Below are 57671 nucleotides of genomic sequence, written 5' to 3' on the forward strand. Positions count from 1 at the left end.
GTCACCGATTCGCCTTTGTAAAATACATCACGAGTCGCTTTGTCTATTGTTAATTCTGGCAACACAACTTTAGTGTCGTCTTGACCATCTGATTCCGGAGAACGTAACTGAGCGCGAACGCGTGCGAACAATTCTGCTTCAGCAAAAGGTTTTGTCAGATAATCGTTAGCGCCTGCATCTAGGCCTGCTACTTTATCTTTTACTGTTACTAACGCGGTTAATAAGATGACTGGTACATCTTTTAACTTTTTCCAATCCGGTAAATGTTGAACAGAATCACCATCTGGAAGCTGGCGATCTAGAATCACTAAATCAGCCTTTTCCCAATGCTGCTTAACATCTGCGATTGTTTCTGCATGTAAACAGTCATATCCTGCTTGCTCTAAGCTTACTAAAAGACCATCAGCTAGGTTTTTGTCATCTTCAACAAGAAGCAACGTCTGTTTCACAGGGTATCTCCAATATAAAAGTAGTTGGTGGGCCAATTAGGGTCATTCTACCGCCCATTCTATCGACCATCGATTCTACTATAGTTAAGCCAAGTCCTAAGCCACTCTTACTTACAAATGGCTTACGTAGGTGACGCCAATCCTTGTTTGTTAGTGTCCCTTGATCAGTAACTTTAATCGTCACTGAATCAGATTTTGTGATTACTTCTAACGTCACTGGTGCAACACCGTACTTCACGGCATTACGTATTAAATTGTCTATGCATGTGCCTAGCCAATATACATTTAATTTCGCAGCAATATCATCATTAATGACGAGTTCAATATCATTATTAAACTCTTCTTCCACTTTATACTGCAGCCATTCTTGCACAGATGGAACCCAATCAGTTGCAAGTGGTTTATTGTCTGATTGCAAATAGTCTTTGCTTGCTTCAGCCAACTGTCTTAAACGTCTAGAGTCTTCGCACAACCGGCGAAACTCATCGTATAAGGAATCTGGTAAGCGTTCAAACTCTCGCCTAAAGCCTTCAACAGTAAGAGATAGACTCGCGATGGGTGTTCTTAGTTCATGTGTCAGTATTTGCAGTACCAGCATGCGACTTTTCATCTCTTGTCGCTTACTGTTCCAACGATAAATAGACCAGCCGATCACCAACAAAATGTTGGCGATAACAAGTCCGATCATACTTATACGCAAAAGATCGGAATGATCTTCAACATTCCAGCAAATATTTCCTCGTTGAACAAAACAAGTATTGTCTATTGAAGCAATACTGTATGTTAATCCCGCCTGAGTTGAGTTCGCATCCCACGTATCTTTATCGAAAATGTAATACTCGTCTCCTTTTCTAAGCCAAAGCTCCTCTCCTTCTGCGAACATCATCGCTCCAGAGATCAATGCTGTTATAGACTCTTCATCCATCGCTTGTAAGCGCCCTAATAAAGTATTAGGTTCCGCTTTTGCGCGTTCCTGAATATGCATATATTGCTCTAGCTCATTAAGCTTTTCAGGATACTTTTTTACATAACGTTCAGCATATGTGCCTCCACCTGGGTGAATCAGGCCACTTCGAGCAAACCAACGTGAAGACAACTGGGTGCCTTTACATGTTGCTCTGGTAAAAACGAGTGGCTCTGTTACCAACGGATTTAGCGGAAGGTTTCCAGCACAATTCAATGCAAGCTTGTACAACATTTGAATATCTTTTATTGGATATTGAGCTGTTTGCGGGAGCATGCTTTCAGGGGTAAGTAAACGAGTTGGGTAGTCGGTTTGTATTCCTCTGATATCATAAAAGTCGACGGCGGAATCATAATCAAATAGCGACACGAACAGATCAATACGCTCTGGGAGCGAATCTGCAAATGTAGTAGCCGAAAAAGTCGTCACAATTAGGGCAAATGTTAATTTAATCGCTTTTATCAATTTGATTGTTCGTTAAATCATAAGTTTAAAAAACTATAACGTATTATGCTCAAAATGAACATCTAGCATGTTATATCGATGTCAATAATACTTATTTACGGTTTTATTGATTGCAATGTGTGAATTGTCGGATTTTGCTGAACCTGTACGTTTGTACCAATTTTGTTTGAGAATACGGCCTACTCCAAGCAAAAAAAAGAGCAACATAAGTTGCTCTTTGTCGTTTCAATAAAGGTCAGCCCATTAGATGTGGCTCAAAATATCATTACAGCTCTGTTTAGCATCGCCGAATAACATTTGCGTATTCTCTTTAAAGAACAATGGGTTCTGAACACCTGCATAGCCCGTATTCATAGAACGTTTAAACACGATAACGTTTTGCGCATTCCAAACCTCAAGTACAGGCATACCTGCAATTGGGCTGTTCGGATCTTCAAGAGCGGCTGGGTTAACAGTATCGTTTGCACCGATAACTAACACAGTATCTGTGTCTGAGAAGTCATCATTGATCTCATCCATTTCAAGCACAATATCGTACGGTACTTTAGCTTCGGCCAATAGCACGTTCATGTGACCCGGAAGACGACCTGCGACAGGGTGAATACCAAAACGTACAGTTACACCTAATGCTCTTAGTTTCTCAGTAATCTCATAAACAGGGTATTGAGCTTGCGCTACCGCCATACCGTATCCAGGAGTGATGATGACAGACTTAGAGTTTTTAAGCATATCTGCTACATCTTCCGCATTTGTTTCGCGGTACTCTCCCTGCTCTTCATCTTCGCTGATTACTACTTCTTGACCAAAGCCACCGGCAATAACACTGATGAAAGAGCGGTTCATCGCTTTACACATAATGTATGAAAGGATTGCACCCGAAGAACCTACTAATGCGCCTGTAACAATCAATAGATCGTTTGCTAACATGAAACCAGCCGCTGCTGCTGCCCAGCCAGAATAAGAGTTCAGCATTGAAACGACTACTGGCATATCGGCACCACCGATAGATGCAACTAAGTGATAACCAAAAGCGAAAGCGATCAGTGTCATCACGATCATTGCAAACATGCTGCCGTCAACATTAATGAAATGAATCATTAGCAGTGTTGAGATAACAATTGCCGCTAAGTTTAGCTTGTGTTTGTGTGGCAAGTTTAATGGAGAAGATTTAATGATCCCACGAAGCTTACCAAACGCGACGATAGAACCCGTAAATGTTACCGCACCGATGAACACACCGATGAACACTTCAACCATATGGATAACGTGTTCAGCATGAGTCGCAACTTCTGGAGCATCTAAAAAGCTGTTGTAGCCAACCAACACGGCCGCCATACCTACGAAGCTATGAAGAATTGCCACTAGCTCTGGCATTTCTGTCATTTCAACTTTCTTAGCGAAATGGATACCAATACCGCCACCAATCACCATTGCGATGATGACCCAAGTAAATCCTTCAGCATTAGGGCTAAAAATAGTCGCAATCAGTGCGATTGCCATGCCCGTAATGCCGTAGTAATTACCTGCTCTAGCGGATTGTTGTTTCGACAATCCGGCCAAACTCATAATAAAGAATAAAGCAGCAACAATATAAGCTGCTTGTACCAATCCTGCAGACATTGCTTACTCCTTTAGTCTTTACGGAACATTTCAAGCATACGTTTGGTAACGGTAAAGCCACCAAAAATGTTAATGCTTGCGATAAGAACGGCGATAAATGCCAAGAAGCTTACAAAGCCATTACCTTGCCCGATTTGTAGCAATGCGCCCACAACGATAATGCCTGAAATTGCGTTGGTTACTGACATTAGGGGAGTATGCAGAGAGTGAGTCACGTTCCATACAACGTAGTAACCCACCACACATGCAAGTACAAACACAGTGAAGTGACCTAAGAATGCAGCAGGTGCAACACTTGCAACCCATGCGAACGCACCGACACCAACAGCCAAGCCAATAATTTTCTTAGCTGGAGAGGTAGGTTCTTCTACTTTCGCTGCTTTAGGATCAACTTTCTGTGGTTTAGCTTGTGGCTGTGCTGAAACCTGAATTGGTGGAGCTGGCCAAGTAATTTCACCTTCTTTAACCACCGTAACGCCACGCAGTACCACATCTTCGAAATCGATGTTGATATTGCCGTCTTTCTCTTTACATAGCAGTTTTAGTAGATTCACTAGGTTGGTTGCGTAAAGTTGCGAAGACTGAGTTGGTAATCTGCCTACCATATCGGTATAACCGATAATTTTTACGCCGTTCGGAGTGGTAATCACTTGGTCTTTCACTGTGTACTCACAGTTACCGCCATTCGCTGCTGCTAAATCGACAATAACGCTACCCGCTTTCATTGAGTCAACCATCTCTTTGGTGACTAATTTTGGTGCAGGACGTCCTGGAATAAGAGCAGTTGTGATAATGATATCTACATCTTTAGCTTGCTCTGCATAAAGTTCTGCTGCTTTTTTATTAAACTCGTCAGACATTTCTTTAGCATAGCCGTCACCTGAGCCCGAGTTTTCTTGGTAATCAACTTCCAAGAATTCTGCACCCATTGACTGAACTTGCTCTTTTACTTCAGGGCGTACGTCAAATGCTCGAACAATTGCACCTAGGCTACCAGCGGCACCGATAGCAGCTAAGCCTGCAACACCTGCACCAGCAACAAATACTTTAGCTGGTGGTACTTTACCTGCAGCTGTAATTTGCCCAGTGAAGAAGCGACCAAACTCATGCGCCGCTTCAACGACAGCGCGATAACCCGCGATGTTAGCCATTGAAGACAATGCATCTAAAGACTGAGCACGAGAGATACGAGGTACAGAGTCCATAGCCAGCACGTTAATGCTTTTTGTGGATAGTTTTTCCATTAACTCTGGATTCTGTGCTGGCCAGATAAAGCTAACTAATGTTGCGCCTTCTTTAATAAGAGCAATTTCATCCGATTCATCATTAGATAGCGGAGCATTAACTTTCAGAATTAATTCCGACTTCCACACTTCATCCTTTGAAACGATTTTGGCTCCAGCCTGTTCGTAAGATGCGTTATCGAAACTGGCTAAATCACCGGCATGAGATTCGATTGAAACCTCAAATCCCAGTTTAACAAGCTGCTGAACCGATGAAGGAGTAGCAGCGACCCGCGTTTCGCCCGCGAGTATTTCTTTTGGTACACCAATCTGCATAGCGATTCCTTGACTATTGGCACTGTGAATAATCTTTTTTATCTAACGCCTAATTCAAACTCAAGATATTTATAACAATATTTTAGTTTTGTTGGTTATAACGTTAAGTTGCGACTGTTTATCAATTTTGCTGAAATTACAAAGCGTTTATTTGAAGTAATCGCTCAAACCAGTATAGGCAAGTATTGAAATTTCGTAGTGCCAAAATAAATAAAGAGCTACAAGACTATACACTTGTAGCTCTTAAATTTATGATTTCTGTCAACGACTTGATGGGTAACTAAAAGATCCGACCAGACATTTGATCTATGAACATCTGCGCTTTCTTTAACATGAGTTCTTCTGCGTCAGCTTTGTTCGACAGTACATCGGATCGAATGAAACGGTGAGTTTTAAGTTCGCCGTCTTCTTCTTTAGTTATTCTGCCTGCAATTCTATACTGGCCACCTTCAGGAATGACCTCTTGGTAAATCAAAAACTCTTTGTACTCTACGGGTTCAACCGACGCTTCTTTTACTTCTGATTTACTACCGAAAAAACGAGAAAAAAATCCCACGATAACTCCTTAAGGTAAGTTGTGCTGCTTATGGCCCAGAATTGGTTTTTCATACCATTCTAACTCGGCATCTTCATCAAATTGCGTTTGAGACATAACAATAGGTATATCAGTATCACGATCCTTACGTCTGTCATCAATGATCATACTTTCCGCTGCTTCAACCGCTGTCTGTGCGTGCTCTTTTAAAATAACGAGGCGCTCTTCGGGTAAGGCAGAGAGAAAATCAATATCAAATCGAATATAGATTGGACGAAGTTGGCTAAGAGCCAAGCACGCGAGATCTGCTAATTGGTCGTGATTATATGTCGTAGCATACTTGTCTTGTGCTATCACTTGTCCAACGAGTGTTTCCATATAATTGTGCACTTCAACATTCAGTTGCATACGAGTTCTCCTATACCGATGTGTCGATGTGATACGTTCAAACAAAGTTATTGCATCAATGATCTTTAATCAAACGAAGATAGAGCCTACTTGAACAATCTTTGCTCAAGCGCGCGCTTTTATAACTAAAGTTTAGCAAAAAGCTTGGAAATTCATTAAATAAAGTTATTCTTAGTTTATTAATCATAAACACAATTAGTAGTTATTCTGTTGGCTAGTTTATAAGCATGTCGTCGAGTTTAGTTACGTCGCCTTGGTTTCGTTTTACATTCCCGTTGATGCTCTTGGCAGCTATTTGGTATGGAATGAACAACGTTATTGTTCTTACCCGCGCCAATAGTGGTTTAGCGGGTGGCTTGCCTTACGCTTTATTTCTCAGTTCTATTGCCATTGCATTTATTTTCAAACAAAGCCGAATGGCAATGGTTGCTTGTACCATGCTGATTAGCTATTGGGTAATTCAGTACCGATTGCAGTCACCGCTCTATACAGGCTCTACCCTGCTTGAACTCTCAATACTCAGTTTTGTATTACCTGTCGCCTGTTTATTGAGTTATGCATTTAAGAATGGCGATTTGCTTAGCCGCGCATTTTTTGTCTACTTAATACTATTGGCATGCTTCGGGCTTTGGGCGTATGTAACAGTTGATTACTATGTCTCTGGTGGGTACGGCAGCCTCAAAGATACCTTCTTGTTTTCTGTTCCTGAGATATCAAAGCTTCCATTTATACTGGTACTCTACTTGCTCGCAATGGTTGGTATCACCGGTATCTTTGTTTTGACTAAGAACCGAATTATGGATGTATTCATCTATACCGCCATTTTGATGTCTTCGACCACCTTTATATTTTTTCAACTTCAGTTTGTTTCCAGCACAATGTTTTCGTTGTCTGGTGCGCTGATGATGCTCTATTTAATTTCAGCCAGCCACGAGATGGCCTTTAACGATCAATTGACGCAGCTACCCGGACGACACGCACTCGAAATCGACTTAAGAAGCCCGGGACGCAAGTTCGCCATCGCTATGGTTGATATCGATCATTTCAAGTCATTCAATGATTCCTATGGGCATGATACAGGTGATGATGTATTGAAACTTGTGGCTAGCCGCATTCGCCTAGTTAAAGGAAAAGCAAAGATTTATCGCTACGGTGGCGAGGAGTTTACGATTCTGTTCAAAGGGAAAACAGCCGAACAAGCGAAAGTGTATTTGGAGCATATTCGCCAAGACATAGAACAATATGACCTAGTGATTCGAGATTCAGACAGTCGTCCTAAAGATGATAAATATGGTGCAACGAAACGTTCAGATAATCGTAGCCAATCCGTAAACATTACAATAAGTGTTGGTGTGTGTGACAGTTCTTTGGAAAGAAGAGCAAAAGAAGCCATTAAACGAGCAGACGAAGCACTCTATCAAGCAAAAAAAGCTGGTAGAAACAGAATCAAAATTGCGTCTTAATCTTGATTAAAGAACAATACCAAGCTTCCTCCTTTAAAAGCACTTCCGTAGTTAAACGTTAATCCTAAACCTATATTGTCAACAAAGCTGATCTCAAATGGTGGCGTCATCAACCACCCGACCGTTGCTTCATAATAGAAAGTAGTACCAAGAGGTTGTGACACATCACTGCCTACATCGACCCTTCGGATTGTGCTATAGACCGATTGAATTGAGCGGCCTATTTGCTCTATGTCGTATACGAGCGTAGCGCTGTTAACGATATACCATCCTTCACTATTGCCGATTTCGCCTTGGTTTGCTTCACCCCATCCGTAGCCATAGAAATAGTGTCCAGCAGAGGAGACTTGCCATTTGCCCCAATCTTCAATTTTCTTATAGCTGAGCTTTAAATGGGGTTCGTAGATGTTGGCCCAAGCTGTGGTGTTAAACAACAACCCATCCAAAATGGGAGCGTATGATTTACCTGTGGCGCTGTTGTAGTCCATGGTATTTTCATAACGCATTAAATGCGTACCTATCCCTGGGGTTATTGTCCAGTGTTCGTCGAACTTGTACTCATATCGATAAGCGGTATACACATCTAAGATAACTTGCCGGAAATCGTCAAAGACGGTTTCGTTGCCCCATCTAACATTTTCATCAGTTGCTAGACCTGACATACGGAAAAAGAGTTCATGTTTGTTTTGCTCTTCTTCGTCATTGAGGCGAAAAGACATTGGTAGCGTCGATATTCCATACTTCTTTCGATTGGCAACCGAGTCTTCAGTTCCCAACTCTGGATTGTCGGTATTGAAAAGCTCGTTTGGATTGAAATCCTTAATCCCAACGGTGAACACATCACTATCACTAAGTACCACTGTATAGGCAAAACTCTGCTCTAAAAAATTTTCAATGACATCAAACCCTTTTGCAGGAACATTACAGGCAAAAGCAAGAGAACAAAGTGCAAACAGTGTGGTTCTTTTAACAAACACTTATTACCGATCCTTTGTGATTGGAAATCAAACTAAACTTTAATGGAAGTATGCATCTATAGTAATAATTTAGCAGTATAAATCTCATTTACTGCCTTAAGTATCAGTAAAAGTGGCGATATTTGAAACCTAAAGCTAATCTTGGAATGGTACAACTAAATAAATAATAAATTCGTTAAATTTTAGAACAATAGAGTGCTTTCCCCAAAAAAACTAAAAGCAAATATAAAGGACGTATAGGGATGGAAGGATCTTGCCCAGAAAGACATTCGAGGTTTGGAAACAAGTGGTTTAGTACGTTATCTAAACCAGTATTAATTACAGTAGCCTGGATATTACTGTGGCGAGCGGCGGCACTTATGGAATATGCACCGCACGCGAGTATATGGTTTCCACCTTCAGGAGTCACTTACGCTGTATTTCTTATTTTCGGCTGGCGAGCAATTCCAATCGTTCTATTTGCCTCGATAACAACCACCTTTTGGGAAGATAGCATCTATGAAGCTCATCAGAGTAGTTCCACTCTATTATTAACCGGACTGCTCTTTGCAACTGCACACTGTTTTTCCTATTGGCTAGGTGCAACGATATTAAGAAAGCTCAGCCAAACTGGAAAACAATTCCGTATACCCTATTTGATCTTGATGTTTCTCACCATCGCAGCGACCTCATCGCTAATAGCGGCTATTGGCGGTTCCAACGTTCTAGCAATTACTGGAATCATTTTACCAAGTGAAATCATGTCACTTTGGGGCCCTTGGTGGGTAGGCGATTTAGTTGGGGTCGTCGTTATAGCTCCCATAACGGTTGCGATATTGTCAAAATACTACCCCAAAGAAAGCCATTGGCTGGTTGAAAATTTTAAGTCTGTTTATGAGCAATCATCATTATTGAACTATCTGTATAAACAAACTATCGCTATTGTTGTACTGGCTCTTATCAGTGTTTTAGTGTCTATATATCCAGCATCCAGCGTGGTGTTTTGTGTCTTCTTTTTAGGCATAGTTCAGATGTGGATTGTATTTACCGAGAGTGCTGGACGAGCATTTCTAAGTTTGGGAATACTCAGCACAACGACCGCCATCTTAGTCTCATGGTTGCAGTTGGGAAATCACGCGATGGTTTATCAATTTACGATATCTCTGCTTGCTGCAAACACCTATTTTGGCTTATGGGTACCTCATATACTACTTGATAACCGAAATCTTCGAATTCTTGCAGAAAGAGATGTACTTACTGGCGCTCAGACAAGGCAGTATTTTATTAAAAATGTGAAGAATGAAATTAGTCGCTGTCGTCGCATTAACCAACCGTTATCTTTGGCGTTATTTGATATAGATGGTTTCAAACAAATCAACGATACCTTTGGTCACACAGTTGGAGATAAAGTGCTAACAACGGTTTCACAGCATGTAAGTAAGGAGATACGACCTGCAGACCTTATTGGGCGTTTTGGTGGTGATGAGTTCATGCTGTTATTGCCAAGTGACGATTTGCAGCATGCGATTCAAGCCGCGGAACGTATCCGAGATAGTATTGAATGTTTGAGTATCCCATCTTTAGAAAGAAACATCACATGCAGCTTCGGAGTCGTGGAAATTACCTCAGACGATACTTTTGTTTCAGCTTTTGAGCGCGCCGACAACTTCCTGTTGGATGCAAAGAAATGCGGAAAAAATCAAGTAAAGCCTATTTTACAATAAGTTATGTTTCAAAAAATGGTGCAAATTATTTTGTGACACTGTAGCAAAATAAGTTACACCATTACTCACATTTTTAAATCCAAGACTTAACTTTCTCTTCAGAGGGAACCCCTCCTGCGTGAATGACTTGCTCATTCAAGACAACTGCCGGCGTTGACATAACACCATAGTTCATAATGGCTTCCATATCCGTGATTTTTTCTACCTTCACATCAACCCCTGCCGCTTCCGCCACGCTCTCAATCAGTTTTGCTGTGTTGATACAATTTGCACAACCAGAACCAAGCACTTTGAACACTTTCATATATAACCTCTTCAAATTTCCCAAGTAATTAAATTGAACATCCAGCCGATAATCGTGAATGCACTAAGTAATAAAGCAAAAAGTATCCCTAGCAAACGCCACTGCATAACCTGTTTCAACATCACAAACTCAGGAATACTTGCAGCGACCGTACTCATACAAAACGCTAGCGTTGTGCCTACGGGCAACCCGTTCCGTAGCAGGCTTTCCATAATTGGAATAACACCCGTCGCATTTGAGTACAGAGGTATACCAATGAGTACTGATGCAGGTACAGACCACCACTGCCTGCTCCCTAAGTGGCTTTCAATCCAACCGTCTGGTACGTAACCATGTAACGCAGCACCAACACCAACACCTATCAAAACCCACTTCCACACTCGACTGAAAATTTCGTGTGTTTCGTTTTTCGCAAATTCATTACGCTGTTTGAATGTCATCGGGCTGGTTTCGCATTGATTAACGACTCCAGAAGCAATATTAGGTGCATTCTTCATCGCTTTAGCTGCAAAAGGTTGAAGCCAACGTTCAGCACCTAGCAAATCAAGTAACCAACCACTGAACATGCCAATAATCATACCGGCTAATACATACAGAAGAGTAAACTTCCACCCTAAGAGACTGATGAGAAGTAATACTGCGATTTCGTTCACCAAGGGAGAAGTAATAAGAAAAGCCATGGTGATACCTAGTGGTATGCCCGCTGTCGTAAAACCAAGAAATACCGGAATACTTGAACATGAACAAAATGGAGTAACAGCGCCAAAAACACTCCCCATAAAATAGCCAACAACGCGTTTTTTACCAGAGAGATAGTCTCTCACTTTCTCCACATTGAGAGAGGCGCGTAAAAGAGCTATCAAATAAATCATTACTGCCAATAAAACGAGGATCTTACTGGTGTCTTCAACAAAAAAATGGACCGCTTGGCCTAACCGAGTCTCGGCATCTAATCCCAGTAGTCGATACGTAAACCAATCAGCTAATGATGTAAAAACCCAGAACATCTTTCACTCTCCCTACATCGAACATTAAAGGGCAACCCGCTCGTTGCTTATTAATGAAGACGCGATAAGCGCTAAAAAGACGCAATAAATTTTCATGAAGAAATGAAAAAGATCGAGATTCAACGTTTGTTAGGAAAAACTATGAACGTTTAGGTGTGAAACAGCAGACTTTATGCTGTTCATCGAAGGTAATGTGGCAGTTCACTTTAAGCTGTGCTCGAAGCTTCGGCCGTGCTCTTTGAATACGTGACTTTACTGCCGTTACCGTTAAATGATGGAGTTTCGCAAATTCTTGCTGACTGTGTCCTTGTAAATCACAAAACTCGATAACAGAACGGTCATCCTCACTCAAATATGCCAGAGCTTTAGGAAGACATTGAGCAAGACTGTCAATTGGCTCCCGCTCTGCTCTATAGTCCAACGTGTATAGATCATTATTCTCTGGAATAGGTTCTAGCCGCCCCGATTTTCGCCATTCATCAATAAGTAAGTTTTTCGCAACCGTGAACAACCAAGCTTTTTGATTTTCAATATCACAAAATGCTCGCTCTCTTTGTAATGCTCGAAGAAAGGTTTCCTGCAACAGGTCATACGCCAAGTCCTGACAGGAACAATGCTGAGTTAACCATCGATACAGAGCAGCTTCAGTTGTCGCCCAAGTATCTAATAGACAAGGAACTGGCGAATGTTGAGTTGAGGTCATAGTTCAAACGTGCTCCAAAGCTTTCTGCGACGGCCTGAGTTGCGCATTCAGTATCTAAATCATAGAACCTATTTCAGCCCTTTTTTGGGATCTGGCGCATTCTCTGGTAATAAGCTTGTGGTGTATAAGTTGAACACTCCTGTTGCGTGGTTTGAGGATGTGAGATGTTCGCTTAACCATTTAGAAGTTAGCATACCAAGATTAAGTTATAGTGCATTATAAGTGTTAAAAATAACCGGATGCTAACTTGCATCCGGCTTAGTTCTTATGTGTTATGCGTCAGGTCTTAAAGCGTACTTACCTGAACCCAAGAATAAGGTAGCAATAGCGGCAAACAGATAGACAGCTATCCCTTCAACAGCCCAAGCTCCGTATTTGTTTAACGAAAAGAAGTCGCCCATATGTAATAGATAAATGACAACTACACAGGTACCAATAACGACGATTGATGACAAACGAGTAAATACGCCAGCAATAATCAGAATTGGAGCAACCACCTCTCCTAAGTAAACACCATAGGCAATAAATGCGGGTAAACCGTTCTGTACCAGTAATCCTTGAATGAAGTCCGTACCGCCATAGATTTTGTGTATACCGTGTAATAAAAACATAAATGCGAAACTGACACGTAATACCAATTTGCCTATATCCGGTTTTGCTAACTGCTTATCTAATTGATTTAAGATTTCGATCATGACAACCATCCTTTTAGGTCTAATAATCTCTACTATAGAAGCCTATAGCGCACAGTATCACCTAAAAGTATTAATCATCTTCATCAATTTTTCTGAATAAATACATTGACCTAAATCAAGCACGTATTTTCACGCGTACTGTATGAGTAAACCGTCACATATCACATATATTGATTAATTGAATATCAACTTAAGCTCATCAAATAACCATTTGAATACAGGGCCTTTCTCTGTCCCCTTACTGAAAACTAAATCTACTGGCACATTCCAGGCTTTGTGGTCAAAAGCGATGCTCACTTTACGAAGTTCCCCTGATACCAGTAACTCTTCAACCAAAAAGAGGGTAAGTAAGCCCAACCGACTTGTTGTTTCACCAATTCTAATACATTGTAGTGGCTTGAACTCCACCAAACTTTAGGACTTATACTGGTTAAATTGTGAGACTCTTGTTTCAGCTTTCCTCGCACAGCTATCTGCCGATATGAAGACAAATCAGATGGAAGCTTCACTTCTAATTTTGAAAGAGGATAAAGAGGATGACAAACCGCAATATAATCCACGCTGCCGACATAACAGAAGTCCACTTCTTTTGTCATATCTAACTCCGTAAACATCACACCTAGATCGACATTGTTAGACGCAATTTCCTGACAAATATCTGTAGAGGCAATTGTTAGTACATCAATTTGAGTTGAAGGAAACGTATCATCTAAGCGTTTAAACAACTTAGCCAGTTTTTTATTCATTACCCCATCATCAATAGCTATGGTTAATGCACCTTCTTCTTTTCGCTCTATCGATTGAGCGATTTTCTCAAACTCATTCGCTTGCGCGAGCAAGTTTCTTGCGCTTCGAATCAACCGTTCACCGGCAACGGTTAATTTGGGATTGCGAGAAGAGCGATCAAAAAGCTCAACTCCTAAATCTATTTCCAAAGTACTAATGCCGTGACTTACCGCTGACTGCACTTTCCCCATTTTGCGCGCACAGGCAGAAAACGAACCAAGTTCCGCTGCTAGTACCATCATTTTAATTTGTTCAAGACTCAACATATGAATTTATTCGATAGGTATTAACTTTTATCCATCATAGATACAGATACCATTAGCCGCAAATCATGTTTGTTAAATTGAAGGTGTATTGTTTATGAGTTGGTTGTATTTGGTTTTGGCTGGAGTGACGGAAATTGGTTGGCCCGTAGGCCTGAAACTTGCGCAAAGCGGACAATACAAGTGGCTGGGGATTCTAATGGCCATCAGCTTTATGGCAATCAGTGGAACACTGTTATTTATGGCGCAAAAGGTCATACCTATGGGCACTGCCTACGCGGTTTGGACAGGTATAGGTGCAGCAGGAACTTTCCTCGTTGGTGTATTTGTCTATGGGGATGCTTCTTCACTGGTTCGTTATCTTGGTGTGTTCTTGATTTTATCAGGTGTTGTTTTGCTTAAAGTTGGCCATTAATTGAAATAAAGATCCTTAAGGATGAGGATTCAAAAACTGAATATTTATTCACAACCAATCATTATCTTTTCGATAAAAAATTTTTAGTTTTATTGGGATATTTTTTATTGCGTGAGAAAAAGTATGACCTTATTATCGCCCTGCTTCTTGATGATAGCCAATCCGAGTACATCACAGCAGTTTTGTGGCAAGGCGATAGAGCAACTATCCAAGAGTGACTTTGACGGCGCAAATGCGCTTTTATTGACGCTCCACTTTTCATCATCCAAGACCATGAAAAGTGCCTTGTTATTTTGGAGAATTGCTATGGCTAATTCAGCTTCTGTATTGGATTTTCAATCTTTTTCTTCTCAAGCTTTGTCTGCAGAATCTATCGACCTAATCGAAACCTCTGTAGAGAAGTTTGGTGCTCCTTTACTGATTCTTGATTGCGATATTATTCGCTCTCAATATCGTGCGCTAAGCAATGCATTACCAAATGTCGCACTGCACTTTGCTCTTAAGCCACTCCCTCATCCAAATGTTGTTAAAACACTTTTGGAGGAAGGTGCATGCTTCGATTTAGCAACCACAGGTGAAGTTGAACTTGTTCAGCAACAAGGTGTACCCGCTGAGCGTACAATCCACACACACCCAATCAAGCGTGACCGCGACATTCGCGATGCACTAGCCTACGGATGCAATGTGTTTGTGGTTGATAACCTCAATGAATTAGAAAAATTCAAACCGTACAAAGATCAAGTTGAACTGCTTGTTCGCCTGAGCTTCCGCAACACTGAAGCTTTCGCTGATTTATCTAAAAAGTTTGGTTGTTCTGCTGAGCAGGCGTTAGTGATCATTGAAACCGCAAAAGAGTGGAACATTCACATCAAAGGTTTGTCATTCCATGTGGGTTCTCAAACGGTTAATCCACAAAAATATGTAGATGCAATTCGCAGCTGTAAACAAGTAATGGACCAAGTGTTTGAACGTGGACTGCCAGCGCTAAGTACGCTAGATATCGGCGGTGGGTTCCCAGTGACTTACACTCAACAGGTGATGCCTATTGACCAATTCTGCATGCCGATTAACGAAGCGTTAAACGAGTTGCCAGAAACAGTACAGGTAATTGCGGAACCTGGTCGTTTCATTGTCGCACCTGCAGTAACCAGCGTTGCGTCAGTAATGGGACAAGCAGAACGTGAAGGCCAGATTTGGTACTACCTAGATGACGGCATTTACGGATCATTCAGTGGCTTGATGTTTGACCATACTGAATATCCGCTAGTGACATTAAAGCAAGATGGCGAATTAGTACCTAGCGTTTTATCAGGCCCAACCTGTGACAGTATCGATGTGATTGCAGAGAACATCATGCTACCAAAATTGGAAAATGGCGATTTGGTTATCGGCCGTATGATGGGCGCATACACAAGCGCAACAGCAACAGATTTCAACTTTTTCAAACGCGCTCAAACTATTGTGATTAATGAGTGTGAAGAAAGCAGCCAACGCATGATTGGCTAACATAAAATGAATTCAGAAAGCTCCCTTAAAGGGAGCTTTTTCATTTTAGCTTTGTTTAAGCATTGTGCCAACGATGTCCGTAAGCGGCGCTGTAATCAGGTGTTTCTACAACATCACTTAACTCATCAACCGCTTTTAGTGGCCCAACAACGGTTCGATAAGGCATATAACCAGCCCATACAGGCAGCTCCAAATCCTCTTTATCGTCATTTACCAGCCCTTTGCTGACTTTAACCGATGCTTCGGTTAGCGGAATGCGGAGTAACATGGTGGCACTAAGTTCTTTCTCGTTGCTCAAACGCACTTCTTGCGTACGCCCAGGTGCAATGTGTTCTACAAAATGATTCAGCAAACGATCTTTTTCTCTATTGTCATCTACGACTGTAAAGTGACCAAAGACAACAGCAGAGCGATAATGAGCGCTGTGATGAAAAGCAGACCTAGCCAGTATCCATCCGTCAAATAAAGTAAAAGTTAAACAGGTTTGCACCCCGTTTTTCAGTGAACGTAGCAAGCGGCTGTTATTGGCACCATGGATGTAGACATGATCGTCCACTCGCCAAGCTAACATCGGAATGACCACCGATCCCTGTTCATTATTAATCGCAATATGTGCGATTAGGCTTTCATCAATAATTTGGTGAAGACTCTCCAAATCAAACTGAGCTTTGTGTACTGCTTTTTTAATCTGCGTTCTCGGTGTATTTGAAAGCATCGTCTATCCCTATCTAAATCTGTTTTCATGGTTGCAATGTAGCAACACACTGGTACCTTAATAAGAACCAGTTTTGGATTAAGGACAGATCCACTTTGCAACCCATCGACTCCGGTGATTTAGTACTTCAAAACGACAAATCATCGAAACAGGAAAGCCTGTTCCACGCTATTCGCGAAAAAATAGTAAAGCAGCTTTGGCATAAAGGAGGAAGGCTTCCTTCAACACGTAAGCTTGCCGAAGAACTTCAACTCAGCAGAAATACTGTTATTGCGGCCTATGAACAGCTCGCAGCAGAAGGATACATTGAAGCACGCTCCGGTTCTGGCTTCTACGTTACGGTTGAACTGCCTGATCACTACTTGCCATGTGCAGACATCGTCAAATCAACCGAGACCAACAAAAGCATACCTTCTATTAACAGCGCTTTTGCTCCGGGTGTTCCCGATCTGCATCAGTTCCCTATTGCCAAGTGGCACAAGTATGTTCAGCTACACTCCACCCGCCAAAACTTACTTGGCAATAATGGTATCCAAGGCGATAGTGCTCTTAGAATGGCCTTAAGAGATTACCTTGCTACCAGCCGCTCTGTACATTGCGATGCAAGCCAAATCATTATTACGTCGGGCGCACAACAAGCGTTAATGATAGCGCTGATGGCAGTAATGAAGAGCCATGATTCAGTATTGATGGAACAACCGGGCTATTCCAAAATGCGTAAAATCATTCAGCTTTTAAACTACCGGTTTGAGCCTGTTCATGTTGAAGAGTATATAGGTTTTGACTTGGAGAGCATCCTCAACAGTAAAGCCCGCGCTTTATATATTACGCCAAGTAACCAATACCCGATGGGCACAACGTTAAATACGGAGCAACGTTTAAAGCTGATTGAATGGGCAACTCATGGTAATCACTGGATTATTGAAGACGACTATGACAGTGAGTTTCAGTTTGCACATCGTCCTTATACCAGTCTGCAAGGTCTATCGTCTGAAATCGGCCACGATTCGCGAGTTATCTATATCGGTTCGATGAGCAAAACTATGTTCAACAGTTTGAGAATGGGCTATCTCATCGTTCCTCCTGCTTTGGTTGAGAAATGCTTAGAAATAAAAGATGCATTGACCGGAGACTCCCCGGCACACATCCAAGCTGCCCTTGCTGATTTCATAAGTTCAGGCGATTTCCTGCGCCATATCAGAAAGATGCGTAGACTTTATAAAGAAAAATATCATCAGATGATTCTCTCCATAAACCAGCATTTTGGTGATGATGCTGAGGTTATCAGCCAAGCTGCGGGCCTTCACGTTACGCTTAAGTGGCTAAAAGATATTAACGAGGTGACATTGTCACAAAAGACGTTCGAAAAAGGAATTATCATAAGGCCATTAAGTTACTACGAGCATCCTGATTTCAAGCTGCGCAACTGGCAAGGTGCAGTACTCGGGTTTGGTAATATTTCAGCAGACGATATCGACGACAAAATCAAACAGATTGCCGATCTGTTTTATAACTTAGATAGCCAACTGTGACCCATAAGAACCTTTTTGTTACACTCCGTTCAACCACATGGATTTGGACCTTTTATGTCGCAAAGCAATAAAAAGATAACCATTACAGACGTTGCTCAACACGCCAATGTTTCGGTTACCACTGTATCACTTGTACTGAGTCAAAAAGGTCGAATTTCCGCCCAGACAATCGCTCGTGTTCAAAAGGCCATTGATGAGTTGGGGTTTGTTCGAAATCAGACTGCAGCAAACTTACGTACTCAATCGACCAAAACGATCGGTTTGATGGTCAACAACAAAAATGACTTTTCGACTTATCGTATGGTGGCGGGAATTAGCGACGTTCTCGAGCAAAATGGCTACATGCTCTATCTGACACATTGCGGCCAAAACGCTGAGGTCTACGATCAAAAGCTTCTCACCCTATATCAGCAAGGGGTCGAAGGGATCATCATGTCTCCTATCGATGATCAGCATCTGCTATCACTTCGAAAACCAGAAAGCTTTCAAATCCCGTTAGTTTGTCTATCTTCAGCAAAACTCGATAGCGATATTGATTACATCACTCCAGACAATACACACAGCGCAAAATTGGCGACAGAGCACCTGATTCGTCAGGGCCATAGACGTATCGCTTATGTTGGCGGAACAACTGGCTCTCCATGCAGAGATGAACGCATCGCTAGCTACCGTTACACGCTAAGCCAATATGGATTACCTTCAAAACAGGAATGGATTTTAGACGGAGATTTCATCTCCGAAGATTTGGTTCAAGCTGTGAATATGCTACTTACAGAGCAAACTCAAATTACAGCAATACTCTGTCACGATGCTTCCAGCGCTCTAAGCTGTGTTAACGGTGTTCGAAAAAGTGGTCGAGAGATAGGCAAAGAACTGTTTATTGATGAGCGTGTAGCCTTAATCAGCTTTGATGATTCTGAACAGCTTATGCTCAATCACCCCTCTTTGACTTGTGTCTACACAGATCCTTATTCGGTTGGGGAATCTGCGGCACTGCGTTTGCTAGACAGTATTCGTAACCCTTCCGATTCCGATCATAAAAGCATGCTACTGCCAGCTAAGTTCATTCATCGGAACTCCGCATAGAAAAAGCGATGGGATAACCCATCGCTTTGCTTTATGTTACCGTGTCACTATGCCATTTGCTGTTGCAGTGACTCTATTTGGTCAGAAAGGAACTGAGCTCGTGCACCAAATATGATTTGAATACCAGTATCACCAACATAAACCACGCCTTTCGCACCCAAGTCGCTCAACGCATCGCGATTCACTTTATCCTTATCTTTCACTTGCAAACGTAGGCGCGTAATACACGCGGTTGAGCTCGCAATATTGTCCATTCCGCCAATGGCTAACAAAATTTGTGTCGTGAGTTCTTCATCGGTAATTTCATCCAGATTGTTAGAAACATCCGTTCTACCCGGCGTTTTTACATCCAGCTTGCGGATCACAACTCTGAATACTCCGTAATAGATCATCGCCATAGGGATACCAATGAAGATCACTTTGACCCAATTCGTTTCAAAGCCATTTAGTGAAGGCATGATGCCAAAAGAAATATAGTCTATCAGCCCTGCCGAGAATGACTTCGCGATATGTGCATCGAGCACATACATCATCATGTATGACAGCCCCGCCATTACAGCATTAAACACATACAAAATTGGCGCAACGAATATAAAGGTAAACTCAACCGGCTCAGTAATTCCGGTGATGAAACAGGTCAACGCTGCCGAAAACAAAATACCCGCTGCTATTTTTTTGTTCTTCGTGTGTGCCTCGTGATACATCGCCAAACATGCGGCAGGTAATGCAAAAAGCATCAGAGGGAATTCCCCTTGCATAAACTTGCCAGCATCGTTGTAAGTATCAGAGCTGAATGATTTCACTCCATCTGTCAGCATCTTAAACCAAATAGTTTGGTCGCCATTAATAACAGCGCCTGTCGGTGTCACATACTCACCAAAAGTGAACCAGAATGATGGATACCATACATGGTGTAAACCCAATGGAATCAGTGCCCTTTCTGTCAGTCCGAAGATAAAGGTTGATAGCATTTGGTTGTCGCCATTAACCACGGTGGATAAAGCATCGATGCCATTCTGAACGTATTGCCAAACGTAGGGTAAAACTAAACCTAATAGAAAAGAGTAAAACGCACATGAAATGGCTACAAATCGTTTACCGGAAAAGAAGCCTAAGAATTCAGGCAATCGAATGTCGTGATAACGCTTATAGCAGTAGGCCGCTAAGATACCGGAAATCAGGCCTCCAAATACGCCCATTTGTAGCGAAGGAATACCAAGCACTAATGCGTATTTACCACCTGCACTTGCCATTTCTGGAGTAATGCCAAGTAACGCGCTAATTGTTGAATTGATAATGAGTATTGAAACGGCTGCTGATAGAGCAGCGATCCCTGATTCTGAAGCCAAACCTACCGCAGAACCAATCGCAAAAAGTAACGGCAAGTTGTCAAATACCACACCACCAGCATGCATCATTAATGGCATGCCAAATTTGTCACCAAACGCAAGTAATAAGCCTGCGGCTGGGAGCAATGAGATAGGCAACATCAGCGCACGCCCTATGAGCGATAGCTGAGATAGAGGGGTTGCCAATGCCCGCAAATATTTCGTCATATTCATTCCTTAAAATTGTAACCACCATGGGGAAACACCATGTTTCACTTACAATATGACTCTCTAAAAGGCTGATTTACAAAGTAATCAATTCAAGTAAAACGTTTTACCTCGCAAACAATAGTTATAGATAAAACGTTTTACTAACACAATTAGTTATATATGAGAACAGCTTACACTCGTTTATGAATATGAATAAATAGGTCGTTTGCTTTTACTAAAATGCCTGTGAGTCTAGATTTCTCATCTGCTTTAGTACCCAATGAACTCGCTGCTGCACATAAGGAGTCATAGGTACCGGCTGAATTCTGTAAGGATTTGGTAATACAACCGCCAATTGTGCGGCTTGATAAGGCGTTAACTGATGTGCCGAAACACCAAAATAATGCTCACTTGCCGCCTGAACGCCATAAATACCGGGACCAAACTCAACAACGTTCAAATACATTTCCATGATTCGTTCTTTGCCCCAGACTAACTCGATCAGCAACGCGATATAAAGTTCGTAGGCTTTGCGCAGATAAGTATGACTTGGGAACAGGAAGATATTCTTTGCTGTCTGCTGGGTAATGGTACTCGCACCTCTTTTTGGTCCTTGGTCTCCACTGCTACTGATCACAGACAGTAATGCCGAAACATCGACGCCCCAGTGATAAGGAAATCTCTGGTCTTCCGAAGCAATAATCGCTAAAGGCAATGAGGGAGATGTGGAATCTATCGATACCCATTGATGCTGAGTCTGTTCTGGGTATCCCTTGGGAGGGAACAAGGTACGCGAGACCTGCCAGCCCCAAGTCGGTGGGTTCACAAACTTCAAGATAACAACCAGCACCAAAGGCATACAGAAAGCCACAGTGATCAATGTGACCAATAATCTTCCAATTCGTCTCTTCAATTTTCGGGCAATACCTTTCAAATCTGTACCTTTATATAGAATTGCAATGCTAAGTCATTCACGATCCTTACTTTTCCTAACACTGTAATTGGTTAAGCCATATTGAGGTCCAATCTCGCGCGCTAGGTTACACGAGATCACCAAACACAATGTTCAGCGCATGTAAATTTCATCACTCATTTGTTTTTTGAATATTTACTATTGAACAGCAACACACCGTGATTTAGTGCTATTCTCGCTTTGCAACGGCAACGCTCTCTAATCAATAAGGAATGTTTAATGCTCTTAACGCCTGCCATCTGGATATGGTTACCTTTGATTGCCGCAATCTTCAGCGGGTTCACTCGCCATAAACTCATTACCTTTGCTTTATTGGCGGTAGCATTGGTATGCGGGCTTATCTTGGGGCGTATAGAACCCTTAGCAATAGGTATTTCCATCGTTTTACTTTTGGTTGCCCATTACATTCCTACTTTAGTAAATCAAAAGTACAGTAAGCTGCTTGTCTACCTTTGCTGGACAGTTGTTATCCTGACTTGTGGCCTTCTATTCTTGCATCGCCTACCCGGTTTTAACAATTTGCTGGTTTTGGATCATGTCTATGCGGGTCCGCAAAGTCTGCCATTTACGATGTACTTAAATTTGGACAAACCGATAGCGTTTTTTGCCCTGCTGTTAGCTTATCCGCAGCTTGTGGGGAATAAACAGAAACTTCATTTCAGAGGTATCTTGCTGGCGATAGTTTTGCTCGTAAGTTTGCTTCCTTTAGCCTCTTTAACCGGAGCCTTAAAAGTAGAACTTAGCATTCCTGACTGGTGGTGGCTTTTTGCACTCAATAACTTGATGATTACCTGTGTCGCGGAAGAAGCGTTATTTCGCGGGTTGATTCAACAGTCTCTTTCTCGTCGCTACGCTTGGTGGATCGGTTTGATTACTGCCAGCGTGTTGTTTGGGTTGGCTCATATTGGTGGTGGGATGTTACTTGCGCTGTTCGCGACATTTGCAGGTTTAGGATATGGACTAATATTCCATTTCACCGGACGACTTTGGTGCTCAGTACTTGCCCACTTTGCATTTAACTTTGCTCATCTTGTTTTCTTTACTTATCCTGCATTGGCACATTGAGTGGTAGTTGTGGTAACAATGCACTCAATGAGTTCAGGCAGAATTCTAAGTAACTGGTTTATTCGGCACTTATCATTTGTTTCGATACGTTGTATCGTACGCAGTCTTAACAGGATTAACGTCTTAATTTCCGTAGCCAAACGCATTCAAACGAGAGAATTCAATATATGTCACAACGTAACATCAAATTTATTGCAACCGATATGGACGGAACACTTCTCAACGGCCGCGGACAGCTTGACCCTGAATTTTTTACGCTTCACCCAAAACTCGTCGCGAAAGACATCATATTTGCCGCGGCTTCAGGCCGTCAGTACTACAGCTTGCTGGATACCTTTTCAGATGTGAAAGACCAGATCATGTTTATTGCTGAAAACGGCACCTTGGTGATGCATAAAGGCCAAGAGCTGTACAGTCTGCCTTTAGACTCAGCGGTGATTAATGAGTTGATTGCAGCAGCTCGTTCGATTGACGGCGCACACATTGTTCTTTGTGGTAAACGTTCGGCCTACATAGAGACGGAAGATCAACGTGCTCGAGAGGAAGTACAGAAATACTACCACCGCTGTGAAATCGTTGAAGACTTAACGACTATCGAAGACGATTTCTTGAAAGTTGCAATTTGTCACTTTGAAGGTTCAGAAAAGCATATTTTCCCTGTGATTAACCCTGCTTTCGGTGATACTCAAAAAGTCGTGGTCAGTGCAAAAATCTGGCTAGATGTAATGAACCCTGCAGCCTCCAAGGGCGACGCCATTGCTTATCTGCAAAATCAACTTGGCTTTACTTCCCAAGAAACCATGAGCTTCGGTGACTACTTTAATGATGTGGAGATGCTACAAGCCAGCTACCACTCTTATGCGGTAGAAAACGCCCATGAAGAGGTTAAATCTTTTGCTCGCTTCAGCGCACCGAGCAACGACGACAGTGGCGTCCTAGTGGTGCTAAAAGAATTATTAAAAGAACTCGACTAACGATCACGAGCAAGTTAAGGACAAGAAGAGAGCCATACAGTCTTAAAGCTCATTTTCGTCTCGTGCTAAACGGGCTTGTGCAATAGTACAGCCCGTTTTGTCCATCAATTCTGCCAGAGTAATATTTTCATTTTTCGAAATCAGAGCGGCTAACCGTTCAGGAAGAGAAGCTTGCTCATAAGGTTTCAAAGCCTCACTGATTTTTTCAACGATGAATGGCGTATCTGTAACTATGCCAGCGACTTTAAGCTGTTGGTTGTAGTCAGATAGTTGCTCGAAAAAACCTGATATCTGCCAGTTCCTTGAACGTCGAATTCTTTTAAGCTCACATTTGTGCTCAGATGCAATTGCTTTTAACTCATTCGCTTTTTCGCCGCCGATACGTCGAACTAAAGAAGGAAAAAAGACCGTTATTTTTTCGCGCTCAGCACTCAAGGTTTTCAAAACCACAACCAACACCTGTAAAACACATTGCGCCAATTATCACGGCACTCATCTCCAAACACAACTTTGTTTACCTTTCTGATTACAAGCACTTTGCTTGTGTATATTGACTCAACGGCTCAACTACCTAACTCATTATCAAGCTAACGTTTTCCTCACACACCACCCTAAAGCAACATCGGTCACATATTAAACTGCAATAGATGAATTATTGTTCTATTTATGAAACATGTCCGTATTCCACAACACAAATAGCAACAAGTCGATAATATGGACATATGTTTGATAAACGGACATATGTTTGTGACACCTAGAGAGCAGCAGATACTCGCCATATTGCGCGAGAACCCAATGATTCAACAACAGGAACTGGCGGATCAACTGATGATCAGTCGCAGTGCGATTGCCGGTCACATCATGAACTTAACCAATAAAGGACTAATTAAAGGCAAAGGTTATATTCTTGCCTCGCAAAAAACTGCGATTGTTATTGGCGGTGCCAATATGGATCTTTGTGGCAAGGCTTCTGTACCTTTGCTCAATGGTGATTCGAATCCGGGCACACTTCATTACAGCCCTGGAGGCGTTGCTCGTAACATTGCGGACAACTTAGCTCGACTTGGTAGCAAAGTCGAACTGATCAGCAGCATCGGCAACGACCAGTGGGGAGAGCAGTTAGTCTCTGCCTGCATAGATGCAGGGGTTGGTGTTAGCCACCTTCTACGCTGCCAACAAGGTAGAACGGCGACCTATCTCTCTATTCATGACAATGAAGGTGAAATGCAAATCGCACTGAATGACATGAAAGTATTGGAGCAACTCAATGCTGAACAACTGACCAAGCATAAGTCTCTTATCTCACACAGTGATTTAGTTGTAATAGATGCAAACCTGAGTGAAGACGCACTCTCCTACCTGTTTAACTGTATCGACAACACACGTATCTATGTCGATCCTGTTTCTGCAAACAAAGCGTTAAAACTCAAACCCTATTTAGCTCAAATCGATTTATTAAAACCCAACCTTATTGAGGCCGAGCTTCTTTCCGGTATCAAAGCGAGTTCAGAAGATGACTACCCTCGAATTTGCGATGCGCTACATCATCTTGGTGTAAAAGAAGTGGTTCTCAGCCTCGGCTCAAAAGGCATCTTTGCTAGCAACCAAAAAGAGAGCCTTAGACTCAAACCAAGAACCACTAGCGTAACTAACGTTACAGGTGCTGGCGATGCATTAATGGCTGGGCTAGCACACGCAACTTTAGAGATGTGGTCTTGGAACAAGAGTATCGAATTTGCTTTTAGTTGCGCTGAACTTGCAACGCAATCTTATGACACTATCAACCCGCGCATGTCAGACCGCGCAGTCCAACGTTTAATGGAGATGAACCATGCTGAATGATTTTCTTGATATCCACCCTGAAGTACGCGCTGCATTAGACAATAATCAGCCTGTGGTTGCCCTAGAATCAACCATCATTTCTCATGGTATGCCGTACCCACAAAACGTAGAAACCGCATTAAAGGTTTCGAACACCGTTCGAGAATCAGGTGCAACACCAGCGACAATCGCTATCATCAACGGTGGCCTCAAAGTGGGTTTAACTCCGGAAGAAATTGAACTGCTGGGCAAAGCGGGTCAAAGCGTGGCTAAGGTAAGCCGTCGAGATATCCCGTTTATTGTTGCAGCAGGAAAACACGGTGCAACAACGGTGGCAGCGACCATGATCTTAGCGGATATGGCTGGCGTTCGTGTATTTGCTACTGGCGGTATCGGTGGCGTGCATCGCGGTGCAGAAACCACCTTTGATGTTTCAGCAGATCTTCAAGAACTTGCTCAAACCAATGTAGCCGTGGTTTGCGCAGGCGCGAAATCGATACTCGATCTTGGTCTGACTCTAGAGTACTTAGAAACTCATGGTGTACCTGTGATTGGATATCAAACTGAAAGTTTGCCTGCGTTTTATACCCAATCCAGTGACTTCAAAGTTGACTACCGACTAGATTCAGCGAGCGATATTGCTTCTGTATTAAAAGCCAAGCAAAAGCTGGGTTTAAAAGGCGGTGCAGTCATTACCAATCCAATTCCTACTGAATTTGCTATGCCAAAAGATGTGATTGATAGTGCTATTGAACAAGCTCTGCGCGAAGCTGATGAACAAGGCATTCACGGTAAAGCTTCAACACCTTTCCTACTCGCTCGAGTTTGTGAACTTACTGGTGGAGACAGCCTAAGCAGCAATATTCAACTTGTACTTAACAATGCAAGACTGGCATCCGCTATCGCTATCGCTTATTGCGCATAGACTGGATAAATAACAGCCCCACATGGTGCCCACTTATTGAGTGGGCATTGACATATTCCTACCAATCTCAACAACTAAACACTGTTTTTCGAAAGATCGTCCAATTGATCATCAAAGAAGAACTATTCATGATTCGTTGTTTGCTCAGGAATATAGCGATTCAACCGGTCAACTTTTCTATTCTTAGAAAAGAACGCTTCAAACTCGACAAAAATACCGGGATTAAGTTTGTAATCATATTCTCTCGGTACTTCGATTTGAGGAGTAACAGTTAGAAATAGCCAGTTCTTATAGAGTTTCTGTATCCAAGAGGCCGATAACCAGATGTTACTCACTTCATCTTCATCATAAGGTAAGACGCTAATCCCTAACGAATACTGCAGAAGTTGTTTTTCGCTCAGGCGATCAAAGTATTGAGCTTGATGGAGAACTTCCCATTTATCATCATCGTAAAGATATTGAGCACTAGAACCGATAGTGAATATTTGCCCAGCGGCTTTGTCGACATCGTAGTAAAAATTCAGAGTACTGAGCGATCCCAGCCCTTTGGAGTTAAAGTAGAAGAATTCCTGACTCACTTGGGTTGTCCAAGTATCCGATATCTCAGCCACCCTATAGATTTCGGTCCGGGCAAACGGATCTAGAGGAAGTCTTATCTTGATGCCGATATCAAAACTGGTTATCCAGTGACTGAGCTTCTCATCTTGAAGACGAATACCACCAAATGCACCTTTTGAATCTGGGTTAGATGTATTCAGACCACGCTGCTTACTCTCTAGATCATCATAATCATCGGGGTCGGTTTCAAAGATAATCTTCCAGTTGTGCTCGGTGTGGGGTAAATCAATGCGAACCGAAATTCTCTCGTCAGTATCTAAGTATCCACGATGCGAATATTTACCGGAAGACACGATCTTGATATAGCTCTTATTTGGAAAAGGTTCTTCATCCTCTTCCTTAGCTAGGCCATGATCGATAAACTCACTAAAGTCCAGTACCAACTCAGACAGGAACTCGTTAGTTTCATCAACCCACGAGAACTCTTCTTCAGTAAGCGGTACTGAATAACGCAAGTCTGAGTTCGATCGCTCGAAATCAGTGGTATCTGGAACGGCTCCAGTTGGTATTGCTAGCGCACAAAATGGCAGAGCTGTAAGTATTGCAACATAAGCGTGTTGTGCTATTGCTTTACAAATTTTTCTTCCCCAAAAAACCTGAACAATCTCTGAATTTTGATGCCTAATACCTGTACGTTTACAAATATTTATATGCAACATAAGTCCTTATTATTTTTTTGTATCAGTTAGGACAATTTCATTAATTCGTATAGATTTATAAATATGGTTGTAGCTTAGCCAGCCTTTAAATGTGGGTCTTATGATAACTAAACACTTATCTATTTTATTACTGCTTTCCCTTGTTACACTCACTAGCCGCGCGCAAGCTACTGAGGGTGTAAATGGCGAATTTTCTGTTGATATTGGCCCTGTTAACTTAGGTCAGGTAGTTATGTCATCTACTTGTAAAGATAGCACTTGTTTTTACAAGTCGCGTGCTTATGGTGCTTTTTTATTTATCAAAGCGAATGTGATTGAACTGGGTTCATATCAAGAGCTTGACGGCCAAATCATCCCTCTTTCGTCCAATTACTCTGAACGTATAGGCTCGGATAGAGAGGCGTACACCTACAACTTCAGTTCACTTGAAATCACAGAACAAGACAGTAAGGCTAAGGTTTCTGAGTTGGATAAAAATGCTTATCCATTTATTCCATTGCTAAACCAAGTAACGCTTGATTTAGCTCACGGAGTGCTGAAGAAATCATATCAATATGTGCTGAAAGAGAAGGTTAAAGATGTTGAAGTCGATTCCTATTCCACCACTCAAACGGACAAAGGAATGCTCCATCGCATCACAGTAAAAAACAAAAACCGTGAGATGGAGTTCTTATTTGTAAACAACGGCCAAAAACTTCAGTTTGAGGAATTCAATTATCGTGGCTTTAAAATGTCGCGGATCAAATGAGTTCAGTGAGTAAATGCGTTTACAAAACAACGCTTCAAAGAAAAAGCCGCTGACCAACAGCGGCTTTTACAATAGCTTTCACACTCAAAAATCGACTATTCGAATTTTTTGTCTCTGAAATAGAATTCTTTATCGCGTTCGCCAATCTCACGTAGCACTTTGCATGGATTACCCACCGCGACAACGTTGGCAGGAATATCTTTTGTGACGACACTGCCAGCACCAATCACACTGTTTTCACCAATGGTAATACCCGGTAATACAACAGAGTTCGCACCAATCCAGACATTGTCTCCAATCGTCACTGGAATATTAAACTGCGCAACTTTTCTGCGCATTTCTGGATCAACTGGATGACCAGCCGTCGCAATAGTGACGTTTGGACCAATCATCACATAGTCACCAATATAGATATGGGTATCGTCCACCAGCGTTAGATTGAAGTTGGCATATACATTTTTACCCAAATGAGTATGAATACCCCAGTTCGTACGCAAAGGAGGTTCGATGTAGCAGCCTTCACCAACTTCGGCAAACAACTTCTCCATGATTGCTTTGCGCTTTTCAACTTCACTTGGTCGAGTCTGATTGTAATCGTAAAGTACTTCAAGGCATTGCATTTGAGCCTTAGCCAGCTCTTCGTCATCACAGAAGTAAACCTTCTGGCTATGCATTATGTGGGAATTGTCCATAAGAGACCTTTGCTTCAAAAAGAAATCAAAACACGTAAGTTACTAAATTGATTAGATGATTAATCAGAACTATCTCTCACCTAGGTGACAAATAATCACAAATTGTTTAGTGCATCAGCGTCAGAACTAGTTCGTCGTTGGATCGTAATGTTGATCCTCATTAAACTTCTCTTTCACTTCTAAAATAGCTGGAAGTTGCTCAATGAATAGTTGCACCAATTGTGGGTCAAAGTGCTTTCCTGACTGGCTTTCTAGAAACTCAATAGCCTCTTCTATTGACCACGCCGTTTTATACGGACGTTCACTGGTCAGCGCATCAAATACATCAGCAATCGCTGCGATACGCCCTTCGATAGGGATTGCATCACCAACTAAACCGTTAGGATATCCTGAACCATCCCACTTTTCATGGTGAGCGGTGGCAACTTTGTAGGCCAACGAAATCAGCGTTGAACGTGGATTAGAGAGAATATTCCCGCCGATGACCACATGCTTTTTCATTTCAGCAAATTCCTGTTCATCAAGCTTGCCCGGTTTAAGCAGGATACTATCGGGGATACCTATCTTTCCGATGTCATGCATAGTGGTCGCCATTCGCAGCTCTTCGGCATGATCTTCTTCCATACCTAAAGCCATCGCTAAAATTTTGGTGTAATGGCTCATACGTTGGACATGCATACCTGTTTCGTTGTCCTTATATTCAGCAGCTCGCCCTAGCCTTTGAATTAAGTCAATTTGAGTTTCACGTAGCGCTTCAACTTTTACTAACGACAAATGCGTTTTTACCCGAGCCCTTACAATTGCAGGGATAATCGGTTTAACAATATAGTCAACGCCTCCAAGAGCGAAGCCTTTCTCTTCATCAATGGAATCTCGAAGTGCGGTCACGAATATTACAGGGATGCAGGCGGTACTAGGATTATCCTTAAGCAACTTACATAACTCGAATCCCGTCATGTCTGGCATCATGACATCCAAAAGGATTAGGTCGACGCTCTCTTGTTCTAAACGCGTCAGCGCTTCCTGACCAGATCGAGCGAAAGTCAGACGGTAACCTTCCTGCAAAACTTGTCGCATCACTTTGAGGTTTGCCGGTTCATCATCAACAACAAGGATTCGTGGTAATTGTTTGGTGAACAAAGTCATGTCTTATCCTTCTTGTTGTAGTGTTTCAATAGCGTTGATAATGGCTCGTTCTGCAGCTTCAAACTCAAATTCTTCAATAGCATTAACCGCATCATTAATGTGTTTCTTGATTATTTCTGGTGAGCCTTGCTTAAGTTTAGCGACTGTCTCGTCACGCAGTTCGCCAGCTCTGGTTGCGATTAACCAATATTCAAGCAGTTCCTGCAATTCGGTGTTTCTTAATGAAGACTCCGGTTCAACCGTTTCATCCAAAGCATAGAGAACTTGAAGTTGCTCTATATCGCTCTTCAACGTATTCCAGAGTTTTTCAATGTTTGTCACAGCAGATCGAGCTTGTGTTGGCATATGAGCATTAACAGCTCTCTCTAGATCAGAGAAGGCATGCAAGAGAGGTATCAAGGCCAGATTTCCGGTTAAACCTTTCAACCTATGGGCTTGTTGACCCAGTTCTGACCAGTTTTGCGTATCAATGAGCTCCATCAAGCTCTCACTCAGTGAGGCTTGCTTACTGCTCAAACGAATGAGTTCTCCCAGATATAAACGCTCATCACCCCACAGTTTTAGCGCTTTATTCAGGTTCACTACGTTGAATTTCCCAACAGCGCTGTCAGTAGCTGAACCTGAGTTCTGCTCATCCTGAGAGCCAGGTTCAAGATGCAGCACTCTTGCCATCTCTTGAGTTAGAAGAGCAAAATCTACGGGTTTATTTGCAAAGCCGTCCATGCCGGATTCTCTTGCTTCCACGCGATCTTCAGCCAATACACTGGCGGTTAAAGCTATGATTGGCGTACTCGCGAGTTTGTACTGTTTTTCCCATTGACGAATTTGTTTGCTCGCTCCCAACCCATCTAAATTCGGCATCTGGATATCCATCAAGATGATATCCGGTTGCACCGATTTAAACTGTGCAACAGCTTCATGACCATCTTGAGCGGTAAATACTTTATGATTTTGACGCTCAAGAAGGATCCGCAATAAGTTAATGTTTTGCTCGATATCGTCACACACTAACACACGTAAACTTGGCAGATCGAAGATGTGAGATGTGCGGGAAACCGTTGCAGCTTCACTTTTTGGTAGTGGCAGCTCAATGGTAAAACAACTCCCTTTACCCAGTTCGCTCGTTGCTTGAATCGTTCCGCCCATTAACTCAACCAACTGCTGAGAAATTGTGGTACCTAAACCAGTACCGCCAAAGCGGCGACTCATTGATGCATCGGCCTGCGTGAAAGGTTCAAAGATGGATTTAAGACGAGAAGGATCAATGCCGATCCCCGAATCAATCACACTGAATCGAATCCAATCAGGCTTTTGTTCAACGGCGGAAACCGTCAGCGATACACCGCCACTCTCGGTAAATTTTATGCCGTTACCAACAAGGTTCATTAAAACTTGGCGTATACGATCCTCAGCACCTAACACGACTTGGGGTAAGTCATCAGCCATTGCGAGATTGAGTTCTATGCCTTTGTTTTTGGCTGAAAGCCATAAAGTTGAAATAACGGTATCAACACAGGCCGCTAGTTTGAACGGTACCTGTTCAATTTCCATCTTATTCTTCTCAAGTTTCGCGCTGTCGAGAATATCGTTAAGAAGATGCAATAATGAGCGAGAAGAATGCGAAATGGTTTGAAGATGTTTGCGATCCTCGCCTCTGATATCGGAATCAAGAAGAATGTCAGTAAAGCCTATGATGGCATTCATCGGCGTTCGAATTTCATGGCTCATATTAGCCAAAAACGCCGCTTTACTCTCCGCTGCATGCTCGGCGCGTTGTTTCGCCTCAACCAACTCTTGTTCCATCTGTTTGCGACTTGAAATATCCACCATGACCCCGTCAGCCCAAACAACATTATTATTTTCATCGCGAACAACCATGCCGTTTTCTAGCACCCAAACGGTATTGCCGTTTTTATGGTGGATGCGGTATTCAATTTCGTATGTGTCACGTTCATCGATGTTTGCGCGCATGTTCGAGCATAAGTCGCGATCTTTTCCTTCATAAACGCAGTCAACAAATGCAACTCTGCCTGACAAAAATTCATCCGCGTTGTAACCCGTAAGTTCGACGATGCCTTCACTCAGAAACACAGGTGTCCACTTATGATCGAGCAAACGTCTGAACGAGGCTCCAGGAATGTTTTGCATAAGAGAGCTTAAACGTTGTTCGCTCTCTCTTAGCTTCTCTTCCATCGCTTTGCGTTCAGAAATATCAGAAACAAATCCAACAAACAGTGTTTCTCCACTTTCCAAACTGACTCGACCGACAGCTAATCTGACAGGTATTAACTCACCAAATCGATGACGAGCGTATAGTTCTCTTGGAGAGCCTATTATTTGTGCCTTGCCGGTACTGAAGTAGTTTTCTAAGTAGGAATCATGCTGATATTGATGGTTGGACGGCATTAGCATAGAAACATTGCGCCCAATGACTTCATGCTCTAACCAGCCAAATATTTTACATGCTGCGCCATTAATACCGCGAACGATACCTTTCGCATCTATTGTGATAACACCATCAGCAGCAGTATCGAGAATAGCCTGAAGCCTCGCTTCTCCCGCTGTTTTCTCTCTTAATAACTGACGATAGCGTAGTTGAGAACTGACGTTCACCGCTAAAGTAGAAAGAAGCAGCGTAAAGATTGAAACAATGATCGCCAACTGTGTGTTGTCTTGTTCAGTAAATGCTGGGGTAACACACTCCATTTCTTCAATAAAGCGCGCCGCTTCCATACCGGTATAGTGCATGCCAGAAATTGCACAGCCCATAATAGCGGCACTAATCAGATTAACGTGTACAGAACGTAAGGATGGAAATGCGTGTCGCAATCTAGATCGCGCCGTCAAAGCAATGGTTGCCAATCCAACCGATACAACGATAGACAAAGCAAACCAATATGGATCGTAGCGAAGATCGAGATCCATGTTCATCGCTTCCATACCGATATAGTGCATCGCACCGATTCCCGCACCGACAATAAACCCGTTTCTTAATGTGACTTTCAGTGAATACGTTTCATTGATTAACGACTTGAGGACGAAGTAACTCGCCAATACAGCAGGAACGAAAGATAACGCAGTGATATGGTGGTCATATTCCATTTGATGAGGCATGGCAAAGGCAAGCATTCCGACGAAATGCATACTCCAAATGCCACCAGCCATAACAAAAGACCCTGAGAGTAAAGCTATCTGTCTGTGGCTGACAAGCTGTATGTGTCTTGCTGTAGATGCTAAACGCAAAGCGAAAAATGATGCCATGGATGCAAGAAAAATCGATACCGCCACAAGCCAAACGTTGTACGTACCAGCAACAAGTTTATCTGGGCTAACATCTACGACAAAAAAGTGGTCAAACATAATCAATAACTCAACATAACAAGCACTGGCTTGAGGCAAGATCACCTCCTGAGCGTGCACGTTACTATTGATTACGCATAAAGTTAAGTGCTACGTGACGGTTTTAGGATTAAGTATAAAGCCATAATTTTATTGAGGATTTTAGTTATTGAGATAACTCAATAACAAGTGACTGAAGATAAAACAAAAACAGCTATCGCTTTTATTCAAAGCGATAGCTGTTCATTGTTTTGGGCAAAAATTGTATTACAAACGCTTAGCTGTTTTTTAAGCTCTGTACGATTTTCTTCACCAACTTCTCTAAACATTCTTTCGACGGCTTGGTGGTAGCAAAAGATCTTAAACCATAGATATTCATAACCAGAAAATCACCAAGCAACTCGCAATCTGTATCCGATGGCAGTTCACCGTGAGTCTTAGCTATCTCAATTTTTTCTCTGATGTTAACTTTCCACTGATTCAGCATGCCGCAGATGATCGCTTCTACTTCTTCATCTTGCTGCTCAAGTTCACTCAGCGACTTCTGAAGCAAGCAGCCTTTGTTTTCGTGGCACTCTTTAAACTCAATAATGTCATTCAGATACTTTTCAAAGCCGTGCAGGATGGAATCACTATCAACAAAGAACTCTTCAAACGACTTGGATTTGGTTTCAGCATAATGATTAAGAGACGCAAGCAACAAACCACGTTTGTTTTCGAAAGCACAGTAGATTGACCCCGGATGTAAGCCCGTTGCTCGTTTCAAATCCTGCATACTGGTTTTGTTATAACCTTTGGCGATGAACTCATTCATCGCTGAGCGTAAAACATACTCACGGTCAAATTCTGCACTTCTCATTACACTTTGCTCTTCAGCTTTAAGACCCACTAAGTGTACTGGTTTGAATACCCTTTCACAAGATACTTGAACGTTCATTCAAAAAATAACTTGAATGTTCATTCAAGAAAAGGTTAGCATGTGCACATAAAGTCCATGTAGGGCATAAAAGGAACAGCAAAATGACAGCAACATTATTTGAAAGCTATAAGCTCAACGACAAAATTACACTTAAAAACCGCATTGCAATGGCTCCACTGACTCGTTGTATGGCAGACGCAAACCTAGTTCCGACAGACGCAATGGTCGAGTACTACGCAAAACGTGCTGATGCTGGTTTGATCATTTCAGAAGCGACCATTATTCGTCCTGACGGTCAAGGCTATCCAAACACTCCGGGACTCTACACCGACGCACAAATTGCTGGTTGGAAAAAAGTAACAGACGCAGTACACGCAAATGGCGGCAAGATCTTCGCTCAGCTATGGCATACCGGCCGTGTGGCTCACCCTCACTTTTGGGGTGGTGAATATGTGTTAGCACCTTCTGCAGTAGCATTCGACGGAACCGTTCCTCGTATGCGTGAACTGGTTTATACCGTTCCTAAAGAAGCGACGAGCGAAGAAATCGCACAACTTGTTGAAGACTACGCACAGGCTGCTCAAAACGCGATTGAAGCAGGTTTTGATGGTGTTGAAATTCACGGTGCTAACGGTTACTTAATTGACCAATTCCTACACTACGACACAAACCGTAGAACAGACGAATATGGTCAGACAGCGGAAAACATGTCTCGCTTCCCGCTTGCTGTTATTGATGCTGTAATTGCACGTATAGGCGCAGAACTAACCGGTCTACGAGTGTCACCAGCTGGTTATGCGCATATGGCTACAGATGCTCGCGATCGTCAGGTGTTCGACTACTTCCTTAAAGAAGTTGAAAAACGCGATTTAGCTTACCTCCACGAAGGCATGTTTGACGACAGCATGGAATTTGATTTCTTAGGCGGTAAAGTCTCAGAATACATGCGCAAAGCGTACTCTAAGACCCTAATGGCGGTTGGCGGATACAATGCAGAAACAGGTGCAGAAGCAATTAAAGCGAACAAATTTGACCTGTTGGCAATTGGTCGTCCATTCATCGCAAACCCAGACTACGTAAGCCGTGTACAACAAAATAAAGAACTTGTTGAATACGATGCTGCAATGTTAGAAACCTTAGTGTAAGGTTCTAATACTTTGAATATTTAACGGCCCGATAAGGGCCGTTAATCTATCTTTAAGATACAAAGAAAATTGAGAACTCTGAACCCACTATCAGGAATTTTGTGCAATGGATCTAGCTACCCGACTCGTCATGCTTTTGGAAGTGCATCAACAAGGTTCATTTGCTAAAGCCGCAGAACTCCGAGGGATTGATCGTTCAGTTCTCTCTAAACAAATCAAAAAGCTAGAAGACTCATTAGGTTTACGCCTTTTAAACCGCTCCACTCGCTCATTATCCTTTACCACCGCTGGTCTTGAAATCGTTAAGCAGGCGCAAAAAATCCGAGATACCCTCGACGAAACTCATCATCTTGCGAATACTTTTAACGAAGAACCAAGAGGCGTTTTAAGACTCTCCAGCACCCAACTATTTGGCCGAACTTATCTTAAAAAAGCAGTTATAAATTTCCTGAAAAAGTACTCGCAGGTCAGCATCGAAGTCATTCTGGATGATAGAAAAGTCGATCTTATTAGCGACCGATTTGATATCGCATTTCGCATTGGCATTCCTGATGATTCCAACCTTGTTGCGAAGAAACTTGCCGACCATAAAATGGCAATCTTAGCGTCGAAAGACTTCATAGAAGAACATGGATATCCTGAGAATCCAGAGCAACTGGCATCACTTCCTTCGGTTATCTATTCAAACCGTTCTTTTACGTTAGACAAGGTAAAACTTTTCTCTGAAACTGAAGACGAAACGTTCACTCTTAATGCCCAAGGGCGTTACCGCGTGAATGAAGTTGAGCTGTTAATGGATGCCGCTCAAGAAGGATTAGGCTACGTCATTGTTGGACAGATGATGTTAACCAAAAATATTGATGATTTAGGGTTAATCAAGCTGTTACCTGATTTTCAAGTCTCATTCACCGGTGGCCTTTACGCTCTCTACTCACATCGCAATCCACCGCCACTGGTCAAACTTTTCATCGAAACCGTTCAAGACACCATAGGAACCCCTCCAGTTTGGGAATCCTATCTTAACGATTAACCTCTTGCCTCTTCATTTTTCAAATAATACTTACTAAAAATCAATAAGTAAGGGCTTATCTGCGCCTTTTTTACCACAACTATTTCTCTCACGCCATTAGGCAATTTTTTACTCTCGACTTCAGAAAAAATCATATTGACGAGTAGATCATCGAGCGAAATTTCAACCCCTTTATTGGTGCTGTTTTGTCCATAGTAAAATGCCAAAAGTGATCTTCATCACACTTAAAAATTTACTCATAATACACCCATCGAATGACAGACAAATCTGACATTCCGTAAGAAACAATAAAGTCTATTCTTCAAAGGTGAATATTATGAACAAACTAATGACCGTAGCAGCAGGCCTACTTTTATCAACATCAGCTTTTGCTTCTAACGTGACACTTCACAACGATACAACTGTAACTACTTCAAGTTTTGCAACTAAAGCAGAAGCATTGAATGCGGGCTTAAATGTTGCTCAAAATCTATCAGACATGAGCCAAACTGAACTACGTTTCCAACTACCAGTTAACGCTTACCAAAATGTAAACAACATCAGTATCGATAACACTGAAGTAAAAGTTGAAGAGTTCGCTCAAGTACGTGGTGAAGTTCAGTACCGCGCTATCGTAGATGTGGATTACCACTTCGACGCGAAAGAATCACGTTAATCAACACATTTAAACAACTTATAACACCCAGAATTCAAAAGGTATTTATCATGAAAAACACAATTATCCTTGCATCAGGTCTACTACTTGCTTCATCAGCGTTTGCTTCAACTACAACAGTTAGTGACAACGCAACGTTTAAAACTGACACGTACAGCTCTAAAGCTGAAGCGTACAATGCAGGTTTCGACCTTTCAGATTCAGTTAAAGCGATGGACCAATCTCAACTTCGTTTTAATCTTCCAGTTCAATCATACACATTGGTTAAGAACATCAATGTTGGTCAATCTGAAGTGACTGTAGAAGAGTTTGCAAACAGCACCGGCGACATTCAATACCGCGCTATCGTTGATGTGGATTATCAATTCAACGCAAAAGAATCAAACTAAGTGTCACTAAGCCTCGGGGATATGGATATCCCACGGCTTGCTTTCTTCCCCATAATTTAGTCTTTGCTTTACACGCTAATCTAAAACCCCTGCCTTACCGTCATCTCCTTTAAATTGATCTCATTTTTCAACTCAAAACGACTGATTAAAAATAAACCTTAGTACCAATTAGTGTCACATCAAAATGAAACGTGTCGCAATAAAACACCATATAGTGATATATTCGGCGAAGTTAACCGCTGTTAAACAAGCACTAGCCTATTTAGCAGTAAAAGGAATTTATAAAGGTAATGCCGTGGAACTACAAAATCTCTCTCGACCTGAATTAGCTATTGTTTGTAAGCTTTTTGGTGCGCTTTTTTATTACCCTCCCAGAGATTTTAACCAATTCCCTTTTGGAACCTACTTTGAGGAAGATGAAGTAGAAACGCCAATCAAAGAAGTGAATCAGGTTTTGAACAGCTTCAAGTTTACCAATCAAGATACGCTTCAAGATGAACACGATCGATTGTTTACCATTCAAGATGATATGCCAGCCCCACCTTGGTCATCGATGTATCTTGATAGAGAGTCGATCTTATTTGGTCATTCACATAAGAAATATTGTCAGTTCATTGATCACTGCGGTTTGGGTCTTCGTGAAGATGTAACCGATCCAGAAGACCATATCGGTCTGATGCTGATAATACTGGGTATGTTGATTGAAGATGAGCAAGAGCAACATGTAAAAGAGATGCTGGGTGACTACCTTGTTACATGGTCTGGCTACTACTTTTCCAACCTGAAAAAATGTGCAGCTGGCAGTGTTTATTCTGAGTTAGCAGATCAAGTAAAGCGACTGTTGGAACTGCTTTGTACAAGCTACTCCGCTCAAGTACAAATTAAGAATAATTACTTTCATCCAGTTAAGACTTAGTTAACTTTACTATGCAACAAATCTATTTAGCAGGCGGCTGCCTTTGGGGTGTTCAGGAGTTCATTAAGTATGTTCCTGGCGTGATTGATACCTTAGCTGGTCGCGCCAACGGCACCACTTATTCAACCCAAACCGAATATGATGGCTACGCGGAATGCGTTCGCGTCCAATTTGATGAAGCGATCATCTCAGTCGAGCAGTTGGTTGAACACCTTTTCGAGATCATCGACCCTTACAGTGTTAATCAACAAGGTCACGATGTAGGTTTGAAGTACCGTACAGGTGTATACAGCGATGACCAGACACATCTTGAAGCCACGAAACGCTATATTGCCTCACGAGATGACGCAGCAAAGATTGTAGTTGAGGTGTTACCTTTGACTAACTTTGTCCCTAGTGATGAAGAACATCAACATCGCTTAACCCGCGTCCAAGAAGATCACTACTTATGTCATATACCTTGGGATCTTCTACATAAATACCGTAATGCAAAAAGACAATAAAAAATGGCTCGTGAGTTAAACTGCACGAGCCATTTTTTGATCAATACATTTTACCGATACGTTATAAATAATGCGCGGCACAAAGTTTGTTGCCGAATGGATCGCGAAGGTAAGCCAGATAAAGCTTTCTCTCAGCACTTGCACGCACTCCCGGTGGATCTTCACACGTAACACCACCATTCTCGATACCCGCCGCGTGCCACGCATCGACTAGCTCAGGACTATCAACTTTAAAGCCGATCGTCATACCGTTACCATGTGTAGCCGCTTCGCCGTTAATAGGCTTAGTCAAACCCAGCACACCATTTGAGTTGATGTATAAGCAGCGACCTTTTGCATCGATAACGCCTTGCGGATAACCCAAAACACTTAGAATCGCGTCATAAAACGCTTTTGATTTTTCAATATCGTCGGAGCCGACCATAATGTGACTAAACATTTTCCTTCCTTAGTGAACCATCAAAAATAGACTTGTTGCATATATAGTTACCGTATATTTTAACTACCAGCAATGCCTAATTGAGATAATCCGTAAAATTTGACACAACACTAATTTGATCTCGCTATTGTTCAATCGATATTAGTGATTCAGCTTAGCTCAGAGCTATCAAAATTAACGTTATAAGCATTTTTCCAATTGTTTAATCTTTAGTTCCAGTGAGATTACAGAAAACTTTAACTTGATTTCTACCAGCCTTCTTAGCTTGATACAAAGCTTCATCTGACTGTTGGACAGCATTTTCAAACTCAGTTTTATTAAATGGTTTCGCGCAGACACCAAAGCTCGCAGTCACTTGTTCATTCACTGGCAATATATTCGCATTCTGCAAATTAGCTCTCAAATTTTCGGCAATCATGCAGGCTTGTTCGATGGTGACGTTGGTTAACAAGATAAGAAACTCCTCACCACCCCATCGAATAAGTAAGTCACTTTCACGAATATCAGACAAACATTTACTAGCCGCTGCCAAGACGTCATCACCGACCTGATGACCAAATCTATCGTTAATCGATTTAAACCGATCAAGATCGATCAGAATAGAGACAAGTTCTTGATTTCGTGTTTGCATCGCCAACCACTGTTCAAGCATTAAGCGATTACCTAAACCTGTTAACTGATCTTTTGTTGCTATGCTTTCCAACTCTTTTACTGCCAGTTCAAGCGCTTCCGTACGCTCCTGAACAATCTGTTCCAAAGTTTCATTATTTCGTTCTAACTCTTTTGATGTCCTTTCTAATTGACGTTCAAAGCGTTTGTTAAGTGTAATGTCACTAAAGCTTCCCACCATACGTATAGGCTTGCCATTCCTATCGTATTCAACCACACGGCCACGATCATGGACCCATAAGACTTCACCATTGGTACGTACCATTCGATGTTCACTATCGTAAAGACCATCAACTTCCAAAGCCTTTCCAACCGCCATCATCATTTTTTCTACATCATTAGGGTGAATAAACTTTTCTAGTACTGACATGTCATGAACACGCATATTACTTTGTAAGCCTAATATGTCACACCACTTGCTATTGTGATGAACCTTGTTATCGGTAATATTCCAATCCCAAATACCGACGTTCGAAGCTTCCATTGCAAAGTTATAACGCTTTTCACTTTCTTCAACCGCTTGATAGGCATTTTTTAGTTCAGTGATGTCATGTGCGATAACCAATAGTAGCTTGTTGCTTCCTTCCGGATCGAGTATTGGTTTTTTAACAGATTGGAAGTAACGAATCTCGCCAGTTTCAGCATGAGTAGACATTTCTATGGTCGTTGTTGTTTTTCCTGACTCTAAAACTTCACGAGCGCTTTGCTCATAGGAAGCAACTTGCTCTGCGTTGTCGTTAAAGTCAGCATCCGTTTTACCCACCATTCGCTCAGGTGTTGTGCCATACAAACTTGCTAAGGCTTGATTGCAGAGCAAAAAATCCCCTTGCCAGTTTTTTATAAAGATAACATCCGGAGATTCATCGATCACAGTTCTAAGTAAGTTAAATCCCGACACCGAGGCCACCAATGCTGGTAGTTCATCGATTTTAGACATAGGGCCTCTAGCCCCACAGTGACTGCACTCTAACGCATGTTTGTCACTGGCGTATTTTTTCACGCGCAATGCATCGCTCTTACAATGCGGACATCGCTTCATATTGGAATGAAAGTAAGTGCTAAAAACCATGGTTACCAAGAACATATTCATTGAGTTAATGAGCATGTTAACAATTCACTCAATACTGCCGTATCAGGATAGAGCTTAGAGGTTTGTAGGAAAAAGGAGATCCATCTTATTTTGCGTAAAGAAGCCCAAAATCATATTAATTGAACGACTCAAGTACGCTTTAACTATTAATAGCTGGCAAGATTCGCCGTATTCTCAAGAGTTCAAACTTCATCACAATTACAGCTTTTCATTTTGTTGGATTATTACATCATTGTTAGGTTGTTTTTGTTACACAATTTGTATGCAAACAAACCGAACAGAGCACCCTTTAATCATATTAACCCTTAAGATTACCTGTGTATTACTTAGTTTCTTAGTAAATTTTTCTAGCTTAGATTAAATTGTTGTTAAAAATAATTTTAAAATTGTGTAACATTCAACCCTGTTTTGGTTGTTTACTTACTACGAAAACAACCAAAAACGAGAGTTTTTCTACAGACAATGCTCAAAGCTAAAATACAACTAAAATATCGAGCATAAAGTGTCGGTGGCTGTAGAAAACGAATGATAGTTAAACACTTGTAATGTTTGCGATTTAGAGAGATTTAGCCCCAAAATGAGTAACGTAACTGGTCAAAAAGGATTCAGCCAGCTTAGTTCTAATGCTGCAGAGAAACTGGTCGATGTGGTTTTAATCGGTGGTGGTATTATGAGCGCAACGCTCGGTACTTTCATCCAACAATTAGAACCTAATTGGACTATCAATATGTTTGAGCGACTTGATAAGGTCGCAGAAGAGAGCTCCAACGGATGGAACAATGCCGGAACCGGCCATTCCTCTTTAGCTGAATCAAACTACACCCCACAGACTTCCGATGGCGAAGTGACTATGGGTAAAGCGTTAGAAATCTACGAACAATTTCAACTATCCCGTCAATTTTGGGCCTATTTGGTTGAACAAGGTTTAATCCGCGATCCAAGTACCTTTATTAACAGCGTTCCCCATATGAGTTTTGTTACTGGCGAGAACAACGTTGATTTCCTTCGCAAGCGTTATCAAACACTGCGCAGCTCACCTCTGTTCGATGGCATGGTTTACTCAGAAGACAGAGAACAAATTAAGTCATGGGCGCCATTGCTCATTCAAGACCGTGACGAAACCCAGCCTATTGCAGCAACGCGCTCACGTTTTGGTACCGATGTGAATTTTGGTGCGCTTACTCACCACATGGTCGACATCTTAAACCAGAACGAAAACTTCACGTTGAACACAAAACATGAAGTAAAAACGTTGCACCGTCAGTCTGACGGTACTTGGAAAATCACCGTCAAGAATTTAGACAACAACAGTGTTCGTACCGTACACACTAAGTATGTTTTTATTGGCGCTGGTGGTGCTTCACTGACTCTACTGCAAAAATCTGGTATCCCTGAATCCCGCCAGTATGGTGGTTTCCCTGTGGGCGGTCAGTTCCTTGTGACCGAAAACCCTGAAATCGTAAAACTGCACCGTGCAAAAGTTTACGGAAAAGCAGCTGTAGGTGCGCCACCTATGTCTGTTCCGCATATGGACACTCGTTTCATCGATGGTAAAGAAGTGGTACTTTTCGGGCCTTTCGCTAGCTTCTCTAGTAAGTTTTTAAAACAAGGCTCGCTGCTTGATTTGTTTGGTTCGGTAACACCATCAAACTTGATTCCAATGACTCAAGTTGGTTTAAAGAGCTTTGATTTGATCAAATACCTTGTTGGTGAACTGCTGCAAAGCAACGAAGATCGAATGAAAGCTCTGAGAGAGTTCTTCCCTACCGCTAAATCTGAAGATTGGTCGTTGTGGCAAGCTGGGCAACGCGTACAAATCATCAAAAAAGTGGCGGGTAAAAGCGGCGAATTGCATCTTGGTTCTGAACTCGTTCATGCAGCAGACGGAAGCTTAACCGCACTACTAGGTGCTTCTCCTGGTGCATCCGTGTCTGCGGCGGTGATGCTTGAGTTACTGCAACGTTGCTTTGCAGAGCAAATGGCAACTGAAGAGTGGCAACAAAAGATCAAACAGATGATCCCTTCATATGGCGTTGCTTTGAATGAGCACCCTGAACTCAATCAAGAGATCCTGCTGAACACCAGTAAAGTTCTCAAACTGACTCAAGATCTTGTTGAAGTTCGCTCAATAAAAGAAGAGGTCGAAGAATCTCAACAGCCAGCTTTGGCAACCACTGCTTAAACGCCTCTAGAAATCAACAAAGCTAACCATATAGGTTATGCGTTAGCTTTGTTTATCACATTGATTGCGCCATTGAGTCGGCGACAACCCTGTCCAATCTCGAAAATGACGACTAAACACAGAAGCCTCGGCGTATCCTAGCTGAAGAGCAATGTCGGTAATGCTTTGTGCGTGGTCAGCCAGCGATTTTTCCGCCAGTCTTTGCCTTACTTTTTGCAATATTTCACGATAGCTTGAGCCATAACTTTTCAAACGAGACTGCAAAACTCTCGGGTGTAAATCCAACGCTTTGGCGACCCTTTCTACGCTGCACTCACCTGTGGCTAGTAAGCGAGAAATAAGATCAGACGCTTGGTCATACAAATTGTTGGGATAACGCTTGTTTAAGTACTTCAGATGTTTTTCAAAATGTCGCTCAAGCAATTCAGGATCTTGGTAAACCTTCGAACTCAACTGGCTTAGTCGTAGCAGTATCCCATTAAATGACTCATCAAAGAGAATACGCAGTAGTCCTGAGTTCGCTCGTAGCGAGTAATCCGTTACTTCCGATTGGGTTAAGTGAAGCGTAATGCGTTCAACATCTGTATTGAGAATGCTTGCAACAAATTTGGCAAGCTGGGCCACACTCAGTTGTATGAGCTGTTCTTTGCCTATTTCATTATCGACATCAATATTCAGTGATACCTGTACCCAACCATTTCTTTCTTTTAAATCTAAAGACACGCCTGACGAGTGCAAATAGAGGTAGTCGTTAACCTGTGAAAATACATCGCCGACGGTTTTAGCCCTAGACAGCAACATCGGTAGGTCGCCTAGACTCTGTAAGCTTTGTCTTTGCCCCAACATCACGCCAAACAGAGGCTGGTTACATTGTAACGCAGCCGTCTCCATGAGATCGGCTAACCGCGAGTAAGCAATATATGTATCGGGATCACGGAACTGAGTCGCCGACAAACCTACATCTTTCAATATATCTATTGGGTTTTGGCTTAACTCATGGACCAAGCTGTCAAACTTGTCTGCTGCTCCGCTTCTAACGATATACATATTCCAATCCAGCAATGTTAATCATTTGTGAATACAATATATCAAAAAACCTTCGCAAAAAATCAAGTTAACGACAATTTCATGATGTAGATTACGCTCAAGTTAACATTTTATTAACAAGGAGATGTGCCGTGGAGCTTTTCAATAAAGTTGCTGTCGTTACAGGTGCTGCCGGTGGTATTGGTAAAGCGATTATTAATCAGTTACTTGAGCAAGGTGTTAAAGTCCTCGCTGTGGATCTATCGGAAAAATCTCTGGAAATCTATCAAGGTTTTGATGAAGAACAACTGCACACTTTCGCGGCTGATGTTTCTGATTACGGACAAGTCGAAGCCGCAGTTAAAGCTGCAGCAACACATTTCGGTAGCTTGGACATCATGATTAACAATGCTGGTATCGGCATGGCGAAACCATTACTAGAGCACGACCCTATCCATGATTTCGATCCAGTTACAAAAGTTAACCAAAATGGCGTGTATTACGGAATTTTGGCGGCAGCACATCAGTTTAAGTCGCATGGTACGAGAGGTGTCATTCTTAACACCTCCTCAGTCTACGCACAGATGGCTTCGGAGATGACGTTCACTTATAACGTCAGTAAAGCGGCCGTTGATATGATGACCAAATGCGCGGCACTTGAACTTGCGCCTCTTGGTATCCGTGTGGTTGCTATTGCCCCCGGACGTGTTGATACACCGATGCTCCGTCAATATGAAGCATTTGGCCTTTGGGAACACATTAGCAAAGAACAGATGCGTCAAACATTCACTCAGCCTGAAGAAATCGCCAACGTGGTTTCATTCTTAGTGAGCGATCAAGCCAACTGCATTAATGGTTGCACTGTTAGTGCTTCCGATGGTTTCGAAAACTTCAAATACCCTCTTTTGGGTTAAGAAATAACAACAAGGAAGAGAACAATGTCATTACCAGAAGTGATTCAACATCAAGATTTTCTGCTAACACTTAATACCAACGAAGAATCTATAGTCAAAGATGCATTACCGGGCGTAGACGTATACCCACTGTTTCTAGATCCGGAAAACGGTACTTGGGTTATCCGTGCGAAGTTTGCACCGGGCATCACGCTACCAAAACACTTCCACACTGGCGTCGTGCATTTCTATACGTTAAGTGGTGCTTGGCACTACATGGAATATCCAGATCAAGTTCAAACCGCAGGTAGCTACCTGTACGAACCAGGCGGTTCAATCCATACTTTCCACTGCCCTAAAGACTCAGGTGGTGCTGACGGATTTATGGTGATCTCAGGGGCGAACATCAACTTCGACCAAGAAGGCAATTTCATGAACATCATGGATGCTGGCTGGATTGAGCAGGTACTTATTGCGGCTGCAAAAGCGCAAGGTATCAAAGCACGTTACATCAAACCGGGTGCAATTGCTCAGTTAAGTGACCAATAGATCAGTAAGCTAACAACATGATTCACTTATAAAGCACCAGCTTTTACAGTCGGTGCTTTTTGTTATTCAATGTCTTTCAAAGACTTAGTGTAGACATGGGTTGTCTTACTTCTTTCAAATCCCACTTTGGGATAGAACAGATGCGATTCCTCTCTTTCAATATTGGATCTCACCACCATTGTCTCTAATCCCTGCTCAATAGCCCACTCTTGTGCAGCTCTCACCAACGCTTGCGCGATGCCAAAACATCGATATTGTTTACCAACGACCAAACCTGTGATTTCAGCTTTAGTGCGAGACTCTAGAAACATTCGTTTCTCAACCACCAGCCAAGCGCATACTTGGTTATCGACTACTGCGATATAAACACAATGCAAAGGTGAACAACTCAATTGCGTTAACCAAGTTTCTGTGTCTGTCGTATTTGCTGTATAACCAAGTTCTTGCGTTAACGTTGCTATCTGGTTGGCATACTCAGAACGTGCAGTCGTGATTTCAAATTTCATTAACGTCCCTTGTTATGGTCGAAATAAACATCAACATGGCAGTATTCGAGCATCTTGGCAACAAATCTCAGACAAAATAAAACCTCTATCAAGAGGTTTTATTTTCGTTTCAACTTATCTTTATTCGGCAAATTTTGGATAATCCGTTAATCCTTTTTCTGCACCGCCAAACAGAGTATTAGGATCATGGGCTGCCCAAGGTTGACCATTTTTAATACGCTCAGGCAGATCTGGGTTTGATACATAAGGGCGACCGAACGCAACCATATCTGCTAAACCAGAATCTAAAGCCAAAAGCGCTTTCTCAACATTGTATTTACCAGCGTATATCAAAGTGCCAGTAAAGGCTTCGCGTAACGCCTGTTTAAACGCTACAGGCATTAACGGTGCGTCGTCCCAGTCAGCTTCTGCAATATGTAAGTATGCGATGCCGTGTTTATTGAGAACTTTCGCTGCTGCCACATAGGTTTCTTCAGGGTTCGCGTCAACCGTACCATTTAGAGTTGTTAACGGAGCAAGGCGAACACCGACTCGGTCAGAACCAATGGCATCACATAATGTCGCTACCACTTCATCAAGGAAACGCAGGCGATTTTCAAGGCTACCACCGTACATATCGCTACGATTGTTTGATTCAGAGTCAATAAATTGATTGACCAAATAGCCATTAGCCGCGTGAAGTTCGATACCGTCAAAGCCTGCCAACAGCGCATTCTTTGCAGCTTGGTGGAACTGCTTAATCACAAGATCAATATCATCTTGAGTCATTTCACGAGGCATTGCCGTATCAACGAACCCTGGCGCATCAGTGCCGTTATCAACAAACACTTTCACACCTTCAGCTTTAATAGCAGAAGAAGAAATTGGTTTCTCGCCGTTAATGTTATCTGGATGAGTGACACGCCCCACATGCCAAAGCTGAGCGAAAATAACACCGCCTTTCGCATGCACTGCATCCGTTACCTTCTTCCAACCAGCCACTTGTTCATCACTGTAGATACCCGGAGTCCATGCGTACCCTTTTGCGTTTGGCGCTATTTGGGTACCTTCACTCACAATCAACCCAGCGCTAGCGCGTTGTGCGTAGTACTTTGCCATTAAGTCGTTGGCCACATCGTTTGGCTGACTTGCTCGTGAACGAGTCATCGGAGGCATAACAATACGGTTCGCTAATTGAAAACGACCTACTTGAATCGGTTGAAACAATGCGTCAGTCATAAGTTCCTCGGTTGGATAAGTGAATACTTGTATGGGGAAGATTCTAACAGTGAACTAGGAACTGATTAATCAACGAACGGACAAAACATTTTTGCAAATATCACAAAAATACTTATCCGTACGAACAGGTTTAGCTGGTTTTAAAGAGTGAATCGAGGTTTGATAAAGTCGATAAATGCCGATATTCGGCGAGCCACTTGAGATGATTTATAGTACACCGCATTGATCAACTCACGATCTGAAGACTCTTTACTGTATTCATCTAACAGTACAACTAATCGGCCTTCGGCAATGTCTTGTCTAACCATATATCCTGACAAACAACTGATACCATTACCGGCAAGAACCAACTGACGTACCGTTTCACCACTGCTGCAGGCAATAGTTGGTTCAATATGATCTACACCTTCTACAGGCCAGACATTCAAACTTTTTGGTCTGGTAAAACCGACAATCTCATGTTGAGAAAGATCATCGGGCGTATTCGGAAAGCCTTTTCTCGACAGGTACTCTGGAGAAGCAACAACGAATAAACGGCTCTTACCAAGAAAACTGGAATACAAGGTTGAATCAGCCAACTTGCCAATGCGAATCGCCACATCTGTGCGCTTTTCAAGAAGATCGACATAGCCTTCGTTTGAGGTAAGTTCCAGTTCAATATCGGGGTAAGCTTGTTTGAATTCCCGAATCAATGGCACTAATTGATTGAGCATAAACGGGCTGGCAGCATCTACACGAAGCTTGCCTTTGGGCAGCTCTCCGCCGCTGGAAAGATCTTCTTCCGCTTGCTGAAGATATTGCAGACCAGAGCGCACAGAATCAACAAAGCGTCTACCTTCTTCCGTCAACTCTAACCGTCTTGTCGTTCGATTGAGGATTGTGATTCCGAGTTGCTTCTCAACACGGCTCACTGCTCGCGAGACTTTAGCCACCTGTACACCCATGGTTTCGGCGGCAAGTGAAAAACTGCCACTGTCGACAACATTAACTAAGATCTCTAAATCATCTGAACGAGTGCGCATCGAATATCCGTTTATTGCAAATTTGACAAAATTAAACTGATGATAGTCATTTTGAAATGAAAACGAAACCCAACACTTCACTCAACAGAGAGCAATATATTGGGTTTCGTTGATATTTGTACGCAAACGGTAAGTGGTTAAATCACGCACTCTTTAACTGAATTAGCTTTACCAACACCTTTTTCGATGATGGCTAGCATTTGGTCGTTCTTTACTGAAGACACAATCTTATCCAGTAGATTCTCCGCCGTCTCCTGCGAGGAAACTTCAACTAAGCAATAATATGAGTTGGAAATCTGCTCTGTCACGTTGCGGATTGCCTCTTGGTCTCCCAACTCGGTTTTCATAAGCGTATCGATTGATTGAGTAAACTCTTTAGCTCTTTGGGCTGCATCTCCGAAAACCTCAAGGTTCAGACTATTAAGATCGATTGACTGAGCTTGCAGTTGCAAAGTATCCACGGCTTTATTTGCGACCTCTTGAGCTTGGTCGATGACCTTACTCGCATCATCACAACCAACCAGAGCAAGGGTTAAAGTCAATGTCATTACCGATTTTTTCATTTTTAGCCTCTGAGGAATAATTGACGCTTCGATACTAAACCAAGCTAAAAAGTCATTGAACTAAAATAGCGTAACAAAATGCGAGACTATACCTTTACAACAGGTGTTCGCAGGTAACTTCACACGTTTCTATATCAGCCACTTAAAAGACTTAGCTAAAAACTCATCGGTATTTTCTGTGACAATTTCACCATGTGCCATAACTAAAGTCTTGGTGTCCCAACTCAATAGCCTATCGAGATGTGTACGTGCATCTTGTTTGCCGAACATAAAACTTAAACGCCAATCCAGCGGTGTTTTGCCGTTAGGGGCAAGGATTCCAGCGCCCTTAGCTGCCAATCTTTGCCAATAGTTAAAGCTATGTCCTGAAAAATTTTCTACCAAATCAGTCACGATTAAAGTCCCAGAGACTTTGTGGTAAAACACGCACTCTTCCATCAATGGAGAACCCGAAAACAACTCTTGCTCGATATCATCTTCCCAAGCCCAGTTTTGCAGGCTATTCAAAGAACCATCAAAAGTAATATCACTGCGTTTTTTAATCACTTCATCAGTTCCAAACACTTGAACCTCTGGATAAGTCGAAATCCACTCAGGCAAGAACAAATGGTGTAAATGATTAGGCGCTATTAAGTATTTCACGCATCCTAGTGCTTCTAACTGAACTTGGATTGTTTCAGACAGTTTGATCGGGCTATGCACCCAGAGATCACCGTTGGACAAACGAACCACTGTCATACGAGTGGAATAAGGCAGACCGAAGAATTGAACTGGTTCACCGTTAAATATCCAAATTTCATTAGCTAACTTTTCCATATTTCTCCAATAACACAAAGTCACCGCAAATGAAGATCAAGCTAGATAGCTAAACACGGTGGTTGTGTTTTTATCAATAACACCAGACATCAATATTGGTGTCGGAAGCTCCAAAAGAGCAGAATATTATGCATTTAGTTGCTCTACCTTAAACTATTTTAAGATAAAGCTAAACTATCGCTTGGTGACAACAGTCTTTATTGAGACAATCCTTGCTGTCACTTCCATATTAACGGACAACTATGAAACTATTAGTACGCAACCTTGCTCGTACAACGACAGAACAAGACATTCGTAAACTATTCTCAGAACATGGAACAGTCACTGAATGCACTCTCGTTTTAGATCAAGAAACGGGTATCTCTAAAGGCTTTGCTTTCGTCGAAATGCCAGACGTTTCAGAAGCTAAAGCTGCTATTGCTGCGCTGAACCAAACCAGTGTTGCTAAAAGTAAGATTCGAGTCAAAACGGCTCAATAGAACGAATTATCAAGCCAGCCGAAACGCTGGTTTTTTATTGTCTAGAAACTGTGTGTTATCTGATGTTTCAAATGCATCGTGCTCCCTACAGGAAACACTAACAGCAGCAAACAAAACGCTATTAATTTGCTAACAAAATTGATTATTGCTGAGAAAGTTTCTTAACATGAGCCCGTAGTTTTTTCAAAGCCCAATCGTAATGACTTGGCATTGCTGAAACACAATAACTTCCAAGGGTTGTAGATCCAGTCCAATTAAAAAACTGCTTAGTAAATAACGCCTGATCAGAAAAACTCAATACTCGTTCAAGTGCAGCTTGATGGCTTGTGGTAACCAGCTTTCTTGCATCAGATAGCTCAGTGGTTTGGTGTTTCTTCCAAAACTCTACATTCATTTCGCCGTACGTTTTCCAGTTATAGGGTTCAGGTAGAAAATCTGCCTTTTGGCCAAGCTTGTTAGAATCAATCCACTTTATTAATAGCTGATGCCACTCATAAAGATGGATCAAAACGTCTCTCAGGTTACGATCGCGCTCCCAGTGCTGCTCTTTCTTGTTCGGGTCACCGGAGAAATTAAATTCAGTATTCAGCGCCAGCTCAGTCATCGAGTCGATGTAGTTGCAAAGCTTAGAAAAGTTTTGTTCTGCTTGAGAGATCAGTTCTTCTTTTGTTTTTGCTCTTGCCATATGTTAGCCATCTACTGAGGTAACCTACTAGTTACACAGCCCTGAAAGAATCTTAGGTCTATTGGATTCAATGTATTCTATGTCTCGTAGATAGGATTTAAGGTGGCCTTGATCAATATTCTCACAAAACTGTTGATTACCTTTGTTTGCTTCCTGACGCATAAAGTTAACAAGGGCGTTTAGCCGTTTAATCATGAAATCGGGAATTTGTTTTTTCTGTTCTTCGGACGTTCCATAGCTGTCGCAGAACAGCTTGGCCCTTGATATTTGTTCTTCTAGCGTGCCGAGCTTGTCGTCACTGTTGGTCTTAAAAGGCGCCCAGCAATAGAGCGAATAGGCGAGATCCCAGACTCTGGGCGCAGGGTGTGCGGTGTCGAAATCAAAAACACCTGTTACTAAATTGCCCGTTAGCGCGACATTATAGGGGGCGAAGTCACCATGACATATGACCTCGTAGGGTTCCTGAGGGGGCAACATCCAAGTAAAGCTCGATATATTCTCCTGCTGCGCAAATCCTAATGAAGCATCATGGATTTTTCGCAGGAGCTTAGCGGCTGATATAAGAGCTTCCGTACTCGCAATAGCATTCGTTAACGGATAGTTGTAAGTGTCACCGGCTACAAAGCTCAACATCTCTTGGTCACCATCAATACCAATAAATTTAGGCGACTCACTTAAACCTGCTGCTTGTAAATGATTCAGTAGATTATGAATTGTGGAACTCCAAGGCTGAAGTGGGCGATAAACACTATCTCCCACTCGATATATTGACTCTCGTCCGCCTGTCAGTTCTTGCGCGTCTTGCACGGTATCTCCTTCACCGAAATGGCAACTATTCCCTATTGGAGTTCCCTATTAGAAATGCCGGTCAATCAAATGTCACTTCTTGGAAATGAGGATTCTCCATAGTGACTTTCAACTTAGCAACTGAATCTAATACCACCAATACATCACTGTCTTGAGTGAGCAATTTTATACATTCTTCACCGAGACTGTTTTTTGCTGTATCCAGCGCTTTGCCAGAAACAACTTCTCCTGATTTTAAAGTAGTTTCAATCGGATACTTGAACAAACAGACTATCTCTATGTAGTCGTAGTTACCACAGCTAATCATAAATGCACCCTATTAATGGAGATGAACAATTCACTCTTGCTAAACTAGACTACCAAGATAACGTAATTACTTCATTACCTTCTCAAATCTGAAGAACTCGTCTTCATTCAAGCCTGAGTCATCGATGTTGCTCTCCCGAACCTGAGAATCGTCTTCTAGATGGTATTGGTTAAAGAACTCAACAATGTGGAAACCACACTTATTGACATAAAAGTTGATGTTCCTTTTTTCAAAATAAGGCGTGACTGTTGTCCAAACCTTAGTTTCAGGATACGCCGCTTCAATAGCTTTCCATGATTCCAGCCCTAAACCTTTGTTATGGCTTTCGGGATAAATAAAAAACAGATCGAGACTGTTGTTTTGGGTATCCGTATTAATATTCAGTACAACACCACCCACTTTCTCCTCTCCGTATACTATATGATTGATGACGCCTCCCTTGGCGTTAAAAGAGCCAGTTATATCTGCATCTGATGGGATCGGCTCACTGTGCGATGGGCCAAATTGCTCGACCAATGCATCGGTAAAAGTCTGCTGCAACTTGGTTTTAAAAGCCGACAGTTCTTCTAATTCTACTGGTACTAAACGTACACATTTCTTATTCATAACCTAAATTAACCTTTTGAAAATAGCTTTGTTATTTTCTCTTTTAAATTCTTTTTATTTCGAACAAATCAACAAAAACTGACTGTCACTGGTAAGCATAGGATCTGCTTCAGTATTACTTCAGCCCGCCACCTAACGCTTTATATAGAAATACCGCGTTATTTAGTTCTTGTTGTTTGAGTTCCAGTAACGTTTGTTTAGCTAGATAAAGTTGTCGCTGCGAATCCAACAGTTCTAAACGTCGCTCCACACCCGCCTTGTAACGAAGATCAGATAACTTAGCCCTTCTCTCCGCTGCAGATACGACTCTCTTTTGCGCGATAGTTTGTAACTGATATGTTTCACTTCCAACTAAACCGTCTGCGACTTCTTTAAACGCAACTTGAATTGCTTTTTCATATTCTGCAATTGAAGTCGATTTACGAACTTTCGCCAGTTCTAACTCCGCATCAAGTCTCCCACCTTGAAATATAGGCAGTGTCACTTGCGGTGCTATTGACCAAGTTTCGAAGCCGGATCCCACTAAGTTCCTCACATCTTGACTTACATATCCGATCGAAGTTGTCAGTGATATACGAGGAAAATACGCGGCTCGAGCTGCACCAATATCCTCGTTAGCGGCAATTAAATTCTGCTCCGCTTGCAAAATATCAGGTCGATGTAGCAACAAGTCAGACGGCAACCCAGCAGGTAAAGAGGTATTCACTGATTGATCAGAGAGCAAATCTGGCTCTGGAAGATCGTTCGGTATCTCTGAACCGACTAACTGACGCAGTGCGTTCCTTGCCTGCTCTAAAGCTCGCTTATTCGCAATCTTAATCGCTTCTGCACTTGCTACTTGCCCCTCTGCTTGAGCGACATCAAGAGCACTGTTTTGATTAGCCATTCGTAGTTGAATCGTTAACTCTAGTGATTTTTTCCAATCCGCTAACGTATCTTCCGCCAATTTTAGTTGCTCATAGGCGAGTTGTTCAGAAAAATAGGCTTCACTAATCGAACTAATCAAAGATATTTGTGCCGCTTGACGGCCGTAATCACTCGCTAGATAGCGGGCAAAAGCCGCATCTGACAACGAACGTGCGCGTCCAAACAAATCAATTTCGAATGCACTAATTCCAACGTTTAAACTACTCTGCTCTTCTATTTGAGATACCTTGGGATCTCCTCCAGTAACAGATCGCTGCCTTGTAGAATCAAGTGATAGCCCCACATTCGGCAATCTTGCAGAGCGTTCAATGCCATATTGGGCTTTCACTGCTTCTACATTCAGTGTCGCAATACGAAGATCCCTGTTATTGATCAACGCTAACTCGATAAGCGCCTGCAAGCGCTTATCAATGAACATTTCACGCCAACCCATTTCCGCCGTTGGATTTGTAGATGCCGTAATGGTTTCACCATTTACAGTAAATACTTCCGGTACCGGCGCAGCTGGCTTAGTCATTTCAGGAGTCAGAGAACAGGCTGACAGAAATAAAACCATAATAAAAACAATGTAATGCATAGTACTAACCTTTAAGCTGCATTGTTGACTTCTTGTTGCTTTGTTGCCAAGACTTTAAACGCTCTTGAATACTCATCACGAACACGAAGAAAGCTGGTACAAAGTAAATGGCAAGTAATGTAGCGCTAACCATTCCACCGAACACACCTGTTCCGATAGCTCGTTGAGTTTCTGCACTAGCGCCTGAGGCTAACATCAGTGGTACAACACCAAGACCAAATGCCAGAGAGGTCATCAAGATAGGTCTCAATCGCAACTTCGCAGCTTGAACGGCTGACTGAACCAGCCCGTTGCCTTGCTCTCTTAACTGTTTGGCAAATTCAACAATTAGAATTGCGTTTTTCGCCGAAAGACCAATTACGGTGATCATCCCGACTTTGAAGAAAACGTCGTTTGGCATGTCACGAACCACAATGGCGAGTACCGCTCCTAACAATCCCAAGGGCACGACCAACATTACCGATAAAGGAATAGCCCAACTCTCATAAAGTGCCGCAAGCACTAAGAAAACGACTAGCATCGATAGCGCCATTAGCATCGGTGCTTGTTTCGATGAGTGAAGCTCTTGTAAAGCCTGTCCTGTCCATGCGATGGTAAAGCCTGATGGAAGTTGCTTCGCCATTTGTTCTATTTCAGCCATCGCTTCACCGCTAGAAACTCCGGAAGCTGCACTACCAGAAATTCGAACCGCAGGATAACCTTGGAAGCGAATAAACTGCGGAGCTGACTCAGACCAAATAGGCGTCACAATTTCTGATAACGGAACCATACCACCATTAATATTTCGTACATGGAGCTTGAGCACATCCTCAATCTGCATCCTTGATGAAGCATCTGCTTGCATAATGACTTGCTGCATTCTGCCTTCATTAGGAAAATCGTTGATGTATAGCGATCCAATCGCAGTGGATAGCGTCTCACTAATACTCGTGAATGAAACACCTAATGCCTCAGCTTTCTGGCGATCAATATCTAAATGAATACTTGTACCCGCAGGAAGCCCATCAGAATAGACATCGCTAAGTGATTTGCTATTTTTCGCCAACTCTAACATCTTCGTCTCAACGACTTTCAATGCCTCGTATCCCTGATTTCCGCGGTCTTGCAAGAAAAACGTAATATCAGAGCTGGTTCCTAGCTCTTCAATAGAAGGAGGCAGCATGTGCATAACCGTGCCTTCTTTTACGTCAGCCATCGCCTCCTCAGCAAGTTTTAACTCGCCAAGTGTTGAGGTATCGTTACGTGTTTCCCAATCTTTCAATGTGGTAAAACTTTGCGCTGTATTCGTGCCTGAACCGGAAAAACCAAAACCAATAACCGTCATTGTTGACTCAATCGACGGACGGCTTAACGCATGCTGTTCAAATTTTTTCACAACATCCAACGTACGCACTGTGGTTGCGTCTGCCGGAAGCTGAATATTGGTAATAAAATATCCTTGGTCTTCTTCTGGTAAAAACGATGACGGCAACTGCCTGTACACTAGAATCAAAATTGCGCACAGAAACACAAAGACAAGCATCATTCGTCCTTTGCGATTCACTAACACGTTGACCTGAGATTCATACCGATTGTTCATTCGGTTAAAGCCACGATTAAACCATTTTGCAAATCTTGTTTGCTCGTGGTGATTAGCATTAACCGGCTTTAGCAACGTGGCACAAAGCGCTGGAGTTAGTGTTAGAGCCAAAAATGCTGAGAACAGAATTGATACCGCCATCGATAATGTAAACTGCTTATAAATTGCGCCAACCGAATCACTGGCAAATGCCATCGGGATGAAAACCGCCGTTAGCACAAGTGTGATGCCTATAATGGCGCCAGTAATTTCTTTCATCGCCTTAGATGTCGCTTCTTTCGGAGATAAATCTTTTTCCGACATCAATCGTTCCACGTTTTCGACAACGACAATCGCATCATCGACGATAATACCTATCGCCAGAACCATACCGAACATCGTTAACACGTTGATCGAAAAGCCAGTTAACAACATGACGGTGAACGTCCCCAACAAGGCTATCGGTGCAACAATAGCGGGGATCAAGGTGTAACGAATATTCTGTAAAAACAGAAACATAACAAAAAACACCAGCACCATAGCTTCAACTAAGGTATGGATAACCTTATTGATTGAAACTTTAACGAAAGGTGCGGTATTAAATGGAATTGAATAGGTCATCCCAGAAGGTAGACTTTGACTCAACTCCGCCAAGCGCTTTTGTACCGCATCTGCAGTTTTAACGGCATTCGCTCCCGGGGTAAGCTGAATAGCCGCAGCCGTCGCTGTTTTACCATTTTCACGATTCAAATAACCATAGGATTGAGAACCGATTTCAACACGCGCAACGTCACTTAAAACGACTTTCGAGCCGTTGTTATTTGCGCGAAGAATGATATTGGAAAATTCTTTAACACTGGTTAACTGGCCTTGAACGGTTAATGGAACCGTTACTCGTTGACCTAAAACCGTCGGCGCAGCACCGATACTTCCGGGTGCGATTTGTGTATTTTGCTGAGTGATAGCCTGACTAACATCATTCATTGTTAAACCTAATGAATTAAGCTTACTCGGATCAACCCAGATTCTCATTGCCTTCTCAGCACCAAATGACTGTACACGCCCAACACCTTCAATACGGCGCAGTTCATCTACGATGTTGCGAGCTAAATAGTCGTTCAATGCAATTTCATCAAAGCGGTTATCATCAGATTTCAATCCGACAATCATCAGAAAGTTTGATGTAGCAGATTCTACGGACAAGCCGCTTTGACGCACCACCTGCGGTAAACGAGATTCGACCGCTTTCAGTTGGTTTTGAACGTCAACTTGCGCCATATCAGAGTCTGTTCCCGGCTTAAATGTAGCCGTAATAGACGCAGATCCAGAGTTGTCAGCAGACGACTCGAAATACATCAAGTTCTTAACGTTCGACAGCTCACCCTCGATAAGACTAAGCACACCGTCATTCATTTCCTTCGGGCTGGCTCCCGGATACGTCGCCATAATACTGACCGTTGGAGGCGCAACAGAGGGATAACGGGAAATAGGTAACTTCGGAATCGAAATGCATCCAAACAAAATAATGAAAAGAGCAATAAC

General features: G+C 42.3%; 57 protein-coding genes (2 of these 57 running past the window's edge). 21 read left to right on the forward strand and 36 right to left on the reverse strand.

What is annotated here, in order from left to right; translation table 11 throughout:
• From vxrB to P4S58_RS17900, 6 genes are all read right to left on the reverse strand, one after another.
• Window positions 1–449: the 5' portion of a response regulator transcription factor VxrB gene (gene vxrB / locus P4S58_RS17875; protein ID WP_042487021.1), read on the reverse strand. It extends 211 nt beyond the left edge of the window; only the first 449 of its 660 coding nucleotides appear in the window; the start codon lies at window positions 447–449; the stop codon falls past the left edge of the window.
• On the reverse strand, window positions 424–1878 hold the full coding sequence (vxrA, locus tag P4S58_RS17880) for a sensor histidine kinase VxrA (protein ID WP_042487018.1): 1455 nt from the start codon (window positions 1876–1878) through the stop codon (window positions 424–426). The genes vxrB and vxrA overlap by 26 nt, the downstream gene beginning before the upstream one ends.
• A gap of 243 nt (window positions 1879–2121) precedes the next feature.
• Entirely contained in the window at window positions 2122–3498 is a 1377-nt protein-coding gene (pntB, locus tag P4S58_RS17885; RefSeq protein WP_042487015.1) for a Re/Si-specific NAD(P)(+) transhydrogenase subunit beta, read from the reverse strand.
• A gap of 11 nt (window positions 3499–3509) precedes the next feature.
• Window positions 3510–5057, reverse strand: coding sequence for a Re/Si-specific NAD(P)(+) transhydrogenase subunit alpha (locus tag P4S58_RS17890; RefSeq protein ID WP_237292525.1), 1548 nt, complete (start codon window positions 5055–5057; stop codon window positions 3510–3512).
• 280 nt (window positions 5058–5337) lie between these two features.
• Window positions 5338–5613 carry an HlyU family transcriptional regulator gene (locus tag P4S58_RS17895; RefSeq protein ID WP_042487009.1) on the reverse strand — a complete coding sequence of 92 codons (276 nt, stop codon included), beginning with the start codon at window positions 5611–5613 and terminating at the stop codon, window positions 5338–5340.
• A gap of 9 nt (window positions 5614–5622) precedes the next feature.
• The gene (locus tag P4S58_RS17900; RefSeq protein ID WP_102954535.1) at window positions 5623–6000 is read right to left on the reverse strand and encodes a late competence development ComFB family protein; all 378 of its coding nucleotides are present in this window, start codon (window positions 5998–6000) and stop codon (window positions 5623–5625) included.
• 227 nt (window positions 6001–6227) lie between these two features.
• Between P4S58_RS17900 and P4S58_RS17905 the strand changes: the two genes are divergently transcribed.
• Complete coding sequence (locus P4S58_RS17905) at window positions 6228–7463, forward strand: GGDEF domain-containing protein (protein WP_102954534.1); 1236 nt, start codon at window positions 6228–6230, stop codon at window positions 7461–7463.
• Here the strand turns inward: P4S58_RS17905 and P4S58_RS17910 are convergent.
• Entirely contained in the window at window positions 7460–8419 is a 960-nt protein-coding gene (locus tag P4S58_RS17910; RefSeq protein ID WP_337165825.1) for a Solitary outer membrane autotransporter beta-barrel domain, read from the reverse strand. The genes P4S58_RS17905 and P4S58_RS17910 overlap by 4 nt on opposite strands.
• 263 nt (window positions 8420–8682) lie before the next feature.
• Here P4S58_RS17910 and P4S58_RS17915 point away from each other — a divergent pair, with 263 nt between their 5' ends.
• Window positions 8683–10143 (forward strand): sensor domain-containing diguanylate cyclase, encoded by a 1461-nt coding sequence (locus P4S58_RS17915; protein WP_102954533.1) that lies wholly within the window; start codon window positions 8683–8685, stop codon window positions 10141–10143.
• 73 nt (window positions 10144–10216) lie between these two features.
• Here the strand turns inward: P4S58_RS17915 and P4S58_RS17920 are convergent, their stop codons facing one another.
• The 5 genes from P4S58_RS17920 to P4S58_RS17940 form a co-directional block, all read right to left on the reverse strand.
• Entirely contained in the window at window positions 10217–10447 is a 231-nt protein-coding gene (locus P4S58_RS17920; protein ID WP_102966797.1) for a thioredoxin family protein, read from the reverse strand.
• Window positions 10448–10458: 11 nt separating this feature from the next.
• Window positions 10459–11454 carry a permease gene (locus P4S58_RS17925; protein WP_337165004.1) on the reverse strand — a complete coding sequence of 332 codons (996 nt, stop codon included), beginning with the start codon at window positions 11452–11454 and terminating at the stop codon, window positions 10459–10461.
• Window positions 11455–11593: 139 nt separating this feature from the next.
• Entirely contained in the window at window positions 11594–12157 is a 564-nt protein-coding gene (locus P4S58_RS17930; RefSeq protein WP_337165006.1) for a sigma-70 family RNA polymerase sigma factor, read from the reverse strand.
• Window positions 12158–12429: 272 nt separating this feature from the next.
• Entirely contained in the window at window positions 12430–12852 is a 423-nt protein-coding gene (locus tag P4S58_RS17935) for a DoxX family protein (RefSeq protein ID WP_042486991.1), read from the reverse strand.
• A 293-nt stretch (window positions 12853–13145) separates the two neighbouring features.
• A complete protein-coding gene (locus P4S58_RS17940; RefSeq protein ID WP_337165007.1) occupies window positions 13146–13880 on the reverse strand; it encodes a LysR family transcriptional regulator in 735 nt (244 codons plus the stop codon).
• A 118-nt stretch (window positions 13881–13998) separates the two neighbouring features.
• Here P4S58_RS17940 and P4S58_RS17945 point away from each other — a divergent pair, with 118 nt between their 5' ends.
• Window positions 13999–14316 (forward strand): DMT family transporter, encoded by a 318-nt coding sequence (locus tag P4S58_RS17945; protein ID WP_112404258.1) that lies wholly within the window; start codon window positions 13999–14001, stop codon window positions 14314–14316.
• 306 nt (window positions 14317–14622) lie between these two features.
• Window positions 14623–15822, forward strand: coding sequence for a type III PLP-dependent enzyme (locus tag P4S58_RS17950; protein ID WP_337165009.1), 1200 nt, complete (start codon window positions 14623–14625; stop codon window positions 15820–15822).
• A 55-nt stretch (window positions 15823–15877) separates the two neighbouring features.
• Here P4S58_RS17950 and P4S58_RS17955 read toward each other — a convergent pair whose 3' ends face one another.
• The gene (locus P4S58_RS17955; protein ID WP_337165011.1) at window positions 15878–16537 is read right to left on the reverse strand and encodes a pyridoxamine 5'-phosphate oxidase family protein; all 660 of its coding nucleotides are present in this window, start codon (window positions 16535–16537) and stop codon (window positions 15878–15880) included.
• Window positions 16538–16632: 95 nt separating this feature from the next.
• Here P4S58_RS17955 and pdxR point away from each other — a divergent pair, with 95 nt between their 5' ends.
• Together pdxR and malI are read left to right on the forward strand one after the other, a co-directional pair.
• Complete coding sequence (gene pdxR / locus P4S58_RS17960; protein ID WP_337165012.1) at window positions 16633–18069, forward strand: MocR-like pyridoxine biosynthesis transcription factor PdxR; 1437 nt, start codon at window positions 16633–16635, stop codon at window positions 18067–18069.
• 54 nt (window positions 18070–18123) lie between these two features.
• Complete coding sequence (gene malI, locus P4S58_RS17965) at window positions 18124–19155, forward strand: Mal regulon transcriptional regulator MalI (protein WP_337165013.1); 1032 nt, start codon at window positions 18124–18126, stop codon at window positions 19153–19155.
• Window positions 19156–19202: 47 nt separating this feature from the next.
• Here the strand turns inward: malI and P4S58_RS17970 are convergent, their stop codons facing one another.
• Both P4S58_RS17970 and mtgA read right to left on the reverse strand, forming a co-directional pair.
• On the reverse strand, window positions 19203–20711 hold the full coding sequence (locus P4S58_RS17970; RefSeq protein WP_337165014.1) for a PTS transporter subunit EIIC: 1509 nt from the start codon (window positions 20709–20711) through the stop codon (window positions 19203–19205).
• Window positions 20712–20928: 217 nt separating this feature from the next.
• Complete coding sequence (mtgA, locus tag P4S58_RS17975; protein WP_443089023.1) at window positions 20929–21627, reverse strand: monofunctional biosynthetic peptidoglycan transglycosylase; 699 nt, start codon at window positions 21625–21627, stop codon at window positions 20929–20931.
• A 258-nt stretch (window positions 21628–21885) separates the two neighbouring features.
• Here mtgA and P4S58_RS17980 point away from each other — a divergent pair, with 258 nt between their 5' ends.
• A complete protein-coding gene (locus P4S58_RS17980) occupies window positions 21886–22731 on the forward strand; it encodes a CPBP family intramembrane glutamic endopeptidase (RefSeq protein ID WP_337165015.1) in 846 nt (281 codons plus the stop codon).
• Window positions 22732–22898: 167 nt separating this feature from the next.
• Window positions 22899–23705: a Cof-type HAD-IIB family hydrolase gene (locus tag P4S58_RS17985; RefSeq protein ID WP_337165018.1), complete on the forward strand. Its 807-nt coding sequence runs from the start codon at window positions 22899–22901 to the stop codon at window positions 23703–23705.
• Window positions 23706–23747: 42 nt separating this feature from the next.
• Here P4S58_RS17985 and P4S58_RS17990 read toward each other — a convergent pair whose 3' ends face one another.
• Window positions 23748–24155 carry a ribosome recycling factor family protein gene (locus tag P4S58_RS17990; protein WP_337165019.1) on the reverse strand — a complete coding sequence of 136 codons (408 nt, stop codon included), beginning with the start codon at window positions 24153–24155 and terminating at the stop codon, window positions 23748–23750.
• 276 nt (window positions 24156–24431) lie between these two features.
• On the opposite strand from P4S58_RS17990, the gene P4S58_RS17995 reads away from it, so the two are divergent.
• A complete protein-coding gene (locus tag P4S58_RS17995) occupies window positions 24432–25547 on the forward strand; it encodes a PfkB family carbohydrate kinase (RefSeq protein WP_337165020.1) in 1116 nt (371 codons plus the stop codon).
• Window positions 25537–26451, forward strand: coding sequence for a pseudouridine-5'-phosphate glycosidase (locus P4S58_RS18000; RefSeq protein WP_337165022.1), 915 nt, complete (start codon window positions 25537–25539; stop codon window positions 26449–26451). Before P4S58_RS17995 ends, P4S58_RS18000 begins: the two co-directional genes overlap by 11 nt.
• A 122-nt stretch (window positions 26452–26573) precedes the next feature.
• On the opposite strand, the gene P4S58_RS18005 is transcribed toward P4S58_RS18000, so the two are convergent.
• On the reverse strand, window positions 26574–27725 hold the full coding sequence (locus P4S58_RS18005) for a hypothetical protein (RefSeq protein ID WP_337165023.1): 1152 nt from the start codon (window positions 27723–27725) through the stop codon (window positions 26574–26576).
• Between the two features lie 103 nt (window positions 27726–27828).
• On the opposite strand from P4S58_RS18005, the gene P4S58_RS18010 reads away from it, so the two are divergent.
• The gene (locus P4S58_RS18010) at window positions 27829–28476 is read left to right on the forward strand and encodes a hypothetical protein (RefSeq protein WP_102968467.1); all 648 of its coding nucleotides are present in this window, start codon (window positions 27829–27831) and stop codon (window positions 28474–28476) included.
• 95 nt (window positions 28477–28571) lie between these two features.
• On the opposite strand, the gene P4S58_RS18015 is transcribed toward P4S58_RS18010, so the two are convergent.
• The 4 genes from P4S58_RS18015 to P4S58_RS18030 all read right to left on the reverse strand — a co-directional run bounded on the left by P4S58_RS18015 (window position 28572) and on the right by P4S58_RS18030 (window position 34512).
• On the reverse strand, window positions 28572–29168 hold the full coding sequence (locus P4S58_RS18015) for a sugar O-acetyltransferase (RefSeq protein ID WP_102966787.1): 597 nt from the start codon (window positions 29166–29168) through the stop codon (window positions 28572–28574).
• Window positions 29169–29294: 126 nt separating this feature from the next.
• Window positions 29295–30314, reverse strand: coding sequence for an HD domain-containing phosphohydrolase (locus P4S58_RS18020; protein ID WP_337165026.1), 1020 nt, complete (start codon window positions 30312–30314; stop codon window positions 29295–29297).
• Between the two features lie 3 nt (window positions 30315–30317).
• On the reverse strand, window positions 30318–33713 hold the full coding sequence (locus P4S58_RS18025; RefSeq protein ID WP_337165029.1) for a PAS domain S-box protein: 3396 nt from the start codon (window positions 33711–33713) through the stop codon (window positions 30318–30320).
• Between the two features lie 217 nt (window positions 33714–33930).
• Window positions 33931–34512, reverse strand: coding sequence for a TetR/AcrR family transcriptional regulator (locus P4S58_RS18030; RefSeq protein WP_337165827.1), 582 nt, complete (start codon window positions 34510–34512; stop codon window positions 33931–33933).
• 161 nt (window positions 34513–34673) lie between these two features.
• Here P4S58_RS18030 and P4S58_RS18035 point away from each other — a divergent pair, with 161 nt between their 5' ends.
• Entirely contained in the window at window positions 34674–35717 is a 1044-nt protein-coding gene (locus P4S58_RS18035) for an alkene reductase (protein WP_337165031.1), read from the forward strand.
• A 106-nt stretch (window positions 35718–35823) separates the two neighbouring features.
• Window positions 35824–36747, forward strand: coding sequence for a LysR family transcriptional regulator (locus tag P4S58_RS18040; RefSeq protein WP_337165032.1), 924 nt, complete (start codon window positions 35824–35826; stop codon window positions 36745–36747).
• Here the strand turns inward: P4S58_RS18040 and P4S58_RS18045 are convergent.
• Entirely contained in the window at window positions 36744–36953 is a 210-nt protein-coding gene (locus P4S58_RS18045) for a hypothetical protein (protein ID WP_337165034.1), read from the reverse strand. The genes P4S58_RS18040 and P4S58_RS18045 overlap by 4 nt on opposite strands.
• A 110-nt stretch (window positions 36954–37063) precedes the next feature.
• Between P4S58_RS18045 and P4S58_RS18050 the strand changes: the two genes are divergently transcribed.
• From P4S58_RS18050 to P4S58_RS18065, 4 genes are all read left to right on the forward strand, one after another.
• On the forward strand, window positions 37064–37402 hold the full coding sequence (locus tag P4S58_RS18050; RefSeq protein WP_237292540.1) for a DUF3316 domain-containing protein: 339 nt from the start codon (window positions 37064–37066) through the stop codon (window positions 37400–37402).
• Window positions 37403–37452: 50 nt separating this feature from the next.
• Window positions 37453–37791, forward strand: coding sequence for a DUF3316 domain-containing protein (locus P4S58_RS18055; RefSeq protein ID WP_102963638.1), 339 nt, complete (start codon window positions 37453–37455; stop codon window positions 37789–37791).
• Between the two features lie 295 nt (window positions 37792–38086).
• The gene (locus P4S58_RS18060) at window positions 38087–38707 is read left to right on the forward strand and encodes a TorD/DmsD family molecular chaperone (RefSeq protein WP_337165038.1); all 621 of its coding nucleotides are present in this window, start codon (window positions 38087–38089) and stop codon (window positions 38705–38707) included.
• Between the two features lie 11 nt (window positions 38708–38718).
• Window positions 38719–39210: a peptide-methionine (S)-S-oxide reductase gene (locus tag P4S58_RS18065; RefSeq protein ID WP_337165040.1), complete on the forward strand. Its 492-nt coding sequence runs from the start codon at window positions 38719–38721 to the stop codon at window positions 39208–39210.
• A gap of 61 nt (window positions 39211–39271) precedes the next feature.
• Here P4S58_RS18065 and P4S58_RS18070 read toward each other — a convergent pair whose 3' ends face one another.
• Together P4S58_RS18070 and P4S58_RS18075 are read right to left on the reverse strand one after the other, a co-directional pair.
• The gene (locus tag P4S58_RS18070) at window positions 39272–39649 is read right to left on the reverse strand and encodes a VOC family protein (RefSeq protein WP_102941406.1); all 378 of its coding nucleotides are present in this window, start codon (window positions 39647–39649) and stop codon (window positions 39272–39274) included.
• 202 nt (window positions 39650–39851) lie between these two features.
• Window positions 39852–41255, reverse strand: a complete 1404-nt coding sequence (locus tag P4S58_RS18075; protein WP_337165043.1) for a sensor domain-containing diguanylate cyclase — start codon at window positions 41253–41255, stop codon at window positions 39852–39854.
• Between the two features lie 730 nt (window positions 41256–41985).
• Between P4S58_RS18075 and mqo the strand changes: the two genes are divergently transcribed.
• On the forward strand, window positions 41986–43590 hold the full coding sequence (gene mqo / locus P4S58_RS18080; protein WP_337165044.1) for a malate dehydrogenase (quinone): 1605 nt from the start codon (window positions 41986–41988) through the stop codon (window positions 43588–43590).
• Window positions 43591–43632: 42 nt separating this feature from the next.
• Here mqo and P4S58_RS18085 read toward each other — a convergent pair whose 3' ends face one another.
• Entirely contained in the window at window positions 43633–44637 is a 1005-nt protein-coding gene (locus P4S58_RS18085; RefSeq protein ID WP_337165045.1) for an AraC family transcriptional regulator, read from the reverse strand.
• Between the two features lie 131 nt (window positions 44638–44768).
• On the opposite strand from P4S58_RS18085, the gene P4S58_RS18090 reads away from it, so the two are divergent.
• Together P4S58_RS18090 and P4S58_RS18095 are read left to right on the forward strand one after the other, a co-directional pair.
• Window positions 44769–45530: an SDR family NAD(P)-dependent oxidoreductase gene (locus P4S58_RS18090; RefSeq protein WP_102963645.1), complete on the forward strand. Its 762-nt coding sequence runs from the start codon at window positions 44769–44771 to the stop codon at window positions 45528–45530.
• Between the two features lie 24 nt (window positions 45531–45554).
• On the forward strand, window positions 45555–46058 hold the full coding sequence (locus P4S58_RS18095) for a 2,4'-dihydroxyacetophenone dioxygenase family protein (RefSeq protein ID WP_042483381.1): 504 nt from the start codon (window positions 45555–45557) through the stop codon (window positions 46056–46058).
• A gap of 62 nt (window positions 46059–46120) precedes the next feature.
• Here the strand turns inward: P4S58_RS18095 and P4S58_RS18100 are convergent, their stop codons facing one another.
• The 5 genes from P4S58_RS18100 to P4S58_RS18120 form a co-directional block, all read right to left on the reverse strand.
• The gene (locus P4S58_RS18100) at window positions 46121–46564 is read right to left on the reverse strand and encodes a GNAT family N-acetyltransferase (protein WP_337165047.1); all 444 of its coding nucleotides are present in this window, start codon (window positions 46562–46564) and stop codon (window positions 46121–46123) included.
• Between the two features lie 120 nt (window positions 46565–46684).
• Window positions 46685–47782 carry an alkene reductase gene (locus tag P4S58_RS18105; protein ID WP_337165049.1) on the reverse strand — a complete coding sequence of 366 codons (1098 nt, stop codon included), beginning with the start codon at window positions 47780–47782 and terminating at the stop codon, window positions 46685–46687.
• Between the two features lie 140 nt (window positions 47783–47922).
• Window positions 47923–48804 (reverse strand): LysR family transcriptional regulator, encoded by an 882-nt coding sequence (locus P4S58_RS18110; protein WP_337165051.1) that lies wholly within the window; start codon window positions 48802–48804, stop codon window positions 47923–47925.
• Window positions 48805–48941: 137 nt separating this feature from the next.
• Window positions 48942–49367 carry a hypothetical protein gene (locus P4S58_RS18115; protein ID WP_102963649.1) on the reverse strand — a complete coding sequence of 142 codons (426 nt, stop codon included), beginning with the start codon at window positions 49365–49367 and terminating at the stop codon, window positions 48942–48944.
• Between the two features lie 129 nt (window positions 49368–49496).
• Window positions 49497–50183 carry a DUF4336 domain-containing protein gene (locus P4S58_RS18120; protein WP_337165054.1) on the reverse strand — a complete coding sequence of 229 codons (687 nt, stop codon included), beginning with the start codon at window positions 50181–50183 and terminating at the stop codon, window positions 49497–49499.
• A 242-nt stretch (window positions 50184–50425) separates the two neighbouring features.
• Here P4S58_RS18120 and P4S58_RS18125 point away from each other — a divergent pair, with 242 nt between their 5' ends.
• Window positions 50426–50662 (forward strand): RNA recognition motif domain-containing protein, encoded by a 237-nt coding sequence (locus P4S58_RS18125; RefSeq protein ID WP_042483361.1) that lies wholly within the window; start codon window positions 50426–50428, stop codon window positions 50660–50662.
• A 142-nt stretch (window positions 50663–50804) separates the two neighbouring features.
• On the opposite strand, the gene P4S58_RS18130 is transcribed toward P4S58_RS18125, so the two are convergent.
• From P4S58_RS18130 to P4S58_RS18155, 6 genes are all read right to left on the reverse strand, one after another.
• Window positions 50805–51347 carry a ClbS/DfsB family four-helix bundle protein gene (locus tag P4S58_RS18130; RefSeq protein WP_337165056.1) on the reverse strand — a complete coding sequence of 181 codons (543 nt, stop codon included), beginning with the start codon at window positions 51345–51347 and terminating at the stop codon, window positions 50805–50807.
• 27 nt (window positions 51348–51374) lie between these two features.
• A complete protein-coding gene (locus P4S58_RS18135; protein ID WP_337165058.1) occupies window positions 51375–52154 on the reverse strand; it encodes a phosphotransferase enzyme family protein in 780 nt (259 codons plus the stop codon).
• Between the two features lie 61 nt (window positions 52155–52215).
• A complete protein-coding gene (locus P4S58_RS18140) occupies window positions 52216–52461 on the reverse strand; it encodes a Rho-binding antiterminator (protein WP_337165060.1) in 246 nt (81 codons plus the stop codon).
• A 66-nt stretch (window positions 52462–52527) separates the two neighbouring features.
• Entirely contained in the window at window positions 52528–53067 is a 540-nt protein-coding gene (locus P4S58_RS18145) for a GNAT family N-acetyltransferase (RefSeq protein ID WP_337165061.1), read from the reverse strand.
• Window positions 53068–53182: 115 nt separating this feature from the next.
• Window positions 53183–54571 carry an efflux transporter outer membrane subunit gene (locus tag P4S58_RS18150; RefSeq protein ID WP_337165063.1) on the reverse strand — a complete coding sequence of 463 codons (1389 nt, stop codon included), beginning with the start codon at window positions 54569–54571 and terminating at the stop codon, window positions 53183–53185.
• 4 nt (window positions 54572–54575) lie between these two features.
• Window positions 54576–57671: the 3' portion of an efflux RND transporter permease subunit gene (locus P4S58_RS18155; protein ID WP_337165064.1), read on the reverse strand. It continues 39 nt past the right edge of the window; 3096 of the gene's 3135 nt are visible here — the last part of the coding sequence; its start codon lies off the right edge, out of view — the gene reads right to left on this strand; its stop codon occupies window positions 54576–54578.

Origin of the sequence: Vibrio sp. Hal054, assembly GCF_037162405.1 — a bacterium.
GTDB classification, from domain to species: domain Bacteria; phylum Pseudomonadota; class Gammaproteobacteria; order Enterobacterales; family Vibrionaceae; genus Vibrio; species Vibrio diazotrophicus.

What these genes read in the sequence shown, in the direction of transcription:
- pntB (WP_042487015.1), bottom strand. Translation starts at nt 3,498, where the DNA reads ATGTCTGCAGGATTGGTACAAGCAGCTTATATTGTTGCTGCTTTATTC.
- P4S58_RS17890 (WP_237292525.1), bottom strand. Translation starts at nt 5,057, where the DNA reads ATGCAGATTGGTGTACCAAAAGAAATACTCGCGGGCGAAACGCGGGTC.
- P4S58_RS17900 (WP_102954535.1), bottom strand. Translation starts at nt 6,000, where the DNA reads ATGCAACTGAATGTTGAAGTGCACAATTATATGGAAACACTCGTTGGA.
- P4S58_RS17905 (WP_102954534.1), top strand. Translation starts at nt 6,228, where the DNA reads ATGTCGTCGAGTTTAGTTACGTCGCCTTGGTTTCGTTTTACATTCCCG.
- P4S58_RS17915 (WP_102954533.1), top strand. Translation starts at nt 8,683, where the DNA reads ATGGAAGGATCTTGCCCAGAAAGACATTCGAGGTTTGGAAACAAGTGG.
- P4S58_RS17920 (WP_102966797.1), bottom strand. Translation starts at nt 10,447, where the DNA reads ATGAAAGTGTTCAAAGTGCTTGGTTCTGGTTGTGCAAATTGTATCAAC.
- P4S58_RS17925 (WP_337165004.1), bottom strand. Translation starts at nt 11,454, where the DNA reads ATGTTCTGGGTTTTTACATCATTAGCTGATTGGTTTACGTATCGACTA.
- P4S58_RS17930 (WP_337165006.1), bottom strand. Translation starts at nt 12,157, where the DNA reads ATGACCTCAACTCAACATTCGCCAGTTCCTTGTCTATTAGATACTTGG.
- P4S58_RS17935 (WP_042486991.1), bottom strand. Translation starts at nt 12,852, where the DNA reads ATGATCGAAATCTTAAATCAATTAGATAAGCAGTTAGCAAAACCGGAT.
- P4S58_RS17940 (WP_337165007.1), bottom strand. Translation starts at nt 13,880, where the DNA reads ATGATGGTACTAGCAGCGGAACTTGGTTCGTTTTCTGCCTGTGCGCGC.
- P4S58_RS17945 (WP_112404258.1), top strand. Translation starts at nt 13,999, where the DNA reads ATGAGTTGGTTGTATTTGGTTTTGGCTGGAGTGACGGAAATTGGTTGG.
- P4S58_RS17950 (WP_337165009.1), top strand. Translation starts at nt 14,623, where the DNA reads ATGGCTAATTCAGCTTCTGTATTGGATTTTCAATCTTTTTCTTCTCAA.
- P4S58_RS17955 (WP_337165011.1), bottom strand. Translation starts at nt 16,537, where the DNA reads ATGCTTTCAAATACACCGAGAACGCAGATTAAAAAAGCAGTACACAAA.
- malI (WP_337165013.1), top strand. Translation starts at nt 18,124, where the DNA reads ATGTCGCAAAGCAATAAAAAGATAACCATTACAGACGTTGCTCAACAC.
- P4S58_RS17970 (WP_337165014.1), bottom strand. Translation starts at nt 20,711, where the DNA reads ATGACGAAATATTTGCGGGCATTGGCAACCCCTCTATCTCAGCTATCG.
- P4S58_RS17980 (WP_337165015.1), top strand. Translation starts at nt 21,886, where the DNA reads ATGCTCTTAACGCCTGCCATCTGGATATGGTTACCTTTGATTGCCGCA.
- P4S58_RS17985 (WP_337165018.1), top strand. Translation starts at nt 22,899, where the DNA reads ATGTCACAACGTAACATCAAATTTATTGCAACCGATATGGACGGAACA.
- P4S58_RS18000 (WP_337165022.1), top strand. Translation starts at nt 25,537, where the DNA reads ATGCTGAATGATTTTCTTGATATCCACCCTGAAGTACGCGCTGCATTA.
- P4S58_RS18010 (WP_102968467.1), top strand. Translation starts at nt 27,829, where the DNA reads ATGATAACTAAACACTTATCTATTTTATTACTGCTTTCCCTTGTTACA.
- P4S58_RS18015 (WP_102966787.1), bottom strand. Translation starts at nt 29,168, where the DNA reads ATGGACAATTCCCACATAATGCATAGCCAGAAGGTTTACTTCTGTGAT.
- P4S58_RS18020 (WP_337165026.1), bottom strand. Translation starts at nt 30,314, where the DNA reads ATGACTTTGTTCACCAAACAATTACCACGAATCCTTGTTGTTGATGAT.
- P4S58_RS18030 (WP_337165827.1), bottom strand. Translation starts at nt 34,512, where the DNA reads ATGAGAAGTGCAGAATTTGACCGTGAGTATGTTTTACGCTCAGCGATG.
- P4S58_RS18035 (WP_337165031.1), top strand. Translation starts at nt 34,674, where the DNA reads ATGACAGCAACATTATTTGAAAGCTATAAGCTCAACGACAAAATTACA.
- P4S58_RS18040 (WP_337165032.1), top strand. Translation starts at nt 35,824, where the DNA reads ATGGATCTAGCTACCCGACTCGTCATGCTTTTGGAAGTGCATCAACAA.
- P4S58_RS18050 (WP_237292540.1), top strand. Translation starts at nt 37,064, where the DNA reads ATGAACAAACTAATGACCGTAGCAGCAGGCCTACTTTTATCAACATCA.
- P4S58_RS18055 (WP_102963638.1), top strand. Translation starts at nt 37,453, where the DNA reads ATGAAAAACACAATTATCCTTGCATCAGGTCTACTACTTGCTTCATCA.
- P4S58_RS18065 (WP_337165040.1), top strand. Translation starts at nt 38,719, where the DNA reads ATGCAACAAATCTATTTAGCAGGCGGCTGCCTTTGGGGTGTTCAGGAG.
- P4S58_RS18070 (WP_102941406.1), bottom strand. Translation starts at nt 39,649, where the DNA reads ATGTTTAGTCACATTATGGTCGGCTCCGACGATATTGAAAAATCAAAA.
- P4S58_RS18075 (WP_337165043.1), bottom strand. Translation starts at nt 41,255, where the DNA reads ATGTCTAAAATCGATGAACTACCAGCATTGGTGGCCTCGGTGTCGGGA.
- mqo (WP_337165044.1), top strand. Translation starts at nt 41,986, where the DNA reads ATGAGTAACGTAACTGGTCAAAAAGGATTCAGCCAGCTTAGTTCTAAT.
- P4S58_RS18085 (WP_337165045.1), bottom strand. Translation starts at nt 44,637, where the DNA reads ATGTATATCGTTAGAAGCGGAGCAGCAGACAAGTTTGACAGCTTGGTC.
- P4S58_RS18095 (WP_042483381.1), top strand. Translation starts at nt 45,555, where the DNA reads ATGTCATTACCAGAAGTGATTCAACATCAAGATTTTCTGCTAACACTT.
- P4S58_RS18100 (WP_337165047.1), bottom strand. Translation starts at nt 46,564, where the DNA reads ATGAAATTTGAAATCACGACTGCACGTTCTGAGTATGCCAACCAGATA.
- P4S58_RS18105 (WP_337165049.1), bottom strand. Translation starts at nt 47,782, where the DNA reads ATGACTGACGCATTGTTTCAACCGATTCAAGTAGGTCGTTTTCAATTA.
- P4S58_RS18110 (WP_337165051.1), bottom strand. Translation starts at nt 48,804, where the DNA reads ATGCGCACTCGTTCAGATGATTTAGAGATCTTAGTTAATGTTGTCGAC.
- P4S58_RS18115 (WP_102963649.1), bottom strand. Translation starts at nt 49,367, where the DNA reads ATGAAAAAATCGGTAATGACATTGACTTTAACCCTTGCTCTGGTTGGT.
- P4S58_RS18120 (WP_337165054.1), bottom strand. Translation starts at nt 50,183, where the DNA reads ATGGAAAAGTTAGCTAATGAAATTTGGATATTTAACGGTGAACCAGTT.
- P4S58_RS18125 (WP_042483361.1), top strand. Translation starts at nt 50,426, where the DNA reads ATGAAACTATTAGTACGCAACCTTGCTCGTACAACGACAGAACAAGAC.
- P4S58_RS18130 (WP_337165056.1), bottom strand. Translation starts at nt 51,347, where the DNA reads ATGGCAAGAGCAAAAACAAAAGAAGAACTGATCTCTCAAGCAGAACAA.
- P4S58_RS18140 (WP_337165060.1), bottom strand. Translation starts at nt 52,461, where the DNA reads ATGATTAGCTGTGGTAACTACGACTACATAGAGATAGTCTGTTTGTTC.
- P4S58_RS18145 (WP_337165061.1), bottom strand. Translation starts at nt 53,067, where the DNA reads ATGAATAAGAAATGTGTACGTTTAGTACCAGTAGAATTAGAAGAACTG.
- P4S58_RS18150 (WP_337165063.1), bottom strand. Translation starts at nt 54,571, where the DNA reads ATGCATTACATTGTTTTTATTATGGTTTTATTTCTGTCAGCCTGTTCT.